Annotated in this window: 53 protein-coding genes (2 of these 53 running past the window's edge); 23 read left to right on the top strand and 30 right to left on the bottom strand. The window is 69.6% G+C overall.

Annotated elements, in window-relative coordinates:
- Together KUD94_RS10955 and KUD94_RS10960 are read right to left on the bottom strand one after the other, a co-directional pair.
- Nucleotides 1-625: the 5' portion of an aromatic/alkene monooxygenase hydroxylase subunit beta gene (locus KUD94_RS10955; protein WP_218237237.1), read on the bottom strand. Its footprint begins 368 nt before the window's first position; 625 of the gene's 993 nt are visible here — the first part of the coding sequence; its start codon is at nucleotides 623-625; its stop codon lies off the left edge, out of view.
- A 43-nt stretch (nucleotides 626-668) separates the two neighbouring features.
- A complete protein-coding gene (locus KUD94_RS10960; RefSeq protein ID WP_218237238.1) occupies nucleotides 669-962 on the bottom strand; it encodes a phenol hydroxylase subunit in 294 nt (97 codons plus the stop codon).
- 238 nt (nucleotides 963-1200) lie between these two features.
- Between KUD94_RS10960 and KUD94_RS10965 the strand changes: the two genes are divergently transcribed.
- Both KUD94_RS10965 and KUD94_RS10970 read left to right on the top strand, forming a co-directional pair.
- Nucleotides 1201-2901 (top strand): sigma-54-dependent Fis family transcriptional regulator, encoded by a 1701-nt coding sequence (locus KUD94_RS10965; RefSeq protein ID WP_218237239.1) that lies wholly within the window; start codon nucleotides 1201-1203, stop codon nucleotides 2899-2901.
- 5 nt (nucleotides 2902-2906) lie between these two features.
- Nucleotides 2907-3662, top strand: a complete 756-nt coding sequence (locus KUD94_RS10970; RefSeq protein ID WP_218237240.1) for a GntR family transcriptional regulator — start codon at nucleotides 2907-2909, stop codon at nucleotides 3660-3662.
- A 109-nt stretch (nucleotides 3663-3771) separates the two neighbouring features.
- Here KUD94_RS10970 and KUD94_RS10975 read toward each other — a convergent pair whose 3' ends face one another.
- From KUD94_RS10975 to KUD94_RS10985, 3 genes are all read right to left on the bottom strand, one after another.
- Nucleotides 3772-4581, bottom strand: a complete 810-nt coding sequence (locus KUD94_RS10975) for a M48 family metallopeptidase (RefSeq protein WP_255568731.1) — start codon at nucleotides 4579-4581, stop codon at nucleotides 3772-3774.
- 44 nt (nucleotides 4582-4625) lie between these two features.
- Nucleotides 4626-5513, bottom strand: coding sequence for an EamA family transporter (locus KUD94_RS10980; protein WP_218237242.1), 888 nt, complete (start codon nucleotides 5511-5513; stop codon nucleotides 4626-4628).
- A gap of 600 nt (nucleotides 5514-6113) precedes the next feature.
- Complete coding sequence (locus KUD94_RS10985) at nucleotides 6114-7148, bottom strand: homocysteine S-methyltransferase family protein (protein ID WP_218237243.1); 1035 nt, start codon at nucleotides 7146-7148, stop codon at nucleotides 6114-6116.
- A gap of 148 nt (nucleotides 7149-7296) precedes the next feature.
- Here KUD94_RS10985 and recQ point away from each other — a divergent pair, with 148 nt between their 5' ends.
- Together recQ and KUD94_RS10995 are read left to right on the top strand one after the other, a co-directional pair.
- A complete protein-coding gene (gene recQ, locus KUD94_RS10990) occupies nucleotides 7297-9162 on the top strand; it encodes a DNA helicase RecQ (protein WP_218237244.1) in 1866 nt (621 codons plus the stop codon).
- Between the two features lie 227 nt (nucleotides 9163-9389).
- On the top strand, nucleotides 9390-9797 hold the full coding sequence (locus tag KUD94_RS10995) for an RNA-binding protein (protein ID WP_146912579.1): 408 nt from the start codon (nucleotides 9390-9392) through the stop codon (nucleotides 9795-9797).
- Between the two features lie 154 nt (nucleotides 9798-9951).
- On the opposite strand, the gene KUD94_RS11000 is transcribed toward KUD94_RS10995, so the two are convergent.
- Genes KUD94_RS11000 through KUD94_RS11015 form a run of 4 tightly spaced genes read right to left on the bottom strand, consistent with a single transcriptional unit; the run spans nucleotide 9952 to nucleotide 12921 of the window.
- Nucleotides 9952-10734 carry an SDR family oxidoreductase gene (locus KUD94_RS11000; protein WP_218237245.1) on the bottom strand — a complete coding sequence of 261 codons (783 nt, stop codon included), beginning with the start codon at nucleotides 10732-10734 and terminating at the stop codon, nucleotides 9952-9954.
- Nucleotides 10731-11363 (bottom strand): LPS export ABC transporter periplasmic protein LptC, encoded by a 633-nt coding sequence (gene lptC / locus KUD94_RS11005; RefSeq protein WP_218237246.1) that lies wholly within the window; start codon nucleotides 11361-11363, stop codon nucleotides 10731-10733. Before lptC ends, KUD94_RS11000 begins: the two co-directional genes overlap by 4 nt.
- Entirely contained in the window at nucleotides 11360-11923 is a 564-nt protein-coding gene (locus tag KUD94_RS11010) for an HAD family hydrolase (protein ID WP_218237247.1), read from the bottom strand. The genes lptC and KUD94_RS11010 overlap by 4 nt, the downstream gene beginning before the upstream one ends.
- The gene (locus KUD94_RS11015) at nucleotides 11923-12921 is read right to left on the bottom strand and encodes an SIS domain-containing protein (protein WP_218237248.1); all 999 of its coding nucleotides are present in this window, start codon (nucleotides 12919-12921) and stop codon (nucleotides 11923-11925) included. Before KUD94_RS11015 ends, KUD94_RS11010 begins: the two co-directional genes overlap by 1 nt.
- An 87-nt stretch (nucleotides 12922-13008) precedes the next feature.
- On the opposite strand from KUD94_RS11015, the gene KUD94_RS11020 reads away from it, so the two are divergent.
- Entirely contained in the window at nucleotides 13009-13563 is a 555-nt protein-coding gene (locus KUD94_RS11020; protein ID WP_218237249.1) for an adenine phosphoribosyltransferase, read from the top strand.
- Between the two features lie 11 nt (nucleotides 13564-13574).
- Here KUD94_RS11020 and KUD94_RS11025 read toward each other — a convergent pair whose 3' ends face one another.
- The 4 genes from KUD94_RS11025 to KUD94_RS14790 form a co-directional block, all read right to left on the bottom strand.
- Nucleotides 13575-14303: a hypothetical protein gene (locus KUD94_RS11025; protein ID WP_218237250.1), complete on the bottom strand. Its 729-nt coding sequence runs from the start codon at nucleotides 14301-14303 to the stop codon at nucleotides 13575-13577.
- A gap of 65 nt (nucleotides 14304-14368) precedes the next feature.
- Nucleotides 14369-14863, bottom strand: coding sequence for a Crp/Fnr family transcriptional regulator (locus tag KUD94_RS11030; protein ID WP_218237251.1), 495 nt, complete (start codon nucleotides 14861-14863; stop codon nucleotides 14369-14371).
- 111 nt (nucleotides 14864-14974) lie between these two features.
- A complete protein-coding gene (gene mnmE, locus KUD94_RS11035) occupies nucleotides 14975-16372 on the bottom strand; it encodes a tRNA uridine-5-carboxymethylaminomethyl(34) synthesis GTPase MnmE (protein WP_218237252.1) in 1398 nt (465 codons plus the stop codon).
- Nucleotides 16369-16497, bottom strand: coding sequence for a hypothetical protein (locus tag KUD94_RS14790; protein WP_255568737.1), 129 nt, complete (start codon nucleotides 16495-16497; stop codon nucleotides 16369-16371). The genes mnmE and KUD94_RS14790 overlap by 4 nt, the downstream gene beginning before the upstream one ends.
- A 71-nt stretch (nucleotides 16498-16568) precedes the next feature.
- Here KUD94_RS14790 and KUD94_RS11040 point away from each other — a divergent pair, with 71 nt between their 5' ends.
- Nucleotides 16569-17648, top strand: coding sequence for a nitronate monooxygenase family protein (locus tag KUD94_RS11040; protein WP_218237253.1), 1080 nt, complete (start codon nucleotides 16569-16571; stop codon nucleotides 17646-17648).
- On the opposite strand, the gene KUD94_RS11045 is transcribed toward KUD94_RS11040, so the two are convergent.
- From KUD94_RS11045 to alr, 8 genes are all read right to left on the bottom strand, one after another.
- Nucleotides 17626-18897, bottom strand: a complete 1272-nt coding sequence (locus tag KUD94_RS11045) for an O-antigen ligase (protein ID WP_218237254.1) — start codon at nucleotides 18895-18897, stop codon at nucleotides 17626-17628. The two genes, KUD94_RS11040 and KUD94_RS11045, sit on opposite strands and share 23 nt — an antisense overlap.
- Nucleotides 18894-19667: a glycosyltransferase family 2 protein gene (locus KUD94_RS11050; RefSeq protein ID WP_218237255.1), complete on the bottom strand. Its 774-nt coding sequence runs from the start codon at nucleotides 19665-19667 to the stop codon at nucleotides 18894-18896. The genes KUD94_RS11045 and KUD94_RS11050 overlap by 4 nt, the downstream gene beginning before the upstream one ends.
- A 75-nt stretch (nucleotides 19668-19742) precedes the next feature.
- Entirely contained in the window at nucleotides 19743-19949 is a 207-nt protein-coding gene (locus KUD94_RS11055) for a zinc-finger domain-containing protein (RefSeq protein WP_218237256.1), read from the bottom strand.
- Between the two features lie 5 nt (nucleotides 19950-19954).
- The gene (locus KUD94_RS11060) at nucleotides 19955-20893 is read right to left on the bottom strand and encodes a branched-chain amino acid transaminase (RefSeq protein WP_218237257.1); all 939 of its coding nucleotides are present in this window, start codon (nucleotides 20891-20893) and stop codon (nucleotides 19955-19957) included.
- Nucleotides 20894-20932: 39 nt separating this feature from the next.
- On the bottom strand, nucleotides 20933-21346 hold the full coding sequence (locus KUD94_RS11065; protein WP_218237258.1) for a glycerate kinase: 414 nt from the start codon (nucleotides 21344-21346) through the stop codon (nucleotides 20933-20935).
- A 3-nt stretch (nucleotides 21347-21349) separates the two neighbouring features.
- Nucleotides 21350-22732 carry a DNA repair protein RadA gene (gene radA, locus KUD94_RS11070; protein ID WP_218237259.1) on the bottom strand — a complete coding sequence of 461 codons (1383 nt, stop codon included), beginning with the start codon at nucleotides 22730-22732 and terminating at the stop codon, nucleotides 21350-21352.
- Nucleotides 22733-22864: 132 nt separating this feature from the next.
- A complete protein-coding gene (locus KUD94_RS11075) occupies nucleotides 22865-23623 on the bottom strand; it encodes a hypothetical protein (protein ID WP_218237260.1) in 759 nt (252 codons plus the stop codon).
- 20 nt (nucleotides 23624-23643) lie between these two features.
- Nucleotides 23644-24741, bottom strand: a complete 1098-nt coding sequence (alr, locus tag KUD94_RS11080; RefSeq protein WP_218237261.1) for an alanine racemase — start codon at nucleotides 24739-24741, stop codon at nucleotides 23644-23646.
- Between the two features lie 145 nt (nucleotides 24742-24886).
- Between alr and lplT the strand changes: the two genes are divergently transcribed.
- The 3 genes from lplT (at nucleotide 24887) to KUD94_RS11095 (ending at nucleotide 28194) form a co-directional block, all read left to right on the top strand.
- Nucleotides 24887-26149, top strand: a complete 1263-nt coding sequence (lplT, locus tag KUD94_RS11085; RefSeq protein ID WP_218237262.1) for a lysophospholipid transporter LplT — start codon at nucleotides 24887-24889, stop codon at nucleotides 26147-26149.
- Between the two features lie 49 nt (nucleotides 26150-26198).
- Nucleotides 26199-27077 carry a DMT family transporter gene (locus tag KUD94_RS11090; RefSeq protein ID WP_218237263.1) on the top strand — a complete coding sequence of 293 codons (879 nt, stop codon included), beginning with the start codon at nucleotides 26199-26201 and terminating at the stop codon, nucleotides 27075-27077.
- Nucleotides 27078-27603: 526 nt separating this feature from the next.
- On the top strand, nucleotides 27604-28194 hold the full coding sequence (locus KUD94_RS11095; RefSeq protein ID WP_218237264.1) for a hypothetical protein: 591 nt from the start codon (nucleotides 27604-27606) through the stop codon (nucleotides 28192-28194).
- Nucleotides 28195-28315: 121 nt separating this feature from the next.
- On the opposite strand, the gene KUD94_RS11100 is transcribed toward KUD94_RS11095, so the two are convergent.
- The 4 genes from KUD94_RS11100 to KUD94_RS11115 all read right to left on the bottom strand — a co-directional run bounded on the left by KUD94_RS11100 (nucleotide 28316) and on the right by KUD94_RS11115 (nucleotide 32611).
- Nucleotides 28316-29014: a ProQ/FinO family protein gene (locus KUD94_RS11100; protein ID WP_218237265.1), complete on the bottom strand. Its 699-nt coding sequence runs from the start codon at nucleotides 29012-29014 to the stop codon at nucleotides 28316-28318.
- Nucleotides 29011-30249 carry a glycolate oxidase subunit GlcF gene (gene glcF / locus KUD94_RS11105; RefSeq protein WP_218237266.1) on the bottom strand — a complete coding sequence of 413 codons (1239 nt, stop codon included), beginning with the start codon at nucleotides 30247-30249 and terminating at the stop codon, nucleotides 29011-29013. Before glcF ends, KUD94_RS11100 begins: the two co-directional genes overlap by 4 nt.
- Before the next feature lie 3 nt (nucleotides 30250-30252).
- Nucleotides 30253-31350, bottom strand: coding sequence for a glycolate oxidase subunit GlcE (gene glcE / locus KUD94_RS11110; protein ID WP_218237267.1), 1098 nt, complete (start codon nucleotides 31348-31350; stop codon nucleotides 30253-30255).
- Nucleotides 31351-31411: 61 nt separating this feature from the next.
- Nucleotides 31412-32611, bottom strand: coding sequence for an ammonium transporter (locus KUD94_RS11115; RefSeq protein ID WP_218237268.1), 1200 nt, complete (start codon nucleotides 32609-32611; stop codon nucleotides 31412-31414).
- Between the two features lie 318 nt (nucleotides 32612-32929).
- Here KUD94_RS11115 and KUD94_RS11120 point away from each other — a divergent pair, with 318 nt between their 5' ends.
- Together KUD94_RS11120 and KUD94_RS11125 are read left to right on the top strand one after the other, a co-directional pair.
- Nucleotides 32930-34462, top strand: coding sequence for a YifB family Mg chelatase-like AAA ATPase (locus tag KUD94_RS11120; RefSeq protein WP_218237269.1), 1533 nt, complete (start codon nucleotides 32930-32932; stop codon nucleotides 34460-34462).
- Between the two features lie 160 nt (nucleotides 34463-34622).
- Nucleotides 34623-35276, top strand: coding sequence for a glutathione S-transferase family protein (locus KUD94_RS11125; RefSeq protein ID WP_218237270.1), 654 nt, complete (start codon nucleotides 34623-34625; stop codon nucleotides 35274-35276).
- A gap of 84 nt (nucleotides 35277-35360) precedes the next feature.
- Here the strand turns inward: KUD94_RS11125 and KUD94_RS11130 are convergent, their stop codons facing one another.
- The gene (locus KUD94_RS11130) at nucleotides 35361-36998 is read right to left on the bottom strand and encodes a hypothetical protein (RefSeq protein WP_218237271.1); all 1638 of its coding nucleotides are present in this window, start codon (nucleotides 36996-36998) and stop codon (nucleotides 35361-35363) included.
- A 575-nt stretch (nucleotides 36999-37573) separates the two neighbouring features.
- Here KUD94_RS11130 and KUD94_RS11135 point away from each other — a divergent pair.
- The 5 genes from KUD94_RS11135 (at nucleotide 37574) to KUD94_RS11155 (ending at nucleotide 40273) form a co-directional block, all read left to right on the top strand.
- Nucleotides 37574-37921, top strand: coding sequence for a hypothetical protein (locus tag KUD94_RS11135; RefSeq protein ID WP_218237272.1), 348 nt, complete (start codon nucleotides 37574-37576; stop codon nucleotides 37919-37921).
- A 199-nt stretch (nucleotides 37922-38120) separates the two neighbouring features.
- Nucleotides 38121-38636, top strand: coding sequence for a DUF305 domain-containing protein (locus KUD94_RS11140; protein ID WP_218237273.1), 516 nt, complete (start codon nucleotides 38121-38123; stop codon nucleotides 38634-38636).
- Nucleotides 38637-38769: 133 nt separating this feature from the next.
- On the top strand, nucleotides 38770-39165 hold the full coding sequence (locus tag KUD94_RS11145) for a tautomerase (RefSeq protein ID WP_218237274.1): 396 nt from the start codon (nucleotides 38770-38772) through the stop codon (nucleotides 39163-39165).
- 28 nt (nucleotides 39166-39193) lie between these two features.
- Nucleotides 39194-39553, top strand: coding sequence for a CidA/LrgA family protein (locus KUD94_RS11150; RefSeq protein ID WP_218237275.1), 360 nt, complete (start codon nucleotides 39194-39196; stop codon nucleotides 39551-39553).
- Between the two features lie 3 nt (nucleotides 39554-39556).
- Nucleotides 39557-40273 carry an LrgB family protein gene (locus tag KUD94_RS11155; protein WP_218237276.1) on the top strand — a complete coding sequence of 239 codons (717 nt, stop codon included), beginning with the start codon at nucleotides 39557-39559 and terminating at the stop codon, nucleotides 40271-40273.
- Between the two features lie 105 nt (nucleotides 40274-40378).
- On the opposite strand, the gene KUD94_RS11160 is transcribed toward KUD94_RS11155, so the two are convergent.
- From KUD94_RS11160 to KUD94_RS11170, 3 genes are read right to left on the bottom strand one after another with little or no spacing between them, the layout of a single operon-like run.
- Complete coding sequence (locus KUD94_RS11160) at nucleotides 40379-41896, bottom strand: ATP-binding cassette domain-containing protein (protein WP_218237277.1); 1518 nt, start codon at nucleotides 41894-41896, stop codon at nucleotides 40379-40381.
- A complete protein-coding gene (locus KUD94_RS11165; RefSeq protein WP_218237278.1) occupies nucleotides 41893-43797 on the bottom strand; it encodes an ABC transporter permease in 1905 nt (634 codons plus the stop codon). The genes KUD94_RS11160 and KUD94_RS11165 overlap by 4 nt, the downstream gene beginning before the upstream one ends.
- Nucleotides 43798-43825: 28 nt before the next feature.
- A complete protein-coding gene (locus tag KUD94_RS11170; protein WP_255569251.1) occupies nucleotides 43826-44986 on the bottom strand; it encodes an ABC transporter substrate-binding protein in 1161 nt (386 codons plus the stop codon).
- A gap of 229 nt (nucleotides 44987-45215) precedes the next feature.
- Here KUD94_RS11170 and KUD94_RS11175 point away from each other — a divergent pair, with 229 nt between their 5' ends.
- Nucleotides 45216-45983: a ferredoxin--NADP reductase gene (locus tag KUD94_RS11175; RefSeq protein WP_218237280.1), complete on the top strand. Its 768-nt coding sequence runs from the start codon at nucleotides 45216-45218 to the stop codon at nucleotides 45981-45983.
- A gap of 9 nt (nucleotides 45984-45992) precedes the next feature.
- Nucleotides 45993-46910: a 50S ribosomal protein L3 N(5)-glutamine methyltransferase gene (gene prmB, locus KUD94_RS11180; protein WP_218237281.1), complete on the top strand. Its 918-nt coding sequence runs from the start codon at nucleotides 45993-45995 to the stop codon at nucleotides 46908-46910.
- Nucleotides 46911-47079: 169 nt separating this feature from the next.
- Here the strand turns inward: prmB and KUD94_RS11185 are convergent, their stop codons facing one another.
- Entirely contained in the window at nucleotides 47080-48192 is a 1113-nt protein-coding gene (locus KUD94_RS11185; protein WP_370625867.1) for a helix-turn-helix domain-containing protein, read from the bottom strand.
- 162 nt (nucleotides 48193-48354) lie between these two features.
- Here KUD94_RS11185 and KUD94_RS11190 point away from each other — a divergent pair, with 162 nt between their 5' ends.
- From KUD94_RS11190 to KUD94_RS11210, 5 genes are all read left to right on the top strand, one after another.
- Nucleotides 48355-48822, top strand: coding sequence for a (2Fe-2S)-binding protein (locus KUD94_RS11190; RefSeq protein ID WP_218237283.1), 468 nt, complete (start codon nucleotides 48355-48357; stop codon nucleotides 48820-48822).
- 24 nt (nucleotides 48823-48846) lie between these two features.
- On the top strand, nucleotides 48847-51222 hold the full coding sequence (locus tag KUD94_RS11195) for a xanthine dehydrogenase family protein molybdopterin-binding subunit (RefSeq protein ID WP_218237284.1): 2376 nt from the start codon (nucleotides 48847-48849) through the stop codon (nucleotides 51220-51222).
- Nucleotides 51223-51235: 13 nt separating this feature from the next.
- Nucleotides 51236-52027, top strand: a complete 792-nt coding sequence (locus tag KUD94_RS11200; protein WP_218237285.1) for a xanthine dehydrogenase family protein subunit M — start codon at nucleotides 51236-51238, stop codon at nucleotides 52025-52027.
- 231 nt (nucleotides 52028-52258) lie between these two features.
- Nucleotides 52259-53236 carry a MoxR family ATPase gene (locus KUD94_RS11205; protein ID WP_218237286.1) on the top strand — a complete coding sequence of 326 codons (978 nt, stop codon included), beginning with the start codon at nucleotides 52259-52261 and terminating at the stop codon, nucleotides 53234-53236.
- A gap of 20 nt (nucleotides 53237-53256) precedes the next feature.
- On the top strand, nucleotides 53257-54367 hold the 5' portion of the coding sequence (locus tag KUD94_RS11210; RefSeq protein ID WP_218237287.1) for a VWA domain-containing protein. It continues 125 nt past the right edge of the window; the window shows 1111 of its 1236 coding nt (coding positions 1-1111); it begins with the start codon at nucleotides 53257-53259; the stop codon falls past the right edge of the window.

The raw sequence follows: 54367 nt of genomic DNA on the forward strand, positions 1-54367 counted from the left end.
CCTTGATGACGAAGCTGTCTTCCACGTATTTGCGCAGCGGCTGCCACGCCGGGGCGTTGAGCCAGGCGTGCTTGCCCGCTTCGAGCTCGGCCTCGTTGCCCATGAGCAGGCCAAGGCGCGTGAGGTATTGGGCGATGCCGAGCTGGTCCATGCTGGCGTAGAGGCTGGCCTGCGTGATCGCGGTGCCATAGCCGTAGGCGCTCTGGTAGCCGCCGTTCAGGTTGCCGCCCCAGGCGACGTGGCGCAGCGGAATGTAGAAATCCAGCGCCGCGCGGCGCGCGCCGTCGTCGTAGCTCTCGGCCAGGCCGCGGCTCTCGACGAAGTCGAAGTCGCTCTCGGCCGTCTCCTGCATGCGTGCGCGCGCCTGGGTGTAGCTGCCGTAGTAGTACTGGCGCGGGTCCTTGAGCACGTACCAGTCGCGCATCTTGATCGCGGTGCGACGCTCGTCGAACATCTCGCGCTCGGGATCCCACGTGGGGCGGTAGTGGAAGTTGGTCGTGCCCTGCACGCCCATGGTCGCCTCGACGTAGCGCGAGGCCGCCTTGTCGGCCCCGAGGTAGTCGGCAATGTGGTTGTAGGTCTGGCGCAGCGGCTGGATGCTGACGGTACGCAGATCGATTTGCATGAAACAGGTCTCCTCGTTTTGAAATGAAAGGGGGGCGGGCAGGTCAGGTCACATCTCGAAAGTGCCGCTCGCGCGCATCGCGCAGGTTCCAGTCCCAGTGCGCGTCCAGACTGTCCTGTTCGTGCTGGGGCAGGCGCCCATGCGTGGGCCGCACGCCCTGCATCTGGCAGAAATCCTCGAACTCCGCGCGTGGCAGGATCAATTCGACGTACAGGTCGGGTTCGCCCGCGGCAAACTCGAACTCGACCAGACCATTGCGGTGCTCCTCCACGATGCGGATGAAGCGCAGCGACACGTCAAAGTGCTCGGGGGTGGGGGTTTGGGCTGCTTCGGTCATGCCCATGAGCATGCAGCAAGCGTGCCAGTTATCGAGAAAATGCCAGAAAGCCCTGAAACTCCCGGGTAAACCCCTAAGCCGCCCGGGCCCAACTTGAGGAATATCAAATATTCGCAAGTCTGCAGGCCAGGGTCTTGCGTTTTGAGTTGATCATTTGCATCATTGCTGCACCCGGGATTTCATGATTTCGTGAATTTCCGACAACCCAGCGCTTCGACTTATCGAGATTTGGACGCCCATGCCCACCACCCTGCCCTCGGATGCCGACCTGCGCCGCCAGGTGCGCTTCTCCTCGGCCGACGGGCGCATCTGGCTGGCCGGCCAGCGCATGGTGTTGATGCATGCGGCCTCGCTCGGCACGCTGCGCCGCGAAATGGTGCAGGCGCTAGGGCTGGCGGCCACGCGCCGGCTGCTGCTGCGCGCGGGCTATGCCTCGGGCGAGCGCGACGCCGCACTGGCACGGCGCTTGCGTGCGGACGAGGACGTTTTCTCGATGTTTGCCGTGGGGCCGCAATTGCACATGCTCGAAGGTGCTGTCCAGGTCACGCCGGAACTGCTGCAGCTCGATGTCGGCGAAGGGCGCTTTCACGGCATCTTCCGCTGGGACCATTCCTGGGAGGTGGAGTCGCACCTGCGCGACTTCGGGCCGCAGAAAGACCCGGTGTGCTGGATGCTGCTGGGCTATGCCTCGGGCTATACCAGCGCCTTCATGGGGCGCCCCGTGCTCTACAAGGAGGTCGCCTGCGTGGGCAGCGGCCATGCGCACTGCCGCATCGAGGGCTGGCCGCTGGCCGATTGGCCCGATGGCGAGGGCGAACTGCTGGCGCGCGACTACGACAGCGACGCGCTGCCGCCGAGCGAGGGCACGCCCGCCGTCGCTGCCTGGTTCAGCCGCATGCCGGCCGACGACGCGCCCGAAACCCCGGTGGACGCGCTGGGCCCGCTGATCGGGCGCGCGCCGGGCTTCACCGCCGCCACCACGCTGCTGCGCAAGGCCGCCGACACCCAGGTGACCGTGCTGCTGACCGGAGAGACCGGCACCGGCAAGGAGCGCTTTGCGCGCGCCCTGCACGCGCTGGGCCCGCGCGCGGCCAAGCCCTTCGTGGCGGTGAACTGCGCGGCGCTGCCCGGTGAGCTGGTCGAATCCGAACTCTTTGGCACCGAAAGAGGCGCCTACACCGGCGCCGACGCCGCGCGCGCCGGGCGCTTTGAGCGCGCGCACGGCGGCACGCTGTTTCTGGACGAGCTCGGCGAGCTGCCGCTGCCGGCGCAGGCCAAGCTCTTGCGCGTGCTGCAGGACGGCCAGGTGGAGCGCCTGGGCTCCGCGCAGCCGCGCCAGGTGGACGTGCGCCTGGTCGCCGCCACCCATGTGGACTTGCTGGAGGCGGTGCGCGCCGGGCGTTTTCGCGAAGACTTGTACTACCGCATCAACGTCTATCCGATCCGCATCCCGCCGCTGCGCGAGCGCAAGCAGGACATCGAGGCCTTTGCCCAGCACCTGCTGCAGCGCTTTGCCAGCCAGCACGACAAGCATGTGAACGGCTTTACCGACGAGGCGCTGCTGGCGCTGCGCGAATACGCCTGGCCGGGCAATGTGCGCGAGATGGAAAACCTGATCGAGCGCGGCGTGATCCTGGCCGACGTGGGCCAGCCGCTGCAGGCGCAGCACCTGTTCGCCCAGCACGCCCGACTCACCGACAGCGCCGGCGCGCACACACTGGAAGCCTCCGGGCGCCTGCGCTCAGCCCAGGCCAAACCGGCGGGCGGCGCACTGCTGGAGCAGGTGCTGGGCCAGGGCCTGGGTCTGCAGCAGATGGAGCGCAGCCTGATCGAGGAAGCCGTGGCGCGCAGCAAGGGCAACCTGTCGGCGGCGGCGCGGCTCTTGGGCATCACGCGCGCGCAACTGAGTTACCGCCTGAGCAAAATTCGAGAAAGCTGAGCCCCATGGCCAAACGCAGCATCACCCCCAAGCATCCCGGCGCCAACGGCGAGAGTGGCGGCGCGCGCACGCTGATCGAGCGCGCCTACGAACAACTGCGCGCCGACATCATCGAAGGACGCCTGGCGCCCGGCGAGAAGCTGCGCGTGGAGCACCTCAAGGACCACTACGAGGTCAGCGCCGGCACGCTGCGCGAGGCCATCACCCGCTTGGTGAGCGACGCGCTCGTCGTCGCCGAGGGCCAGCGCGGTTTTCGCGTGGCTCCGATCGCGCTGGAAGAGCTCGAAGACATCACCCGACTGCGCGTGCAGATCGAGACCGAGGCGCTGCGCCAGTCCATCCAGGCGGGCGACGGCGCCTGGCGCGAGGCGGTGCACGCTGCCTACGCCGCGCTGTCGGACGCCGAGCCCATCGTGCCCGCACGCCGACGCGAATGGGAGCTCTTGAACCTGCGCTTTCACGAGGCGCTGCTCTCGGGCCACGCCTCACCGTGGACGCTGCGCGTGCTGCGCCTGCTCTCGCGCCACAGCGAGCGCTACCGCAGCGTGGGCATGCACCTGCCGGGCAGCCAGCGCGAAGTGCATGCCGAGCACACCGAGATCTACGAATACGCGATGGCCGGCCAAGAGGCGCGCGCCGCGCTGGCGCTGGAGGCGCACATTCGCGCCACGCCCGACGCGCTGATCCGCGCGCTGCGCGAGGGCCGCATCACCCTGCCCAGCGCCGACGCCCACCAGGTCGGCGAGGCGCTGCTGGCCTGATTCCAGGCTCCAGCGCAAGCAGTGACCGTGCGGGCTTCGCTTGCCGCGCGCCAGCACGGACTGCGCGTGGCCTTCGCGTGCTCGATGGCACGGGTAATGCAGTGGGTCGCTACTGCTGCACCCGCCGGGCTCGCGCCTGCTCGTACAGCGGCTGCACCTTGGACAGGTTCTTCTGCAAGCTGGCGATGCGCTCCGGCCCGCTCGGGTGGGTGGAGAGAAAGCCCACGCCGCCCGCGCCGCTGGCCTCGGCCATCTTGCGCCACAGGCTCACCGCGGCCTGCGGGTCGTAGCCGGCGCGCGCGGCAAGCTCCAGGCCGACCAGGTCGGCCTCGCTCTCGTCGGAGCGGCTGAACTTGAGCGTGAGCAGCTGCCCGCCCAGATGCGCCGCCATGCGCCCCAGGTCGCCCAGCCCGAGCAGCTGCGCGCCGAGGTTGATGCCGATGTTCGTCGCCTGCGTCTTGGCCAGGCGTTCGCGCGCATGCTCGCGCAGCGCATGCGCCATCTCGTGGCCCATCACCATCGCAATCTCGTCTTCGCTGAGCCGCAGGCGATCGAGGATGCCGGTGTAGAAGGCGATCTTGCCGCCCGGCATGCAAAAGGCGTTGATTTCGCGGCTGCGGATCAGGTTGACCTCCCAGCGCCAGGCGCGGGCGCGCTCGTTCCACTGCAGCGCAAAAGGGATCAGGCGGCGCGCCACCGCATGCAATTGCAGCAGCTGCGCGTCTTGCGTGCGCGCCAGCGCCCCTTGGCGGCGCGCCTGTGCCAGCAGCTCGGCGTATTGCTCGTCGGCGGCGCGCTCCAGCGTCTGCGCCGGCACCAGCCGCGCCATGGGCGAGGCAGAGCCCACGTCCACCTGCGCGAGCGCAGAGCCCGTCGCCAGGCTGCCCAGCCCGAGCACGAATGCGCGCCGTCCCACCATCTGCCGTCTTCCTGCTTTCGTCTCTTGTCTCTTGCCCTGAAACTTCATTGTGCCGCGCCGGCCCTGAGTTCGGCGCGCACCACCATCAACAACCCGGCGACCACGCCGGCCAGCCCCAGCCAGGCGGCGAGCGGCTGAAACTCGCCGACGACCAGCACCGCCAGCACGAAGGCCGTCACCGGCTCGGCCAGGGCCAGCGTCACGCCGGTAGCGCCGGATATGTGGCGCAGCCCGCTGGAAAACAGCAGATAGGCCAGGCCCGTGCTCACCAGCCCGAGGAACAGCACCACGCCCCAGCTGCCGCCGAGCGCGGGCAGCGGCCCGCTGAGCCACCACGCGGCGGGCACCGACAGCAGCCCGGCGAGGCCGAACACACCCAGGTTGGTCCAGGCCGCGCCCAGATGCAGCACCAGGCCCTTGTTCAGCAAGGTGTAGCTGGCATAGGACAGGCCCGCCGTCAGGCACAGCGCCACGCCCGCGGGCGTGAGCTGCAGTTGCTCGCCCTGGGCCAGCGTCATCAGCGCGCCGCTGGCCACGCTCACCAGGGTGCCCAGCCACCACAGCGGCGGCGGCAGACGCCCTTGAACCAGGGTCTGGATCAAGCCGGCCCAGATCGGCGCGCTGCCCACGGCAATCGCCGTGCCCAGCGCCACGCCGCTGGCGCGCACGCCGGCAAAGAAGCTCAGGTTGTAGGCCGCGATGCAGCCCGCAGCCAACAGCAGCCGGGGCCAGGGCCAAGGCCCGCGCCGCAGCGGCGCGCGCAGCGCCAGCAGCACGAAGAAGCCCGCCGCCAGCGCCACCCGCAGCGCCCCCACCCAATACGAGGACAGCCCCGAGGGCGCGAGCGCTTGCGCCGTGCCGGTGCTGCCCCAGAGCATGGCGGCAAGCAGCACCAGCACAAGGCCGCGCGAGGAAGCAGGAGATGTCGCCATGAAAGCAGTGGAAGGGGCACGGGCCGCAAGCAAGGGGCGAAATATCCCACAAACCGGGAGCGCTCCAGCGGTCGTGCGCGCGTGCTCATGCAGCGGGCGACACTCTTCGTTTCATAGCTGTCAGCGCTGTACCAGCAAGCTTTTGGGCCGCTTTTCATGCATGAGGCAAGCCAGGGCGCCAGGCATGGGCGTGCGTGCGACGCCGGTGCAGCGCCAGTGTGGCGCCGAGGGCGCAGGGGGAGGCGGGGCCGCCGCTTGAGCTGCCCCGGCGTAGAGAACGGGCGCCGCGCCCCGCGCGGGGCACCCGTTCGATCAGGCACTTCAGCTCTTGCGCAGCTCTTGCGGCTTGGTGAAAGTCATCGCGCGCTGCGGGTTGTTCTTGAGGATGTCGCCGATGACACCCGCGCTGACCCTGGCTTGCGCCTGCAAGGCACGCAGGCATGATCAAAAACCGAGAAAACGGGCAGGAAAGACTTGAACATTTCCCGAATTGCCTGAAAAACGGGCAGTCGTGCCGCTTTGTCAGCTTCACCCCCAGGGTGGACTGGAAGAGGCGGTTTTCAGCAGTTCCCGGATGCGTCCGCGCCTTTGCCGACGAGGTCAAGCCTCGGCCGGATAAAACAGCTTGCGCGTGGCCACGGGCGCCACTGCCTGGGCGATGGCCTGGATGTGCTCGGGCGTGGTGCCGCAGCAGCCGCCGACAATGTTCACCAGGCCCTCGGCGGCAAATTCGTGCAGCAGGCGGCTGGTGACGTCCGGGGTTTCGTCAAAGCCGGTGTCGCTCATGGGGTTGGGCAGGCCGGCGTTGGGGTAGCAGCTGATGAAGGTCTCGGGCGCCGCCTTGCTGAGTTCCTGGATGTAGGGGCGCATCAGCGCCGCGCCCAGCGCGCAGTTCAAGCCCACGGCCAGCGGCTTGGCGTGGCGCACGCTGTACCAGAAGGCGGTGACGGTCTGGCCCGAGAGAATGCGCCCGGAGGCATCGGTGACGGTGCCGCTGATGATGAGCGGCAGTACTTCGCCGGTCTCGTCAAACACCTCCTCGATCGCGAACAGCGCGGCCTTGGCGTTGAGCGTGTCGAAAATCGTCTCGACCATCAGCACGTCGGCCCCGCCCTCGATCAAGCCGCTGGCCTGCTCGTGGTAGGCCGCGCGCAGGTCTTCGAAGGTGATGTTGCGCGCGCCGGGGTCGTTCACGTCGGGGCTGATGCTGGCGGTCTTGGGCGTGGGGCCGAGCGCGCCGACGACGAAGCGCGGTTTTTCGGGCGTGGAGAACTTGTCGCAGGCGGCGCGCGCCAGCCGGGCGGCGGCCACGTTCATCTCGCGCGCCAGATGCTGCATGTCGTAGTCGGCCTGGGCGACGCTGGTGGCGCCGAAAGTGTCGGTCTCTATCAGGTCGGCGCCGGCGGCCAGATAGCCCTCGTGGATGTCGGCAATCACCTGCGGGCGCGTGAGCACCAGCAGCTCGTTGTTGCCCTTGACGTCCTTGTGAAAATCCTTGAAGCGTTCGCCGCGAAACTGCGCCTCGGTGAGTTTCAGGCGTTGCACCATGGTGCCCATGGCACCGTCCAGAATCAGGATGCGCTGGCGCAGCAGCTCGGGCAGTTGCTGCGCGCGGGTATAGGCGGGAAGAGTCATGCGGCGATTGTAGGAAGGCAAGGCGGCGCGCGTGCCGGACAATAGACGCCGCGCCGGGTCGCCACGACCCCATCGGAGTTTTTGAAAGAAATCGGGCTCAGACGCTTGTCCAGCAAGCGCCAGCAGCTATCTTTCGGGTAGTATCTTCTTGCCTTCTTCACTCTCCATCCTGCACGAGGTTTTCGGCTACGAGGCTTTCCGTGGCCCGCAGGCGGACATCGTCGATCACGTGATTGCGGGCGGTGACGCGCTGGTGCTCATGCCCACGGGCGGTGGCAAGAGCCTGTGCTATCAGATTCCGGCGATTGCGCGCCAGCGCGCGGGCCGCGGCATCAGCATCGTGGTCTCGCCGCTGATCGCGCTGATGCACGACCAGGTGGGGGCGCTGCGCGAGGCGGGCGTGGCCGCGGCCTTTCTGAACTCCACGCTGGACTGGCCGCAGACGCTGAAAGTCGAGCAGCAAATGGCCGCGGGCGAGCTCACGCTGCTGTACGCCGCGCCCGAGCGCGTGATGACCGAGCGCTTCCTCGGGCTGCTGGACGACTTGCATGCGCGCGACCAGCTGGCGCTGCTGGCCATTGACGAAGCGCACTGCGTGAGCCAGTGGGGCCACGACTTTCGCCCCGAGTACCGCCAGCTGGCGCTGCTGGCCCGGCGCTATGGCGGCGTGCCACGCATCGCGCTCACCGCCACCGCCGATGCCGTCACGCGCGCCGACATCGTCGACGGGCTGCAGCTGCAGACCGCACGCCGGTTCATCAGCAGTTTTGACCGGCCCAACATCCGCTACCGCGTCGAGGAAAAGAAGGAGCCGCTGGCCCAGTTGCTGCGCTTCATCGAGCACGAGCACGCGCACGAGGCCGGCATCGTCTACTGCCAGTCGCGCCGGCGGGTGGAAGAAATGGCCCAGGCGCTGGCCGAGGCGGGCATAGAGGCGCTGCCCTACCACGCCGGCATGCCGGCCGAGCTGCGCCAGAGCCACCAGGACCGCTTTCTGCGCGAAGACGGCATCGTGATGGTGGCGACCATCGCCTTCGGCATGGGCATAGACAAGCCGGACGTGCGCTTCGTCGCGCACGTAGACATGCCGCGCAACATCGAAGGCTATTACCAGGAAACCGGGCGCGCCGGGCGCGACGGCCTGGCAGCCGACGCCTGGATGATCTACGGCCTGCAGGACGTGGTGAACCAGCGGCGCATGATCGACGAGGGCGAGGCGGCCGAGGAGTTCAAGGCGGTGCTGCGCGGCAAGCTCGACGCGCTGCTGGCGCTGGCCGAAGCCACCGACTGCCGGCGCCAGCGACTGCTGCAGTATTTCGGCGAGGCCTCCGGGCCCTGTGGCAATTGCGACAACTGCCTGCACCCGCCCGCCGTCTGGGACGGCACCGACGCCGCCCGCAAGCTGCTGTCCACCATCTACCGCGTGCATCAGGCCAGCGGCCTGAGCTTTGGCATGGGGCATCTGATGGACATCGTGCGCGGCCACGCGAGCGACAAGGTGCGCCAGTTTGCTCACGAAAAGCTGTCCACCTTCGGCGTGGGCAGCGACTACAGCGAGCGCCAGCTGCGCGCCGTGCTGCGCCAGCTGCTCGCGCTGGGCGCGGTCGAAGTACACCGCGTGCTGCTCGACGGCGGGCGCGGCTTTGACACGCTGACCCTGGGCAGCCAGGCGCGGGCGCTGCTGCGCGGCGAACAACAGGTGCTGCTGCGCCAGTCCAGCGCCGCAGCCCGCAGCAAGGGGCGCTCGCGGCGCTCTGGCGTGGCGGCGGCTGCGGCCACGCTCGACCCCCAGGCCCAGGTGCGCTTCATCAACCTCAAGGCCTGGCGCGCCGAGATCGCGCGCGAGCACAGCCTGCCCGCCTACGTGGTGTTTCAGGACACGACGCTTGCCGCGATCGCCGAGCGCAATCCGCGCGCCTTGCCTGACCTGGCGGGCATTGCCGGCATGGGCGCCAAACGCCTGGACGCTTATGGCGCGCAAGTCATTGCGGTATGCCGCTCGGCGCAAGGCTGAATCGGCGCGGTTTTTTCACGATTGTGTTGCGTATTGCACGATTTCCCTGAAAAAACCGCTTGCGCCGCCCCGCGAATTGCAGAACAGTAACGTATTGGTGGGCGTGCGCCTGCCAAGAAGGTTACGGTGATCCGTCGGTTTTCGCGCATAGGGCTTCTTAGGTGATTCACTGGTGGCGGTTTCGGGACTCCGTGGTTCCATTTTTTGTTTATTAGGAGTCCCATTTCATGGGCAACAAACTGTACGTCGGCAATCTGCCTTATTCGGTGCGCGACGAAGATCTGCAACAGGCCTTTGGCCAATTCGGCGCAGTCACCAGCGCCAAGGTCATGATGGAGCGCGACACCGGTCGCTCCAAGGGCTTTGGCTTCGTCGAAATGGGCAGCGACGCCGAGGCGCAGCAGGCCATCAACGGCATGAACGGCCAGCCTCTGGGCGGACGCAGCCTGGTGGTCAATGAAGCCCGTCCGATGGAGCCGCGCCCGCCGCGCTCCGGCGGCTTTGGCGGCGGCCGCAGCGGCGGCGGTGGCTTCGGTGGCGGCCGCGGTGAAGGCGGCGGCGGTTTTCGCAGCCCCTACGGCGGCGGTGGACGCAACGGCGGTGGCCGCGGCGGCTACGACGGCGGCGGTTACTGATACCGGTCTGACATTCACCCGTAGAGCGCGGCACACCACGCCCGCGCTGCGTGGCAAGGCGAAGCGGCGCGGGCCGCTCGCCCTGCTTGCAAAGGCTCCTGCGGGAGCCTTTTTGCTGTCTGGACAAAGTGCGCGGACAAAAGGACGTTGAGGCCTACTCGCCCGCGCGCCGCTTGCGCGGCTGGGCCGCCATCAGGCGGTCGAACACCCGGTTGGGCAGCAGCGGCAAGAGCCGCGCGAGCAAGCCCATCTGCCAGGGGATGACGCAATAGCTCGCGCGCCCGGCGATCGCGCGGCGCGCGCGCAGGGCAAATTCCGGCGCATCGAGCAAGAACGGCATGGCATAGCGATTGCGCGCGGTCAGCGGCGTCGCCACGAAGCCCGGGCAGAGCGTGAGTACACGCACGCCGCTGCCGGCGAGCTGGCTGCGCAGGCTCTCGCAGTAACTGATGACCGCCGCCTTGCTCGCGCAGTACGCCGCATGCCCGGGCAGGCCGCGCACACCGGCGACGCTGGCCACCCCCACCAGGCGCCCATGCCCGCGTTGCACCATGGGCGTGACAAAGGGCTGCAGCGTGGCCGCCAGACCAGCGACATTGGTCGCCAGGAGCTGCTGCAGCACCCCCAGGTCCTCCGCCTCTGCCGGATCCATGCCTATGCTGATGCCGGCGTTGGCGATCACCACCTCGGGCAAGCCCTGATGCTGCAGACAGTCCTGCGCCGCCCGGGCCATGGCCGCGGCGTCGGTGACGTCGGCCACATGCAGGCTGCAGCGCTCGGGTCCGACGCCCGCTGCCTGGCGCCAGGCCTGCAGCGCTTCGCCGCGGCGTGCCACCAGCGCCAGGCGCCAGCCGTCGGCCAGATAGCGCTCTGCCAGCGCCTGGCCGATGCCGCTGGAGGCGCCGGTGATGAACACCAGGGGCGCCGCCGGCTTCATCGCCGCGCGCCTTTGGCAGGCCGCGGCTGCACCAGGCCGCGCACGTTGCCATCCATCTTGAGGATGCCGGCCTTGTTGTCGTAGTCCATGGTATCGGCCGTTACCCGGTCGCCGCCCTGGATCAGCGTGACCGGCTCGCGCGATTGCACCCGCTCCTGCTCGACCCAGGCATGCAACGCCTGGCCTTCCAGGCGCAGCGCCGGCCTGTCGCGCTGCCCCGGCGCGGCTGGCGCGCTGCGCTCGACCACCGCATCGCCGAGCAGGCTCACCTCGGAGCCGTCGGCATTGCTCAGGCCACGCTGCGCGGTAGCCGTCATGACCCGGCCGTCGGCGCTGGTAGAGCGGATGTTCACCTGCTCGATCTCCAGCGTGTCGGTGTCGGGAAAATGGCGCGCCAGCCCGCCTTTGATCACGCTTTGCAATTGCCCCTGGGCGTCGAAGGAGCGCACCGCAAAGTCGCGCATGTAGTAGTCCGCTTCATGGCGCGGCGCGCTCGGGGTCTGTGCCGGCAGCGCCTCGGGGGCGTTGCGCACCAGCCACCAGGTGCCCAGGGCCAGCAAACCCATGAGGCTCAGCGGCAGGTACAGCGTGATGCGCTCCCACGCGCGCGGCCAGCTCAGCGCCTTCATGGCAGCTCGGCGAGCAGGCGCGCGTAATGGCCGCCCGCGGTCAGCAGCAGGTCGCACAGCTCGCGCACCGCACCGTGTCCGCCCGTGGCAAGCGTGCGGTAATGCGCGAGCGCTTGCACCTGCAGATGTGCCTGGGCCGGCGCGCAGGCAAGCTGGGCGCGGCGCAACAGGGGCAGGTCTGGCCAGTCGTCGCCGATCACCGCCACCTCCGGCCAGTCCAGGCCGAGTTCGGCCAGCAGGGCCTGCGCCGCGGGCAGTTTGGCTTGCACCCCCAGGCGCTGGTGCGCGATGCCCAGCGCCGCCAGACGCACGCGCAGCGCCGGCGCGTCGCGGCCGCTCACCACCATCGGCGTGATGCCGGCTTGCTGCAGCAGCTTGAGGCCGTGGCCGTCCAGCGAATCGAAACGCTTGAGCACCTCGCCTTCGCCGGAAAAGTACAGGCCGCCGTCGGTGAGTACGCCATCGACGTCGAGAATGAGCGCGCGCACCGGCTGCGCGCGCAGCAGCAGTTGCGGCGCAAACCGGGTTGCGGGCAGCAGCGGCGGCAGCGGCTCGGCCATCAGATGACCTTGGCGCGCAGCAGATCGCCGATGTGCACGATGCCTGCCAGCGCGCCTTGGGCATCGACCACCAGCACGCTGGTGATGTGGTGCTGCTCCATGAGCTGGGCAGCGTCGGCCGCCAGCGCGGTGCTGGCGATGGTACGCGGCGCCGGGTGCATGAGCTGAGCGGCATGCAGATGCAGCAGGTCGGCGCCGGCTTCGATGCGCCGGCGCAGGTCGCCGTCGGTGAAGATGCCCAGGGGCGCGCCATCGGCATCGACTATGGCGGCTGCGCCGACGGCCTTGGCGCTCATCTCGCGCATCAGCGTGCTGAAGTCGGCGTGCGGCGGCACGCGCGGCACCTGCTCGCCCGTGCGCATGACGTCGCGCACCAGCGTGAGCAGCCGCCGGCCCAGCGCGCCGCCGGGGTGCGAACGCGCAAAGTCTTCCGAGCGAAAACCCCGCGCATCCAGCAGTGCCACGGCCAGCGCGTCGCCCATGGCGATCTGCGCCGTGGTGCTGGCCGTGGGCGCGAGGTTGAGCGGGCAGGCCTCGCGCTGCACGCTGCAGTCCAGCACGATGTCTGCATGGCGCGCGAGCGAGGACTGCAGACCGCCGGTGAGCGCCACCAGCGGCACGCCCTGGCGCTTGAGCACCGGCAGCAGCAGCGTGATCTCGTTGCTCTCGCCGCTGTAGGACAGCGCAAGCACCAGATCGTCTGCCGTGACCATGCCCAGGTCGCCATGGCTGGCCTCGGCCGGATGCACGAAGAAGGCCGGCGTGCCGGTGGAGGCGAGCGTGGCGGCGATCTTGCGCCCGACATGCCCGCTCTTGCCCATGCCCATGACCACGACCCGCCCGCGCGTGGCCAGGATCTGCTGTACCGCAGAGACGAAGGGCTCGCCCAGGCGCTGGCCCATCTGCTCGAGCGCGAGTGCCTCGATCGCGCAGGCCTCGCGCCCGAGCCGCAGAATGCGCGCGGCGTCGGCCGGCAAGGTGTCGCTGGCGGGTGTCATGGGCAAATTCTATCGGCGCGGCATCGCACAATAGCGCCTGCCCGAGCCACCACGCCGGCCGGCCCGCCGCCCAACACCCAAGCCATCATGCCCACGCCCAACATCACCGACTACCTGCGCTCCCACATCCGCACCGTGCCCGACTGGCCGGCGCCGGGCGTGCAGTTTCGCGACATCACGCCGCTGCTGCAGGATCCGCGCGTCTTTCGCGTGCTGATCGACACCTTCGTGCACCGCTACATGGAGCGCACCCAGCGCCCCGACGTGGTCGCGGGCCTGGACGCGCGCGGTTTCATCATCGGCTCGGTGCTGGCCTACGAGCTGGGGCTGGGCTTCGTGCCGATACGCAAGAAGGGCAAGCTGCCTTTCACCACGGTGCAGGAAACCTACGAGCTGGAGTACGGCAGCGCCACCGTCGAGCTGCATGCCGACGCGGTGCGGCCCGGCGACCGCGTGCTGCTGGTAGACGATCTGATTGCCACCGGCGGCACCATGATGGCCGGCAAGAAGCTGCTGGAAAAGCTCGGCGCCGAGGTCTTCGAGGGCGCCGCCATCGTGGATCTGCCCGAGCTCGGGGGCTCGCAGCGCCTGCGCGACGCCGGTCTGGCGCTGTTTACGCTGGTGGACTTCGGCGCGAACTGAGCGGGCCGCGCTCAGCGCAGCTCGCCGTACTGGGTTGCGCCCAGGCGCGATGCGCGCTCTTCCTCGTCGACAATCAAGGTATCGACGAAGCCGTCGGCCGCAGCGCTGCCTTCGCGGCGGCCCGCCTGGACCCTGGGCGGTGCCACGGGCGCGGGCGCTGGCGCCGCCTTGCGCAGCGCCTGCTTGAAAGCCTCGACCTCGTCCGGTGCGATCGGCTCGAAGTCGGCCTCGTCCTCGGAGGCGGGTTCGGCGGCGGGAGGCGCCAGCGGCGCGGGCGCGGGTGTCGCCACCGCAGCAGCCGCCGCCTGGGCCGCAGCCGGCGCGGGTTCCGGCGCCATGGCCACTGCAGGCGTGACCACCAGCGGCCGGTCTGGCCCCGTCAGCGCCGGGTTCAAACGCCAGTAGACCGCCGACACCTCGACGTGAAAGCGCGTCTTGGCGGTGCGCACCAGCAGTTCTTCCATCTGCCCCTGGCGCGCGGTGTCGGCTCCGTAGCCGGGGGCGATGTCGATCATCACGAGGAACTGGCGCCCTTCGGCGTCCAGCGAGAGCACCTTGAACTTGTAGCCCGAGGAGAGCACCGCCGAGCGCACCATGGCGTCGCGCACCGCCAGGTACAGATGCTCGCGCCGCTGGGTGCGTTCATGGGCCGCAGGCTCGGCCCCGGCCTGCGCGGCAGGCGACGCATTGCGCACCGCAGCCTTGGGTTTGGACGGAAAAAGCCAACTCAGCAGCGACATGCTTACCTCTGAAAACGTATGGGCCGGCAGCGGCGCAGTTTAACGTCCGACCCGCCTGTAACCAATCAAGTTGCAGCCACCCGCAGACGCCGGTTCGCCAGGCGCTTGGCCAGCACGCCGCCGACGGCCATGACCAGCGCCAGGGCTGCGGTCGGCTGGCGGTTGGACAATTCGCCGAAACGCAAGGGCGTCAGGCCCCACAGTCGGCTCACGCCATTGGATTGCACCGTGGCACTGCGTGCCCGGTGCGAAAAGAACGCCCCCTCGCCCACCACCGAGCCGCTGCCGACGATGGCCAGGCGCACGCGCTGCTTCGCATCCTGGTAGTGCACGCTCAGCGAGCCGCTTTCGATCAGGTAGAGCGAACGGTCGGTGCTGCCCTGGTCAAACAGCACCTGGCCCGATCCCAGCTCCAGCGGCTGCAGATAGGGCGCGACCAGCGCCCACTGGGCAGCGCTGACCGCGCCGCCCAGACTGTCGCCCTCGGGCGCCTGCTGGATCGCGCTCACCAGCCCCTGAAGCTGGTCTATGGTTGTCGGGGAATAGGGCTCGCTGGGCATGGCTCCACAAGGTAACGCGACTGCGCCGCTCTGGCAAGCGAAAGCGCTGCACACGGCCGCCCAGCGGTACGCGCGTCGCGCCGGCACGACAGCCCGCAGCGGCCGGCGCGCCTACTTGCCGATGCAAAAACGCGAAAAAATCGTGCCGAGCAAATCGTCGGCGGTGAACTCCCCGGTGATCGCGCCCAGCGCCTGCTGGGCCAGGCGCAGCTCTTCGGCCAGCAGGTCGAGCGCGGGCTCGGGCGCATCGAGCCATTGCAGCGCCTGGTGCAGGTGCTGCTGCAGTACGCGCAAGGCCTGCAAGTGGCGCTCGCGCGCGATGAACACGCCTTCGGGCGCGGCCTGCCAGCCCACGGTCTGCAGCAGCGCCCGGCGCAAATCGGCCAGCCCCTGGCCGGTGCGCGCCGAAAGCACCACGCCGGCGCCGGCGCACTGCAGCGCGGCCTCGGGGGCGGCATCGACCTTGTTCCAGACCTCGATCACGCCGGGACCGCGCGCCGGGCCCTGCAGCAGCTCGGCCGCGAGCTGCGCCTGGGCGCGCTCGTAGTCTGCGTCGCCGCTGCGCGTGAGGTCGTGCAGGAACAGCAGTGCATCGGCCTCGCGAATCTGCTGCCAGGCGCGCGCGATGCCGATGCGCTCGACCTCGTCGCTGCTCTCGCGCAGGCCGGCGGTGTCGATCACGTGCAGCGGCACGCCCTCGATCTGTATGGTCTGGCGCACGGTGTCGCGCGTGGTGCCGGCGATCGGCGTGACGATGGCCAGCTCCGCCCCGGCCAGGGCGTTGAGCAGCGAACTCTTGCCGACGTTGGGCTGCCCGGCGATGACCACGGTAATGCCCTCGCGCAGCAGCGCGCCCTGGCGTGCGTGGCCCAGCACCACAGCCACTTGATCCTGCAAATTTGATAGCTGTCCGCGCGCGTCCGCCTTGCGCAAGAAGTCGATTTCTTCCTCAGGAAAATCCAGCGTCGCCTCGACCAGCATGCGCAACTGCACGAGCGCCTCGCGCAGCGTCTCGACCTCGCGCGAGAACGCGCCCGAGAGCGATCGCGCCGCGCTGCGCGCCGCCGTCTCGGTGCTGGCGTCGATCAGGTCGGCCACCGCCTCGGCCTGCGCCAGGTCGAGCTTGTCGTTGAGGAAGGCGCGCTCGGTGAATTCACCCGGCTCGGCCAGGCGCAGGCGCGGCAGCACGTCTTGCGCCACTTCCAGGCAGCGCGCGAGCAGCAGCTGCAGCACCACCGGTCCGCCATGCGCCTGCAACTCCAGCACGTCCTCGCCGGTGTAGCTGTGCGGCGCAGGAAACCACAGCGCCAGGCCCCGGTCTATGGCCTCGCCGCGCGCATCGGGGAAGGGCAGGTAATGCGCCTGGCGTGGGCGCGGCGCGCGCCCGAGCAGCGTGCGCACAAATTCCGCCAGGCCCTGGCCGGACACGCGCACGATGCCTACCGCGCCGCGTCCGGGCGCCGTGGCGATCGCGGCGATCGGGTCGCCATGACGCGCCAGCCGCGTCATCGCGCACCCTTGCGCACCAGCGCCAGGACGGCGGCGGTGACGATGGGGCCCAGCCGCGCCCGTGCCAAGGCCGCATGGCGCTGGCGCCAGCGCGGGGCGGGGGATGCAAGAGGCAAGGCGGACATGAAGGAGCGGGCGGCGCCGTAAGATGGCAGCGGAAATCATCGCATACCAAGACCCGCCAGAGACCCGAACCATGACGGCTACACCGCACCTGCTGCAACGCATAGGCATCACGCATCCCATCATCCAGGCGCCCATGACGGGCTCGGACACGCCGCAGCTTGCGGCGGCCGTCTCGCGCGCCGGGGGCTTGGGGTCGCTGGGCTGCGGCGCGCGCTCACCCGCCGCGATGCGCGAGGCGGCGGCTGAAGTGCGTGCGGCGACCGACCGGCCCTTCGCGATGAACCTCTTCGTGCTTCAAACGCCCGCGCCCGACCCGGCCCAGGTGCAGGCGGCGCTGAAGCGCCTGGCGCCGCTGTACGCGCGCTTTGGTCTGCCGCTTGAGCCGCCCGCGCGCTGGTGCCAGGACTTTGGCGCGCAGTGGGACGCCTTGCTCGAACTCAAGCCAGCCGTCGCCAGCTTCACCTTCGGCCTGCTCTCGGGCACGCAGGTCGAGCAACTGCATCGCGCGGGCTGCCTTGTCGCCGGCACCGCCACGACGGTGGCGGAGGCGCTCGCCTGGCAGAACGTCGGCGCGGACGCCGTGGTCGCCAGCGGCGTCGAGGGCGGCGGGCACCGCGGCACCTTTCTCGCGCAGACCGCGGACGACTGGGCGGCGAGCCAGATCGGCACCATGGCGCTGGTGCCCGCATGCGTCGATGCCCTCTCCATCCCGGTGATCGCGGCCGGCGGCATCATGGACGGACGCGGCATCGCGGCGGCGCTGGCGCTGGGCGCGCAGGCGGCGCAGCTGGGCACGGCCTTCCTCGCCTGCCCGGAGTCGGCGCTGGTGCCCGCCTGGCGTGAGGCGCTGGCGCAGGCCGATGGCAGCGACACGCGGCTGACGCGGGTGTTTTCCGGGCGCTGGGCGCGCGGCATCGTCAACGCGGCGATGCGCGAACTCGGCCCTGAAGAAGACGCGCTGCCCGCCTACCCGATCCAGAATGCGCTGATGGGCCCGGTGCGCCGCGCGGCCGCCGCCGCGGGCGATGGTGGGCACATGGCGCTGTGGGCCGGGCAGGGGGTGGGGGCGGTGCGCGTGCAGCCGGCTACCGTTCTCGTGCGCCAGTTGGCTGCAGAGCTGGCGCGAATCAGCCAGCCGCCGGCGCGCTGACACCGGCGGCACGGCGCTGCTGCAAAGCCGTCATGAACAGGGTCACCATGAGCAGGTAGAACAGATTGCCGCTGTTGTGCGCAAAAAAGACCTGCGTCAGGCCAAAGCCGATATACAGCACCGGAATCGCCAGACCGGCCAGGCGCAGTGCAAAGTCGCCCTGGTCTCGCGCCGGCCATCGGGCCTCGGACCCAGGCCGTCTGGGCCAGAACACCAGCAGGGGCACCAGATAGAAAAACAGCAGCGCGGCCACACCGACCAAGCCCCGCTTGGCAAACATGTCCAGTATTTCGTTGTGCGCATGGTCGAACCGGAGCACGGTGGGATCCGCCTGCCCTGCCTGCACCCGCCTGGCCTTTTCGGCGCTGTACTGCCCGCGCCAGCCCAGCCAAGGCCGGTCCCGGCCCATCTCCAGCGCGAGCCGCCATTGCTCCAGACGCTGACCTGACGAGGTATTGATCGACGCAGGAATGCCTTCGCGATAGGCATCGCCTTCCTGGATCGCAATGCTCCAGCGCTGCGCCACTTCGGGCCCCTGGTACCAGCCGATCAACAGGCCCATGAGGCTCAACGCCGCCAACGCACGCCACATCCGTCGGTGGCTGTGCCCACGCGCCAACAGCCACAGCCACAGCGGCAAGGACAGCACCCCGGCCAGCCAGCCGCCGCGCGACAGCGACAGCACCGAGCCCAGCACCCCGAGGCAGGCTGCGACCGCCAGCAAGAGCCGGGTCTGCCAGCGCCAGCGACCGCCACCGATGGCCAGCCACAGAGCGCAGATGCAGCCCAGCAGCATGCTCAAATCGCCAAACTGGATGGCGTTCATGAAGCCGTCCACACGCGGACTGCGCTCGACCAGATTCTGGAACAAGGCCAGGGATCCGCCGCCGATGGCGCCTGCCGCTACGCCCAGCCGCAGCACGCCGGCCGGCGCAGGGTAGAGGCACAGTTGCACAAAACAAGGCAGGACGAGCAGGTACTTGGCAGGTCTGTCGGCGCTCGCCCAGCCTCGCAGAGCGTTGATATCCATGGTCCAGACCAGCCCCATGCAGACCACGCTGGCGATCCACCAGCGCATCGCCAGCGATGGCCGGCACCGGCCCCATGCACCGATGCTCAGCAAACTGGCCAGAAACAACAGCACCGCGCCGACCGAGTAACCCGACGGAAACAACAGGGCCGGGGCCGGTACCAGGAACACGCCCAGCGCCGTCAGCTGCGCAGCCCGGCGCTCGCCCTCCTGGCTCAACGCGCCACCTCGGACGTCAAGGCATCGCGGTCGTAGTACAGCGCGGCGTAGCGAAAGAACGCCTCCAGCGCCAGAAACCAGCAGTAGAGAAAGCCGGCACCGCCGCACAAAAAGCCGCCGCGCCACACATACATGCGTGCAAACATCCAGCCGCCTGCCGCCAGGCCACGCAGCACCCCGCCCTGGGCGCTGCCGTCGGCCCGCTTGGCGGCGCCCAGCAGCGCGTACTGCCTCAGTTTTTCCAGCGAAATGCGCACGCTCGGGCGTGCTTCATGCAGCAGGCGTTCGCGCATCAGACGGCGCGGTACGCCAGGCTCGCGCAGCACCGCCTGCTCGTGCACCACGCCGACATATTCCCGCAACTGGTCACGCCGGAACAGGCGCTCGACCCGTGTATCAGCGCGAAAACGCCGCAGCTCCCGGCCGAAGGCCACCAAGCGCCAGCGGATGCTGAAGACCGCTCGATCCCCGCTGGCCACGATGGCGCGCAGTTCCGCAGCAAACGCGGGCGACATGGTCTCGTCGGCATCCAGGAAAAAAATGTAGTCGCCGCTGGCGTGCGCAATCAGCCGGTTGCGCTGCACGGCGAAGCCTTGCCAATCCGGATAGCAGTACACCTGTGCACCCAGGCATCGCGCGATCTCCACGGTGTCGTCCGTACTGCCGCCATCGACCACCAGCAGCTGATCGGCAAACGCCGCGCTGCGCAGGCAGCGGGCGATGCAGCGGGCCTCATTGAGGGCCAGGACGGCAACCGTCAGCGTCGGCATGCAAGCTGTGGAACACAATCCGGCCTGCTCTTGCGCACGGCCTACCTGCGCCAGCGCCGTGCGGGCGCCAGCCGTTCAATGCCCACCCTTGAAAACCTCACCCTCCTTGAGCCGGTAGATCGTGCCGCAGTAGGGGCAGCGGGCTTGGTGCTGGCGCGCGATTTCCAGGAACACGCGCGGGTGGCCGTTCCACAGCTGCATGTCGGCCTTGGGGCTGGGGCAGTGGATGCCGCCATTGCCGTCCAGGTCCCTGGCGAGCAGTTCGACGATGGTTTCGGGCATGGCGTTCAGACCCGGGTGAGCCAGTGGGCGTACTTGGCGTTGCGCCCGCCCACGATGTCGAAGAAGGCCGACTGGATCTTCTCGGTGACGGGGCCGCGCGCGCCGGCGCCGATCTGCAGGCGGTCGTATTCGCGGATCGGGGTGATCTCGGCCGCCGTGCCGCTGAAGAACATTTCGTCGGCGATGTAGCACTCGTCGCGCGTGATGCGCTTTTGCACCACCTCGATGCCCAGATCCTTGCAGATGTGCAGCACGGTGTTGCGCGTGATGCCGTTGAGCGCGCCCGCCGACAGGTCGGGCGTATAGACCACGCCGTCCTTGACGATGTAGACGTTCTCGCCCGAGCCTTCGCTCACGAAGCCGGCGTTGTCCAGCAAGATGGCTTCGTCGTAGCCGTCGTCGGTCGCTTCCATGTTGGCCAGGATGGAGTTGGTGTAGTTGCTCACCGTCTTGGCCTGCGTCATGGTGATGTTGACGTGATGGCGCGTGTAGCTGCTGGTCTTGACGCGGATGCCCTTTTTCATGCCCTCTTCACCCAGGTAGGCGCCCCAGGCCCAGGCGGCGACCATGATGTGGATGTCGTTGCCCTTGGGCGATACGCCGAGCTTCTTGTCGCCTATCCAGATGAGCGGGCGCAGATAGCAGGACTTGAGCTGGTTGGCGCGCACCACTTCGCGCTGCGCCTCGTTCACCTGCTCGATGCTGAAGGGGATGTGCATGCGCAGGATCTTGGCGCTGTTGAACAGGCGCTGGGTGTGCTCCTGCAGGCGAAAGATGGCGGTGCCGCCCTCGGCGTCGTAGGCGCGCACGCCCTCGAAGGCGCCGCAGCCGTAGTGCAGCGTGTGGGTGAGCACATGGATCCTGGCGTCGCGCCAATCGACCATCTGACCATCCATCCAGATCTTTCCGTCACGATCAGCGAGCGAAGGAGCTGTGGAACTCATCTGTATCCCCTGTAAACTGAATCAGAATAACCGGGCATTCTACGATCCGCTCGGGCCCGCGCGGATTTCCCCGCGCTCGATCTGCCAGTGCGCAAGACGCCCGCCGCTGAACTCACAGACGACGCGCGCGCCGCTGGCGTCGCGCCAGGCCCAGCGCTCGGGCTGCTCGCCCTCGGCGCCCAGGCGCTCGCCCAGGGCCTGCGCAAGGGCTACCACATGCAGCAGATTGACCCCGCGGCGCAAGCGGGAATGCAGCATCACCGCGCTCGCTACCGTGCCCACGGGGCGCGCCGCCGCGCGGCGCAGCACCTGCATCAGCCGCGTGAAGTGCAGCAGCAGCCACAGCAGCGCGCCGCCCGCGCCGGCCAGCAGCCCGGGCCAGCCCCAGGCGCGCCAGCACAGCGCGATCAGCGCAACCAGCGCCAGCGGTGCGGCCAAGCGGCGCAGCGCCATGACTCAGCTGAGGGCGCGCACCGCGTCCAGCGCCTGCTCCACGCGGTCCACGGCGTGGATGGCCAGGCCGGCGATGGGTTTTTTGGGTGCGTTGGCCTTGGGCACGACGGCAACGGCAAAGCCGAGTTTGGCCGCTTCCCTCAGCCGCTCCTGCCCGCGCGGGGCCGGGCGCACCTCGCCGGCCAGGCCAACCTCGCCAAAGGCGATGAAGCCCTTGGGCAGGGGTTTGGCGCGCAGGCTGGAGCTGATGGCCAGCAGCACCGCCAGGTCGGCCGCGGGCTCGGCGATGCGCACGCCGCCTACCGCGTTGACGAACACGTCCTGGTCAAAGCAGGCCACGCCCGCATGGCGGTGCAGCACGGCCAGCAGCATGGCCAGGCGATCTCGATCGAGCCCCACGGACAGCCGCCGCGGACTGGGTCCGCCGCCATCGACCAAGGCCTGGATTTCCACCAGCAGCGGGCGCGTGCCCTCCAGCGTGACGAGCACGCAGGAGCCGGGCACCGGCTCGCTGTGCTGGCTCAGGAAGATCGCGCTCGGGTTGGATACGCCCTTGAGGCCGTGCTCGGTCATCGCGAAGACGCCGATTTCGTTCACGGCGCCAAAGCGGTTCTTGATCGCGCGCACCAGGCGAAAGCTGCTGTGCGTGTCGCCCTCGAAGTAGAGCACGGTGTCGACCATGTGCTCGAGCACGCGCGGGCCGGCGATGGCGCCCTCCTTGGTGACGTGGCCGACCAGCACCACCGCGATGCCGCTGGCCTTGGCCAGGCGCGTGAGGTGGGCCGCGCATTCGCGCACCTGGGCGACGCTGCCCGGAGCGCTGGCGAGCTGGTCGGAATACATCGTCTGGATGGAGTCGATCACGCAGACGGCGGGCTGCACCGCATCGACGGTGGCAAGGATTTTTTCCAGCTGGATTTCGGCCAGCACCTGCACGCCGCTGCCCGCCAGGCCCAGGCGGCGCGCGCGCAGCGCCACCTGCGCGCCGCTTTCTTCGCCGCTCACGTAGAGCACCGGCAGGCCCAGGCGCTGCAGCGCGTCCAGCGCCTGCAGCAGCAGCGTGGATTTGCCTATGCCCGGATCGCCCCCGATCAGCGCCACGCCGCCCTCGACGATGCCGCCGCCCAGCACTCGGTCCAGCTCGGCGATGCCGGTCGCCGTGCGCGCGACTTCGCTCGCTTCGATGCTGGACAGCGGCACGACTTGCTGCGCCGGCGCCAGGCCCGCGTACTGCGCGCCGCTCAGGCGGTTCTTGCCCGCGCCGGGGACTTCGCCCGCGGTTTCCACCAGCGTGTTCCAGGCGCCGCAGCCCGGGCATTTGCCCAGCCAGCGCGGGCTGCTGGCGCCGCATTCATTGCAGGTGTAGAGGGTTTTTTCCTTGGCCATGGCCGATGCTAGCCGTTTGGGCCGTGTTCCATCAAATTGATAGCTTGTCGCGCTTGTCCGGCAACCGTTCTCGGCACGGATGACTCTCGAAATATTGCACTGACTGCGCTCACAGCTATCGTTTTCAGTGCGCTAGCCGGGCGGCGCAAGACGCAGCGCGCGCAGCGCCTCGGGCAAGCTGTGCGCCTGGGGCAGCCAGTGGTCTACCGCCGCGCCCAGGGCTACGGCGCACAACAGCAGGAGCAGCATGGGCCGGCGCGTCAGGCGCAGCGCCGCGCCCAGCCAGCCGCTGCGCTCCAGCCCGATCGCGGTGCGCGCGGCGACACCGGCAAAGGCCAGCTCCAGCGCCACCGCCAGCAGCACGTCCCAGCCGAAGAACAGCAGCGCAAAACTGCCCGCACCCAGCAGCAGCGCGGCAAGCAGCGCAAACAGCGCGAGCACCGGCACGACGACCACGGCGCCGGCCAAGCCCAGCGCCTCGCCCAGCTGGGCCGCACCCTGGGCCGCGTCACCAACTGGCGCTTCGCCTCCCGCCGCTTCGGGCAGCAGCGGGCGCAGCGCTTGCGCCGCGTCGGCGCCGATCTCGGCGGCGTCCAGCGCGTCGCCCACGCGCATGCGATGGTGCTTGCCCGGGCGCAGCAGCCACAGCGCCCAGCAGCGCAGCACCAGCAGATAGGCGCCGTAGCCCGCGGCCAGCGCCAGCAGGTAGCGCAGCGCCAGGCTGTGCACGCCCGCCTGGCGCAGCAGCGCCGAGCTGCCCCAGGTGAGCGCCAGCGTGAGGGCGCCGATCAGCCAGCCATGCAGGCGCAGACTGTGGCGCCGGCGCAAGTCCTGCTCCAGCGCCCGGCGCTGCAGGCGCAAGCTGGTCCAGCGGCTGCGCGGGGCGGGCATGGCGCAGACCCTCGCGCCCCTTAGTCCTGCAGCAGCACCGGCACGCGCGGCGCCAGCGCGCACAGCAGCTCATAGCCTATGGTGCCCGCGGCCGCGGCCACTTCTTCGACGGCCAGCACGGCGCCGCTGGCGGCGCGCCCCCACAGCGTCACCTCGCTGCCCAGGCCCGCTGCCGGCAGGGCGGTGAGGTCCACCGCCAGCATGTCCATGCTCACGCGCCCCAGGGTGCGGCTGCGCGCGCCGTCGACCAGCACCGGCGTGCCGGTGGCCGCGTGGCGCGGATAGCCGTCGGCATAGCCGCAGGCCACGGTGCCTATCACCATAGGCCGGTCGGCGGTAAAGGTGGAGCCGTAGCCCACGGTATCGCCCGGCTGCAGGTGCTGCACGCCGATGACGCGCGCGGCCAGCGTCATTGCCGGCCGCAAGCCCCAGTGCTGCAGATCGTGCTCGGGAAAATCGGGCGCGCTGCCATAGACCATGATGCCCGGGCGCACCCAGTCGGCGCGCACGCTGGCCTCGTGCGCATGGCGCAAAAGCGCAGCGCTGTTGCTCAGGCTGCGCCCGCCCGGCAGATCGCGCGTGGTGGCCTCAAACACCGCGACCTGGTGCGCTATGCCGCGCGCGCCATCGGCATCGGAGAAGTGCGTGGCCAGCGTGATCTCGTCGACCTGCGTGAGCGCGTTCAGCCGCGCCCAGGCCGCGCGGTAGCGCCCGGGGGCAAAACCCAGGCGGTTCATACCCGAGTTCATCAGCAGGAAGACGTGGTGCGGCGTCTGCGTCTTGTGCTGGCCGAGCCAGTCGATCTGCGCCTCGGTGTGCACCGCATGCCACAGCGACAGGCGCGAGCACAGCTCCAGGTCGCGCGGCTCGAACACGCCCTCGAGCAGCAGGATGGGCCCGCGCCAGCCGAGATCGCGCAGCCGCTGGGCCTCTGCCAGGTCGAGCAGCGCAAAGCCGTCGGCGCCGCGCAGGGCGTCGAACACGCGTTCGATGCCGTGGCCGTAGGCATTGGCCTTGACCACGGCCCAGACGCGCGCGCCTTGCGCCCGCTGGCGTGCGATGCCGAGGTTGTGGCGCAGCGCGCCGGCGTGGATGGTCGCTAGGATGGGGCGTGGCATGTCTATCCCGGGACAAGAGGGCAAAAGCGCGGGCATTCTCGCACCGGCTGCTCCCGGGGCTGCGTGATATAAACCCGCGCGTCGCTCCACGGAGTTCCCCACCTTCTACTTCGCCCCCGCAGCCGGGGCGGTTTGCCAGCTCCTGATGAAGCGCGGTTTCTACACCATCATGTCGGCGCAGTTCTTCAGCTCGCTGGCAGACAACGCCTTGTTTGTCGTGGCCGTAGAGCTGCTGCGCACCGACGGTGCACCCGCCTGGCAGGCGGCGGCGCTGGTGCCTATGTTCGCGCTGTTTTACGTGCTGCTCGCGCCCTGGGTGGGCGCGTTTGCCGACTCCCTGCCCAAGGGGCGGGTGATGTTCTACAGCAATGCGGTCAAGGCCCTGGGCTGCGTGCTGATGCTGGTGGGCTCGCACCCGCTGCTGGCCTATGGCGTGGTGGGCCTGGGGGCGGCCGCGTATTCACCGGCCAAGTACGGCATCCTCACCGAGCTGCTGCCCGCTTCGCGGCTGGTCAAGGCCAACGGCTGGATCGAGGGACTGACGATTGCCTCCATCATCCTGGGCGTGGTGCTGGGCGGCCAGCTGGTCGCGCCCGAGATGGCCGAGCTGCTGCTGGCCGGGCAGTGGCCGGGCGTGGAGCTGCCGGCCGAAGGCGCGATCCTTGCGCTGATTCCGGTCTATCTGCTGGCCGGCTGGTTCAATCTGCACATACCGCTCACGCGCACGCGCCGCCGGCCCATGCCGCGCAACCCGCTGGCGCTGCTGCCCGACTTTCGCGAATGCAACCGGCGCCTGTGGCGCGACAAGCTCGGGCAGATCTCGCTCGCCTCCACCACGCTGTTCTGGGGCGTGTCGGGCAATCTGCGCTACGTGGTGCTGGCCTGGGCGGCGGCGGCGCTGGGCTATGGCACGACCAAGGCGGCGGCGCTGGTGGGCGTGGTGGCGCTGGGCACGGCCAGCGGGGCGGTGTTCGCGTCGTTGCGCATCCGGCTCGATCGCGCGCCGCGCGTGATTCCCTGGGGCATAGGCATGGGCGTGCTGGTGATGGCGATGAACCTGATCGACAGCATCTGGGTGGCCGTGCCCTTTCTGGTCTTCATGGGCGCGCTCGGCGGCTTTCTGGTGGTGCCGATGAATGCGCTGCTGCAGCACCGCGGCCACCACCTGATGGGCGCGGGGCGATCGATCGCGGTGCAGAATTTCAATGAGCAGCTGGCCATCCTGCTCATGGGCGCGGCCTACAGCGCGGCCAGCAGCTGGGGGCTGTCGGCCTTTGGCGCCGTCACCGCCTTTGGCGCGACGGTCACACTGGTGATGTGGCTGATCCAGCGCTGGTACGCCTGGAATTTGCGCACCTTCCGCGAAGAGATGTCGCGCCTGAAGGTGATCGCCCGGCGCGACAAATGATTTTTCATAGCTGCAGGCGCGCGCCAGACGTGCGTTTGCGGCAGTTTTCATGCATAAATCCCTGCCCGTTCTCGCCCTGTTGTGCAACGCCCTGATCTGGGGCGTTTCCTGGTGGCCGCTGCGCCGCATGTACGAGGCCGGGCTGCACCCGCTGTGGGCCATCGCGGCGATGTTCGCGCTCATCACGCTCACGCTGCTGTTGCTGCGCCCCGGCGCACTGCGTCGGCTGCTGCGCACGCCCGGGCTGTGGCTGCTGGTGCTGGTGGCGGGGCTGACCAACGTCGGCTTCAACTGGGCCGTGACCATTGGCGACGTGGTGCGAGTGGTCATCCTGTTTTACCTGATGCCCGCCTGGTCCATCCTGCTGGCCTGGCGCTTTCTGGGCGAGCCGCCCACGCGCAGCGCGCTGGCGCGCCTGGTGCTGGCCTTTGCCGGCGTGCTGCTGGTGCTCTGGCCGGCGGACGGCAAGCTGGCGCACTTCACGCGCGGCTTTTCTCTGGCCGATGCGCTCGCGCTGCTGGGCGGCTTCATGTTTGCGGCGACCAACGTGGCGCTGCGCCGCCTGCGCGACGAACCCACGCCGGCGCGCGTGCTGGCCATGTTTGCCGGCGGCGCGCTGCTCGGCGGCCTGGCGGCCGCGGCCGGCCAGAGCCTGGGCGCGGTACCCGCGCTGCCCGGCGCCGACGCCGCCTGGCTGGTGCCGCTGCTGCTGTGGGCCGGCGCGCTGATGCTGGCCAACTGGGCGCTGCAGTACGGCGCAACCCGTCTGCCCGCGGGCACCACGGCGCTGGTCATGCTCTGCGAGGTGTTGTTCGCCAGCGCCTCTTCGGTAGCGGCCGGCGCGGCCCAGCCGACGCTGCGCACCTGGGCCGGTGGCGCCCTGATCATCTCGGCCTCGCTGCTGGCGGCGCTGCAGGCGCGCCGCTGAAGACGGCGCCCACGGTGCCGGGCCACGCGGCCGTGTGGCGCCGCCGGGGCTTTCGTGCGGTCTGCGCATCGTTTGCGGGCCTCCTGCCGGGCGCTTGCCGTGGTTTCGCACGTTTCTTCGCGCTTCTTCCGCACCGCTTCGGCGCCGCTGCAACGCCTCTTTCGTGCCGGCCCCACACCGCCTCCATACCACTTTCGCGCCGCTTCCAAGCCTCCTCCGTGCCTGTGCCATGCGGACGGTGAGCGCTCTTTGACGCGCTCGCGTAGCCCCTGCTCTTGCTCCAGTCACTGCCACATCGGCAGAGGGCTGGCGCCGTGCGGGTCGAGCCAGACACGGCCGGTCCATTGTTTCCAATTCCGAAACAATGTGATTCGTTCTAAGCTCTTTTTTTAACTAGGGTTAACCCCGAAACTACGAGGCATCGGAGGACGAAACCAAGGTGCTCCGTAAGAAGGCGATCAGGCCGCAGCCGCTTTCGCGGCAGCCCGGGCGCCCTGTTTGAACCGTTTTGTCTCAGGAGAAAAACATGATCCGCATCAACCACACCCTCACCGCTCTGGCCGCTGGCCTGGTGCTTTCGAGCAGCGCTCTGGCCGCCGGCCCCGCTGCGGGCGAAGGCCCCTTCTTCCAGTTCGACAGCCTGCCCGCGGGCAGCCAGCTGCAACGCGCCGAGGTGCAGGCACTGGCCACGCACGAAGCGCCCCTGGCCGGTGAATTGCCCGCCGCCCCGCTGCAACTGGCGGACACCATGCTGACGCGCGCACAGGTGCGCAGCGAAGCCGTGGCACACCAGCCCGCGGCCGGTATTGCGCCCTTTGGCGCCGCGCTGCCCGCCAGCGCCAGCGTGAAGGCGCGCGCTTCGGCAGCGACGCCGCTGGCGCTGCACACCCAGCCGGCCGCTGGCAACCTGCCGCTGGCCGAGGCGCCGATGAACGCCAGCACCCTGGCGCGCGCCGAGGTGCGCAGCGAGGCGCTGGCAGCCGCGCCCGCCGTGGGTGAGTTCACCGCGCAGCAGGCGGCGCTGCCCGCCAGCGCGCTGAGCCGCGCCGAAGTGCGCGCCAGCACCCGCGACGCGCTGGCCCGTGGCTTTCATGTGGCAAGCGGCGAGCTCTCCTGAAGCCGCTCGGGGTCGGCCCTTGCCGCGCCCAGCCGGGCGCAGTTTGAGGGCATGAACCGGCAGACAAGGGGCATGCAGCAGGGGCTGCATGCCCTTTTTTCGTGGCGGCGACGGCGCTCGCTCAGGCCGGCTGGCTGAGTGCGCGCAACTGGCGCGCACGCGCCAACTGGCGCTGCACCAGTGGCAGCGCCAGGCCGTAGTCGGCGGCAAAACCGGGCAGGTCGCTGCCGGCGGCCTCGAAGGCGCGCAGCAGCGCCTCGGCGCGCGCATCGTGTTCGCCCGCCTGCGCCAGCGCCGCATCCAGCGCGTCGTCGGCGTCGGCGCGCGGGCCGCGCACGCGCTCGGCATAGGCCTCGCGCGTCAGGCCAGAGGCTTCGTAGGCGCGCACGATGCGCTGGCGCAACTGCGGCGCCAGGTCTTCCTGGCTGCGCCGCTGGCGACGGCGAAACACCTCGATGAGCGCCTGGTACAGGTGTTCGGGCGCGACCGGCTCCACGGCCTTGCCCTGCAGGTCGTGGCGCGGCTGGCCGCTGGCCATGGCCACGAGGTAGCGCGAGGAGCGCGTGTGCCAGGCCAGCGCCTGCTTGAGTTCGTCCTTGTCGGGCGCGTGCGCGGCCATCAGGTCCTGGAAGATGCCGCGCTTGAGCGGCAGCGGCCGCTCGCCGAACAGGCGCGGATGCCACTGCGCGAGCTGCGCCATCAGCGCGGGCGGCGTGCGCGCGGGGCGGCGCGCGCTCCTGGCCGCAGGCGGGGCAGCGGATGGATCGGCGCCGGCTGCGGGCGTGGCCGGGGCGGTGTCGGTGGCAGTTTCGTCGGTCATGGCGCGAGTGCTTCGTCCAGCACTTCTATCCAGTGGCGCACCGGGATGTCGGTGCCGTTTTGCAAATGGGTGATGCAGCCGATGTTGGCAGACAGAATGGCTTGCGGCGGCTGGTCCGCGAAAGATTGCGCAAGCTGCGCGAGTTTACGGTCACGCAGCTGGTGCGCGGTCTCGGGCTGCAGCACCGAATAAGTGCCGGCCGAGCCGCAGCACAGATGCGCCTCGCTGGCCGCCAGGCGCAGCTCGAAACCGAGCGCGCGCAAACCCGCCTCTACGCCGCCGCGCAGCTTCTGGCCGTGCTGCAGCGTGCACGGCGGGTGCCAGGCATAAGGCCGCTCGCCCGCGCGCAGCTTGCCCTTGAGCAGCGCGGCCAGCTCGGGCAGCAGCTCTGAAATGTCGCGCGTGGCGGCGCTGACCTTCGCGGCGCGGGCGGCGTATTCGGGGTCGTGGCGCAACAGATGCCCGTATTCCTTGACCGTGACGCCGCAGCCCGAGGCGTTCATCACGATGCATTCGACCTCGCCGCGCTCCAGATACGGCCACCAGGCGTCGATGTTGGCACGCATCTCGTCCTTGCCGCCCGCCTGGTCGTTGAGGTGGAATTTGACCGCGCCGCAGCAGCCGGCCCTGGGCGCGACCAGGGTCTGTATGCCTGCGGCATCGAGCACGCGCGCGGTGGCGCCGTTGATGCCCGGCGCCATGCTCGGCTGCACACAGCCGGCCAGCAGCAGCACCTTGCGCGCATGCACCGCCGTGGGCCAGGCGCCGGCGCTGCTACGCGGCGGCACTTTCTCGCGCAGGCGCTCGGGCAAGAGGCCGCGCACCGCCTGCCCGAGCTTCATCGCCGGGGCAAAGAGCGGCGAGGGCAGGCCCTGGGCCAGCGCCCAGCGCAGCGCCTTGTCCGCCGGTTTGCGCGCCACTTTCTCTTCGACCACGCGCCGGCCGATGTCGAGCAGCTTGCCGTACTCCACGCCGCTGGGACAAGTGGTTTCGCAGTTGCGGCAGGTCAGGCACCGGTCCAGGTGCAGCTGGGTCTTGTCCGTCGGCTCCTGGCCTTCGAGCACCTGCTTCATCAGATAGATGCGCCCGCGCGGGCTGTCGAGCTCGTCGCCCATGAGCTGGTAGGTCGGGCAGGTAGCAAGGCAGAAGCCGCAGTGCACGCACTTGCGCAGGATGGCTTCGGCTTCCTCGCCCTCGGGCGTGCCGGCAAATTCGGCGGACAAATGGGTTTGCATGGCTCAGGCCCTCCCGGTGTTGAATATGCCCGCCGGGTCGAAGGCCTGCTTGAGCCGGTGATGGATGGCTTGCAGGCTCGGACTTTCCAGATCAAATACGGCTCTAGCCCTTGTACCGTCTGCGTCAGCAGCTCTGAAAACACAAGCGCTTCCGCCGGCTGCACGTGCCGCAGCGCGCAAGGCTTCGCCGGCCGATTCCGCTGCCTGCACCCAGCGCAGGCCGCCATGCCATTCGACCAGCGGCGCGTCCACACCCGGCGGCAGTGCCAGCACCGGCGCGGTTTGCGGCAGCGACAGTCGCCACAGCGCGTGCTGCGGCGCGCGCGCGGCAAACCAGGGCAGGCTGTGGTCGCGGCAGGCGTCCCAGTCGCCCTGCACCTCATGCAGGCGCTCGCCGCCCATCTGCGCGCAGGCCGAGCGCACCGCCGCCTGCGCGCCGCGCAGGCGCACATACAGCACACCGCGCCCCTCGTCCTGCACCCAGCAACTCGCGTTCAGCGGCAGCGGCTGGCCGCCCCAGCGGTGCAGTTGCGCGAGCGCCTGCGCCTGGTCCAGCTCAAAGCGCAGCGTGGCCTCGGCAGGCGCTACGGGCAGTACCTTCAGGCTCACCTCGGTGATCACGGCGAGCTGCCCCCAACTGCCGGCCATGAGGCGCGAGACGTCGTAGCCCGCCACGTTTTTCATCACCTGCCCGCCAAAGCGCAGCAGCTCCCCCTGGCCATTGAGCAGCTCCACGCCCAGCACGAAGTCGCGCAGCGCGCCCACGCTGGCGCGCGCAGGCCCCGACAGGCCGGAGGCGACCATGCCGCCGACGGTGCCGCCGGGCGCGAACTGCGGCGGCTCGAAGGCCAGGCACTGGCCATGGCGCGCGAGCAGCGCCTGCACCTCGTCGACGCGCGTGCCGGCGCGCACGGTGATCACCAGCTCGGTCGGTTCGTGCTCGATCACGCCGGCCAGCGGGCGCAGCTCCAGCGTCTGCCCCGGCGCGGGCGCGCCCAGCGGATGAAACGCCTTGGTGCCGCCGCCCCGGATGGACAGCGGCGTCTGCTGCGCATGCGCCTGGCGCACGCGATGCTGAATTTGGGCGAGGACGTCGGACATGGGCGCATGGTAGCGCCGCAGGCCCTGCGCGGGCAGCTCTGCGGGCACTGCCCTGCGCGCTTCAAGGCCGCACCAGGTCGGCGCTGGCGCTGATGCGGTGTACTGCAAGATCGGCCCCGAGGAACTCCTCTTCGCGGCTCAGGCGCAGGCCGACCGCACGGCGCAGCGTGCCATACACCGCAAAACCGCCGAGCAAGGCCACGCCCACGCCTGCGAAGGTGCCCAGGCATTGGCTCCAGAAGCTCACCCCGCCGAGGCCGCCGAGCGCCGTCTGGCCGAAGATGCCGCAGGCAATGCCGCCCCAGGTGCCGCACAGCCCGTGCAGCGGCCACACGCCGAGCACGTCGTCCACCTTCCAGCGGTTTTGCGTCCAGGTGAACAGGCGCACGAAGAGCACGCCCGCTACCGCGCCTATCGCCAGCGCCGCCAGCGGATGCACGACGTCGGAGCTGGCGCAGATCGCCACCAGGCCGGCCAGCGGGCCGTTGTGTGCAAAGCCCGGGTCGTTGCGCCCGGCAAGCACCGCCGCCAGCGTCCCGCCCACCATGGCCATCAGCGAGTTGATCGCGACAAGACCTGTGATGCGCTCGAGCGTTTGCGCGCTCATCACGTTGAAGCCGAACCAGCCCACGATCAGGATCCATGCGCCCAGCGCCAGGAAGGGGATGCTGGACGGCGGGTGCGCCGTCACCCCGCCGTCGTGCCCGTAATGGCCGCGGCGCGCGCCCAGCTGCAGCACCGCCATCAGCGCAATCCAGCCGCCGACCGCATGCACCACGACCGAGCCGGCAAAGTCGTGAAACGGCGCCCCCAGATGGGCTGCAAGCCATGCCTGCAGGCCGAAGCTGCCATTCCAGGCGATGCCCTCGAAGAAGGGATAGACGAAGCCGACGATGACGAAAGTAGCCGCCAGTTGCGGCGCAAAGCGCGCGCGCTCCGCAATCCCGCCCGAGACGATGGCCGGCACCGCCGCCGCAAAGGTCAGCAGGAAGAAGAAACGCGTGAGGTCGTAGCCATGGTGCTCGGCCAGCACCCGCGCGCCGCTGAAGAAGTGCACCCGGTAGGCGATGCCGTAGCCGATGAAGAAGTAGGCCAGCGTGGACACCGCGAAATCCACCAGGATCTTGACCAGCGCATTCACCTGGTTCTTCGCGCGCACCGTCCCCAGCTCCAGAAAGGCAAAGCCGGCGTGCATCGCCAGAATCATGATGGCGCCCAGCAGGATGAACAAGACGTCGGCAGGAGAGTGCGGAGAGGACATGCAAGTGCCCGAAAGCCTCAGGAAGAAGGCACAGCGAATCGATTGAGCGCCCGGCCCGCGGGCGACCATGGCGTGGCCGCACTGGCGCACGCCGCGCAGGTGAACGCGCGGCTGCGGGGGACGGGCGGCTTCACGAGGAGTTGGCGGCTCATGGGTCTCTTGGAAGAAGCGGCGGCAAAAATGCTGCGATGCGTCATTATGCATGTTTTGCATCAACACATGCATTTATGTTTTGACCGTGTTGCTTTCCTGGCCCGGTGTGCAACGCGCCCCCCGGCCCGCTACAGTGCCGCCACCCCCTGAACAAACCCGTCCCCCATGAGCCTTGCCCTGGTTCAAAGCCGCGCCCTGCTGGGCCTGGCTGCGCCCGCCGTCACCGTCGAGGTGCACTTGGCCAACGGCCTGCCGGCGTTCACGCTGGTCGGCCTGGCCGACGTGGAAGTGAAGGAGGCGCGCGAGCGCGTGCGCGCCGCCATCCTGAACAGCGGACTGGAGTTCCCGTCGAACAAGCGCATCACGGTGAACCTGGCGCCGGCCGATCTGCCCAAGGATTCAGGCCGTTTTGATCTGCCGATCGCGCTGGGCCTGCTCGCGGCCAGCGGGCAGCTGGACGGCGCGCGCCTGGCCGGCTGGGAGTTTGCCGGCGAGCTCTCGCTGTCCGGACAGTTGCGCAGCGTGCGCGGCGCGCTGGCCACCGCGCTGGCGCTGCGCAGCCAGGGCGAGGCGGCGCGCCTGGTGCTGCCGCTGGACAGCGCCCGCGAGGCCGCGCTGGTGCCCGACGCGCCGATCTACGGCGCCGAGCACCTGCTGGACGTGGTAGCGCAATTCCTGCCGCCCGGCGCCGAAGGCCAGGCGGGCGAGCCCGGCGGCTGGCAGCGCGTGCTGCCCGCGCCCGTCGCAGATGCCGAGCCCGGCCCGGACCTGGCCGACGTCAAGGGCCAGGCCGCCGCCCGCCGCGCGCTGGAAATCGCCGCGGCCGGCGGCCATGGCCTGCTGCTGGCCGGCCCGCCCGGCTCGGGCAAGTCCATGCTGGCGCAGCGCTTTGCCTCCATCTTGCCGCCGATGACGGTGCAGGAGGCGCTCGAGAGTGCGGCAGTGGCCAGCCTGGCCGGGCGCTTCACGCCCGCGCGCTGGATGCGCCGGCCCACCGGCAGCCCGCACCACAGCGCCAGCGCGGTGGCGCTGGTGGGCGGCGGTTCGCCCCCGCGGCCGGGCGAGATATCGCTCGCGCACCACGGCGTGCTGTTTCTGGATGAATTCCCCGAGTTCGCGCGCAGCGCGCTCGAAGCCCTGCGCGAGCCGCTGGAGAGCGGCCACATCACCATCGCGCGCGCCGCGCAGCGCGCCGAATTCCCGGCGCGCTTTCAACTGGTCGCGGCCATGAACCCCTGCCCCTGCGGCTTTGCCGGCTCACGCCAGCGCGCCTGCCGCTGCACGCCCGAGCAGATCGCGCGCTACCAGGGCAAGCTCAGCGGCCCGCTGCTGGACCGCATAGACCTGCACGTGGAAGTGCCGCACCTGCCTGCCGAAGAGCTGCTGGGCGCGCCGCCGGGCGAGCCCAGCGCCGCAGTGCGCGCGCGCGTGGTGGCCGCGCGCGAGCGCGCCCTTGCACGCCAGGGCGGGCCCAACCAGACGCTGTCGGGCCAGGCGCTGCAGGATGCGGCCGGCCTGGACGAGGCCGCGAGCCGCTTCCTGCAAACCGCCGCCACCCGCCTGGCCTGGTCGGCGCGCGCGACCCACCGTGCGCTGAAAGTGGCGCGCACCATTGCCGACCTGGGCGGCTCGGAGCACGTGGGCCTGGCGCACGTGGGCGAAGCCATCCAGTACCGGCGTGTGCTGACGGCCAAGTAGGGGAGCGCGGCCCAAGCTCTCACGCAGCCCTCCCGGGGGCCGCAGCGGGACGCGGCGGCCCGGTCTTGCTCCCTTTCCCTCTGGGAGAGGGCCGGGGTGAGGGCGGCCCCCAACATCAGCGCCGCCACCAAGGTATCCGCCCCCGCCGCAAAATCCCCGCATGCTGCTCTTTGACGCCCTCAGCCCCGCCCCGCGCTGCCTGCGCATGTTCCTGCTGGAAAAAGGCCTCACGCTGCCCACGCAGCAGGTCGACGTCTTCGCCGGCGACAACCGCCAGCCGCCCTACCTCGCGCACAACCCGGCGGGCCAGACGCCCGCGCTGCTGCTGGACGACGGTAGCTGCATCGCCGAATCGGTCGCCATCATGGAATACCTTGAAGAACTGCAGCCCCTGCCCGCGCTGATCGGCCGCACGCCTGAAGAGCGCGCCCGCACCCGCCAGTGGCAGCGCCGCGTGGAGCTGAACATCACCGAGAACATCCACAACGCCTTCCACTGGGCCGAAGGCGCGGCGCGCTTTGCCGGCCGCATCCCCGTCGAGCCCGCGGCCGCGCCCGGCCTCAAGCGCGTGGCACAGGATCGCCTCTCCTGGCTGGACGCCATGCTGCCCGCGGGCCAGCCCTGGCTTGCGGGCGAGCGCTTGAGCATCGCCGATATCTGGCTTTACGTCTGGCTGGACTTTGCCCAATCCGTCAAGCAGCCGTTTGACCGAGCGCTCTCGCGCATAGGCCCGTGGTTTGAGCGCGTGGCCGCAAGGCCTTCGGCCAGCGCCAGCCTGCATGCCGATTGCAAACCTGGCGGGGTGCGCGGCTAGGTACAGACTGCAGACGAACCGGGCGTGGCCACGTTCCATCCGTCCCGGCGTGACCATGCTGCAAAAGCGCCATGGGCTTCGTGCTCATGCTGCGGTGTCGGGCTCGGCGCGGCGCGCCATCGCCAGGGCAAAACCCAGCAGCACCAGCAGCACGCCGGTGCCCCAGGCATAGCGCGCGTATTTGACAGACTTGACCGAGCCGCCGCTGTAGTCGGCCCAGACGGCGCGCAGATGGCCGCCGGGCAGGCCGGCAATCGGCGCCTCGGGGTCGCCTACGTGCAGCTCCAGGCGCGCGCCGGAACGCGACGAAGTCATGACATGCACGGGCACGTCGGTCACGATCAGGCTGCCTTGCGCGCTCAGCTCACCGAGCGCGTACACCGCCACGTCCGAACGGGTAGCGGGCAGCGCCGAAGTGCCTATGCCGCTGCGGCCATGGTGCCATTTGTCAAAGCCCACGCCCGCCCAGGTCGTGTGGCGCCCCTGCGGCTGCGCCACCATGGGGCGGCTCGCGGTCAGGGTGTAGGTGCGGCCGTCGGCGCCGGCCACGCTCGCCTGGATCTGCACCCCGTCGTGCGGCGGCAGCTCGGTGCGGTGCGTATTGCGGTTCTCGACCGTCATCGACAGCTCGGCGCTGCCTGCCGCCACGGGCTCGGCGTCCAGCGCCACGCCCCGCTCCACCGCAGCCGGGCCGACGGACTGGATCGTCGTGCGGTTTGCCTGCGGGCCGGTGTAGGCGTAGGCGACCGCGCCCAGCGCGAGAAGCGCCGCCAGCGCAAGTGCCATGCCGGGCCTGGACCAGGGCCGCAGCGGCACGCGGTCGCGCGTCCAGGGTTCGCGGTACCAGCGGGAGGCCAGCAGCATGGCGACGACAGCCAGAATCTGCGCGACAGGCAGCAGCAGCAGGAATTCCTCGCGGTAGGACAGCCACTCAACCACTGCCGGCGGCGGGTTCTCGGCGAACAGGCGCAGTGAGGGATTGGGCAGGCCGACAGGCGAGAGGTAGTGACCGTAGGCGCTGAGCGCAAAGCCCAGCATCACGCCGCCCGATACTGCCGCCACGCGGTCGGTGCCCGCCAAAGCCCACCACAGCAGGATCAGCGGCGTGAGCACCGCCGTGCGCACGATGAACCAGGTCAGCCCCGGGAACTGGCCGACCAGCCAGGTCTGCAGCAGTCCGAGCACGACGACGACCGCCACGGCAAGCACCAGCGCCAGCGTGGCGGCCGGGCCCAGCGGCGTCGCCGGGCCGCCGGCCTGGGCCTGGGCGCGGGCGCGTCGGGAGCGATCCCACAGCCACAGCGCCAGCGTATAGCCAAGGTAGTAGACACCGAAGTGCACCGGCAGCCCGGTGATCCAGGTGCGCTCGAGGTCCAGCCACTCGGGTTGCCCCGGCAGACCGATGGGCGAGAGCGTCCAGTAGTAGGTAGTCAGCAACAGGATGTGCACGAAGGTCAGCACCGCGCCCCGCTTCAAGCCGACGCCGAACCAGGCCGTGCCCACGCCGAAGACCGTCGTCATGAGCAGCGTATCCGTCACCCAGTAAGTCCAGTAGGGGTCGTTGCCCCACAGCATGGCGTGCGCCACGGCCGCGTCGGCAAACATCGCCAGCAATGCCGCCAGCGCGACGAACTTGACCAGCTCGGGCAGCGTGAGCGGCTGCCTGAGCGGCGCGCGCCCCGTCCCAAGGGGCACACGCCGCCCCTGATCCATCGTTGCCATGCTGATCCTCCTGAAAAACTACCCCGCGCCTTTTTTTGCAAACCGCCCCGCGCCAGCTTGGGGTCGGGCTCTGCCGTGCAGCCGGCAAGGGCCTGCGCGCAGGCCACGGACGCGCCGCAGCACAGAGCAAGGGAAGGCGGGGCAATCGGAGTGCCCGCCAAGGCGCCAGTGGACGCGGCGTCTGCCGCCGCGTGGTGGCCCCGCTACCAGAAGCTGTGGACACGCTGGAACCAGGTGAGAGCCGTGGGCAGCATCGCCGCGGCCGCATGCGCGATGCTGGCCTTGCTGCGCTGAAGAATCGGCGCCGCGACCGCGCACCGAGCGCGCCGCCGTCGACACGGGGGCAAGAATATTTCGCGGCCCTGCCCCTTGCACGCCGTGCGCCAGCCGCTATCATTTCAGAGGCATTGCTGGCGCGACGGAAGGCACGATCTGCTCCCTCGGCGCCAGCACCTGCGGCCCGCAACCCGCCTGGCGGGCGCGGCGTCGATCGCGGCAGGCGCGCTCGGCGCAGCCGGTTTCGGCATTTCTGGCGAACCCGCAGCGCCGAGGCTGCTGCGACAAGGAGTACTTGCATGAACGAGGTCGTCGCCCTGAGCGAGAAAGAAAAATCGGCCAAATCGCTCACCGCCGTCATTTACGCGCTGTACGCCGCGGCTTTCCTCGTGGGCATCACGAGCATCGTCGCCATCGTCATGAATTACCTCAAGAAGGACGAGGTGGCCGGCACCTGGCTGGAGAGCCACTTTCGCTGGCAGATGCGCACCTTCTGGTACGGCCTGCTGTGGGGCGTGATCGGCATGGCCGGCGTCGTGGTGCTGGTGGGCTGGGCCGTGCTGCTGGCCAATGGCGTGTGGATCATTTATCGCATCGTCAAGGGCTTCTTGAACCTCAACGACAACAAGCCGATGTACCCGGCCTGAGGCGTCTGCGCGCCGCGCTGTCGGCCGCCCTTGCGCATGGCGCCTGGCGGGTACGCGCGCTGCCTGCGCCGCACGCCGCTCGCCATGGCCGGCGACCACTGCCTGTTCGTGCAACCCCCTTGACGCGGGAATGCGGCTTGCTCCCACGCCCCTACGGCGCCCGCGAAGGCTTGCGGGCCCCGAAGGAAAGGAATCACGCATGCCCCAGCAGTCTCACCAGCATTCACAGGAATCCATGGATCACGGCGGGCATGCGCACCAGCGCCCCTATCTCATGCTGTGGGTCAATCTGGCCTTGAGCCTCATCGTCATGTATGTGGTGATGTTCACCATGATCAATGGCTGGGCAGACTTTCACAACAACATCAACATGCTGTACATGGCGGTGACGATGTGGGCGCCGATGGGCATCTTCATGCTGCTGACCATGGGCGGGATGTATTCCAATCGCAAGGCCAATCTGGTGCTGTACATACTGTTTGCGGTGCTGACGGCTGCCTCCTTCTGGGCCACGCGCTCGCAGGCGCTGGTGCACGACCGCCAGTTCATCCTGTCCATGGTTCCGCACCACTCTGGCGCGATACTCATGTGCCGCAAGGCGACGCTGCAAGACGCCGAGCTGATCGCGCTGTGCCGGCAGATCGAGGCCGGACAGCGCTCGGAGATCGAGCAGATGCAAAACATTCTTGCGCGGCTTGAGGCGCAAGGCCGCTGAGTCGGCGCGCACCTGCAGTGGCCGCTTGCCCCATCGGGGGCACATCCGGCGGACAATCGCTTGTCCCGACACCTGCCGCGCCCGCCGCCATGCCAACGCCGGGCGGCACTTGCCGCAATCGCCGGGAGGACCCATGCCCTACATCCAGCTTGACGTGACGGCCCACTATGCCGCGCCCCTGAAGCAGCGCCTGGCCAAGGCCTTGATGGCGAGTTACGCCGAAATCATGGCGACGGACCTGCGGCGCATTACCGTGGCGATCCGGGAGCTGGGCGAAGGCGGCATCTGGCGCACGATGCAAGCGGGCGCCGACCCCGAGCCGGCAGCGATGCTGGTGCTGGACATCCGGCGCGGGCGCACGCCCGAGCAGCGGTTGCGCGTGGCCCGCGCGCTGTGCGCCCATTGCGTCGAGATGCTGGACATCGCACCCGAGCGATTGAATGTGGAATTCACCCAGCACGCGGGCGACGAGATGGTGCATCCGGCGCTGGGCGGCTTCAGTCCCGAATGGCAACCGGGCGAGCTGTGACAAGCCCGCGCCGCAGGAAAGGGGAGACATGATCGGAGCGATTGCAGCGCTGCTCCTGATGCAGCTGGCGGGCACCTTGCTGGTGCAGTTTCTGCGCCTGCCGCTGCCGGGGCCGGTGCTCGGCATGTTCCTGCTGTTCGCCTTGCTGGCGTGGCGTCGCCAGGTGCCCGAGGCGCTGTCGCGCACCGCGCAGACGCTGCTGGAAAACCTCTCTCTGCTGTTCGTGCCCGCCGGCGTGGGCATCATCGCCCACTGGCACGAAGTCGCGGGCCAGGCCGGGCGCATTGCCGTGGTGCTGGTGCTGGGCGCGGCGATCACGCTGGCGGCGACCGCTTGGACGCTGCACTGGCTGCTCGCGCGCGCCCGCACGCGCGGCCTGCAGGACTGATCCATGCGGCTGAACGCTATCTGGGTCTACCTGGCGGACCAGCCGCTGCTGTGGCTGGCGCTCACGGTCACGCTGTTCTGGCTGGCGCGGCGCCTGTACCTGGCTGTGGGCGGTCTGGCGCTGTGCAACCCGGTGCTGGTGTCGATTGCGGCCATCGTCGGGCTCTTGCTCTTGAGCGGCACCGACTACCAGACTTATTTTGACGGCGCGCAGTTCATCCACTTCCTGCTCGGGCCGGCGACCGTGGCGCTGGCCGTGCCGCTGGTGCAGCAGCTGCCGGTGCTCAGGCGTAGCCTGGCGCCGCTGTCGCTGGCGCTGCTGGTGGGCGCGCTCACGGGCATCTTGTCCACGGTGGCGCTGTGCTGGCTGCTCGGCGTGGATGCACGCACGCTGCTGGCATTGCTGCCGCGCTCCATCACCACGCCGATCGCGATGGGGGTGTCCGAGCAGATCGGCGCCAGCGCCGAACTGACCGTGGTGTTCGTGGTGATCACCGGCGTGCTGGGCGCGGCCTTCGGCGTGCCGCTGCTGGGCCGCCTGATGCGCAAGGACCCGGTCGCAGGAGGCTTCGCGCTGGGCGTGACCTCGCACGGCATAGGCACGGCGCGGGCGTTTGAAGTGAATGCACAAGCCGGTGCCTTTGCCGGCCTGGGCATGGGGCTCAATGGCGCCCTGACGGCAATCCTGATACCGCTGCTGGTGTGGCTGCTGGGGCTGTAGCGCCCGGGCAAGCCCGCCCATCGACAGCCGTATTCTTGAGCAGATTCGCCCGACTCCAGCAGCGACCGCCGTCCGGCTTCCGGCGGCATCGAGCAGGCGCCGGCGCTACAGGCCCAGGTGCTGGCGGCGCAGCGCGGCGTTCGCCATGAAGCCGGCCATGTCGCCCGCGTGCACCACGCGGCCCTGCTCCAGCACTACCACGTGGTCGGCTACGCTCTGGGCGAAGGCCAGGTTTTGTTCGCACAGCAAAATGCCCATGCCCTGGGCCTTGAGCTCGCGCACAGCGCGCGCCATCTGCTCGACGATGAGGGGCGCCACGCCTTCCGAGGGCTCGTCGAGCAGCACCAGATAGGGCTGGCCCATCAGCGTGCGCGCCACGGTGAGCATCTGCTGCTCGCCGCCGCTCATGCGGGCGCCGGGGCGGTCGGGCATTTCGCCCAGATTGGGAAAGAGCGCAAACAGGCGCTGCCGCGTCCACGGCGCCAGCGGCGCGCCGCCGGGCCAGCGGCGCGGTCTCTGGCGGCCGGTTTCCAGGTTTTCCAGCACCGTGAGGTCGCCGAAGATGCGCCGCTCCTCGGGCACGTAGCCCAGGCCCGCGCGGGCGATGCGGTGGGCGCTCCAGCGGCCGATGTCCTCGCCCATGAAGTGGCGGCTGCCGCTGCTGCGCGCCATCAGGCCGGCAATCGCCTTGAGCGTGGTGGACTTGCCCGCGCCGTTGCGCCCCATCAGCGCCAGCACCTCGCCGGGGCGCACCGCAAGCGACACGCCGTGCAGCGCCTGCGCCGCGCCGTACCAGGCGTGCAGGTTGTGCACGCGCAGCAGCGGGGGGCGCTCCATGTGCCGTTCGGCCACGGGCAGGGCGGGCGGTGATCCGGGCGCTTGCAGGCCGCTGCCCAGGTAGGCCTGCTGCACCTGGCGGCTGGCGCGCATGACGGCGGGCGGGCCTTCGGCGAGCAGCTCGCCGCGCACCATCACCGCGATGCGGTCGGCATGGGCGAAGACCACGTCCATGCTGTGCTCGGTGAAGAGCACGCCGATGCGCCGCTCGCGCGCCAGACTGCGCACCAGCTGCATCAGCGCGCCGCGCTCGGCCGGGGCCATGCCGGCAGTGGGCTCGTCCATCAGCAGCAGGCGCGGCGCGCCCGCCAGCGCGAGGGCCAGCTCCAGGCGCTTGACGTCGCCATAGGCAAGTTCGCTGCAGGGGCGCTCGGCCTGAGCTTGCATGCCCACCTGGGCCAGCAGGGCCAGCGCGTCCTGGCGGCGGTAGTCGCCCGCGCCGCGCCACAGGCCACGCCAGCGGCCGTCGTGCGCCAGCAAGGCCATTTGCACGTTGGCCAGGGCGGTGAAGCTCGCGAGGGTTTCGGCAATCTGAAAGGTGCGGCCCACGCCCCGGCGCGCCAGCGCGCGCGCGGCCAGGCCGGTGATGTCGGCGCCGTCCAGCAGCACACGGCCCGCGTCGGGGCGCAACTGGCCGCCGATGAGCTGAAAGGTGGTGCTCTTGCCCGCGCCGTTGGGGCCGATCAAGGCCAGCAGCTCGCCCGCCTGCAGTTGCAGCGACACGCCTTGCACCGCATGCACGCCGCCGAAGGATTTGCGCAGCCCGCTGGCCTGGAGCAAGCTCATGTACGCGCCTCTTTTGCTCTATTTTTGGTAGCTATCAGCGCTTGCAGGTTCTGCGTTACACCCGAAATTCCTTGTGGAAACACCAGAATCAAGAGCAGCACCACGCCGCCCAGCACCGCCCGCCACCAGGGCAGGGCGCGGGCCACGCTGTCGTGCAGCCAGGTGAAGGCGGCCGCGCCCACCACCGGGCCGGCCAGGGCGTGCACGCCGCCCAGCAGCACCATGACCAGCGCATCGACCGAGGCGCTGACCGAGAGCACGTCCGGTGCGGCCCCGCCCTTGGAGAAGGCAAACAAGGCCCCGGCCAGCGCCGCCGCCGCCCCGGCCAGGGTGAAGGCCGCCCATTGCACGCGCCGCGTGGGCAGGCCGATGGCCTCGGCGCGCTGCACCGAGTCGCGCGCCGCGCGCAACGCCCAGCCAAAGGGCGCGTGCAGCATGCGGCGCAGGCCGTGGACGGCGCCCGCGCACAGCAGCAGCACCAGCCAGTAAAAGCCCGCGCCCGCGCCCAGCCAGGCGGGCGGCCACACGCCGGTGATGCCGTTGCTGCCTCCGGTGAAGTCGTCCCACTGGAAGGCCACGGCCCAGGTGATTTGCGCAAAGGCCAGGGTCAGCATGGCCAGGTAAATACCGCTCAGGCGCATGCAAAACCAGCCATAGACCAGCGCCCCGACGGCACCCACCAGCACCGCCAGGGCGAGCGCGGCGACGAAGGGCAGATGCGCCGCATGCACCAGCAGCGCGGCGGCGTAGGCCCCGAGGCCGAAATAGGCCGCATGGCCAAAGGAGTGCAAGCCGCCCGGCCCGACGATGGCCTGCAGGCTGGCAGCAAACAGCGCGGCGATGGCGATTTCGGTCAGCAGCACCACCGCGTAACTCTGGCTGCCCGCCCACAGCGGCAGCGCGGCCAGCAGCGCAAGCAGCAGCCACCAGGCCCATCGGCCCCAGGCGCCGGCTTGTACCAGGCCGGGCTGCTCGGCTGCAGAGCGCAGCACGGCGTCCGGGCGGCCCAACAGACCCCAGGGCCGCCAGACCAGCACCACGGCCATGACCAGAAATTCCGCCACCAGCGTGAGCTTGGGAAAGGCCACGGTGAAGGGCCCGAGCTGCACCACGCCCAGCCAGATGCATACCGCCTTGAGTTCGGCAATCAGGAGCGCGGCCACGAAGGCGCCGGGTAGCGACCCCATGCCGCCTACCACCACCACGACGAAGGCGCTCGCGACCATGGGCAGGTCCAGCTCCAGATTGGCCGGCTCGCGCGGCAGTTGCAAGGCCCCGGCCAGGCCCGCCAGCAGCGCGCCCAGCGCAAACACCGCGGTAAACAGCCAGGCCTGCTGCACCCCGAGCGCCGAGAGCATCTCGCGGTCTTGCGTGGCCGCGCGCACCAGCGTGCCCCAGCGCGTGCGCCGCAGCAGCAGGGTGAGCGCCAGCAACACCAGCGGCCCGGCGGCGATCAGAAACAAGTCGTAGCTGGGAAAGCGGCGCCCCAGGATGCTGACGGCGCCCGCGAGCCCCGGCGCACGCGGTCCGAGCAGATCTTGCGCGCCCCAGAGCCAGAGCGCGGCATCGCGAATGACCAGCACCAGCGCGAAGGTGGCCAGCAGTTGCAGCAGCTCGGGCGCGTGGTAGATGCGGCGCAGCAGCGCAATCTCGATCAGCGCGCCAAGCAGCCCGACGGCCAGCGGCGCGATCAAGAGCGCGGGCCAAAAGCCGATGGCGCCGCCGAGCTGCTCCACGCTGCTGTAGGCCACATACAGCCCCAGCACATAGAGCGAACCGTGCGCGAAGTTGACGATGCGCGTGACGCCAAAAACCAGCGACAGGCCGGCGGCGACCAGAAACAGCGTGGCGCCGCCCGCCAGGCCGTTGAGCAGCTGAACGAGCAGGCCCGACAGATCCATGCGGCGGCGCGCGCGTGCAGAGCGCGGCTTACTGCGCGGCGGGGCGCAGCTTCTTCACTTCTTCGTCCGACGGCTGGAACTTCGCGCCGTCTTCGTAGCGGAAGTCCACCATCACGCCCTTGCCGTCCCTGAGCGCCGTGGTGCCCACGTAGGCGCCCATCGTCGATTGATGGTCTTGCGGTCGGTAGGTGATGCGGCCGAAGGGCGTGTCCACCTGCAGGCCGGCGAAGGCGGCGATCAGCTTTTCGGTGTCGCTGCTGCCGGCCTTCTTCAGGCCTGCGGCAATCGACAAGATGGCGTTGTAGCCGACGACGGAGCCATTGCGCGGGTAATCCTTGAAGCGCTGCTGGTAGGCGTCGAGAAACGCCTTGTGCTCGGGCGTGTCTATCGAATACCAGGGATAGCCGGTGACGATCCAGCCCACGGGCGCCTCGGCCTTGAGCGGGTCGAGGTAGTCGGGCTCGCCGCTGAGCAGCCCCACCACCTTGCGCCCTTCGAACAGGCCGCGGGTCTCGCCCTCGCGCACGAACTTGGCCAGATCCGTGGCAAAGAGCACGTTGAAGATGGCGTCCGGCTTGGCGTCGGCGAGCGCCTGCACCACGCTGCCCGCGTCCACCTTGCCCAGGGGCGTGGCCTGCTCGGCGACGAATTGCACGTCCGGCTGCGCCGCCTTCAAGAGCTGCTTGAAGGTCGCCACGGCCGACTGGCCGTATTCGTAGTTGGGGTAGACCAGCGCCCAGCGCTTCTTGTTCAACTTGGCCGCCTCGGGCACCAGCATCGCCACCTGCATCCAGGTCGAGGGGCGCAGGCGGAAGGTGTAGCGGTTGCCCTGCTCCCAGACGATCTTGTCGGTCAGCGGCTCGCTGGCCAGGTAAAAGCGCTTCTTTTGCAGCGCAAAGTCGGTCAGCGCCAGGCCCAGGTGCGACAGAAAGCCGCCGGTGAGCACGTCCACCTTCTCGCGCGTGATGAGCTCCTCGGCCGCGCGCACCGTGTCGCCGGGGTTGGCGTTGTCGTCGCGCGTGATCAGCACCAGCTTCTTGCCGTCTATGCCGCCGGCGGCGTTCACCTGTTCGACGGCCAGCTCCATGCCCTTTTTGTAGGGCTCGAGAAACGCCGGCTGCGCCTTGTAGCTGTTGATCTCGCCGATCAGGTAGCGCCCGCTGTCGGCATGCGCCGCGCCCGCCACCATCGCCCATGACGCCAGTACCAGCGCCGTCCACTTGCCCATGTCGCTGCCCCCCTTGGACTGCCAAAGTTGCCGGAGGGGTAATGTACTGCGCCGGCGGGCGGGCCCACGGTTTGAACGACAATTGGGGTTTTCCCGGTTCACGTCAGACAGGCGACAGGCGCGCGGCGCGCACCTGAGCCCATGCTGCGGCAATACCCTGCCGCGCCTGGCCGTTCACACCCACGACACGATGTTCTTCGAAGAGCGCGTCCTCTCGGTACACCACTGGACCGAGCGGCTGTTTTCATTCACCACGACCCGCGACCAGGCGTTTCGCTTCTCCAACGGCCACTTCACGCTGATCGGCCTGAAGGTGGACGCCAAGCCGCTCCTGCGCGCCTACAGCGTGGTCAGCCCCAACTGGGAAGAGCATCTGGAGTTCCTCTCGATCAAGGTGGCGCACGGGCCGCTGACCTCGCGACTGCAGCACATCCAGGTGGGCGACAGCATCCTCGTGGCCAAAAAGCCCACGGGCACGCTGGTGACCGACTACCTGCTGCCCGGCAAGCGCCTGTACCTGCTGGCCACGGGCACCGGCATCGCGCCCTTCATGGCCATCGTGCGCGACCCCGACACCTACGAGCGCTTCGAGCAAGTCGTCCTGGTGCACGGCGTGCGCGAGGCGGCCGAGCTTGCCTACCGCGACTACCTGAGCCAGGAGCTGCCACGCCACGAGCTGCTGGGCGAGCTGGTGCAGGACAAGCTGCGCTACTACCCCACGGTCACGCGCGAGAGCTTCATCCACCAGGGCCGCATCAATGCGCTGATCGAAAGCGGCCAGCTTGCCGCGGACCTCGGCCTGCCCCAGCTCGACCCGGCCAACGACCGGGTGATGCTCTGCGGCAGCCCGGAGATGCTGGCCACGCTCAAGGCGCTGCTCACGCGCATGGACTTCGAGGAAGGCAGCACCACGCGCCCGGGCGACTTCGTCATCGAGCGCGCCTTCGTCGAGAAGTAGGCCTGCCCGATGGCTGCGCCCCCCGCCCCGCACGGCCTGAGCGGCGCCACCGTGGGCGCGCTGGTCGCCAGCGGCGAGGCCTGGCTGCGCGCCGCTGGCGTGGGCTTTGGCCACGGCACCACCAACGCCCGCGACGAAGCCGCCTGGCTGGTGCTCTGGAGCCTGGGCCTGCCGCTGGACAGCCCCCTGGCGGGCGATGCGGATTCCATACAAAATCGGCCTGTAACGCCCGTCCAGCAAGCGCGAGCAGCTTCTCTTTTTGAAGAACGCATACGTCGGCGCGTGCCTGCCGCCTACCTCACGCGCGAGGCCTGGCTCGCGGGCGTGCCCTTCTACGTGGACGAGCGCGCCATCGTGCCGCGCAGCCTGATCGCCGAGCTGATTGCCAACGCCGGCATCGACCCCTGGCTGAGCGCGCAGACCTGCCAGGTGCTCGATCTGTGCACCGGCAACGGGAGCCTGGGGGTGCTGGCCGCCCTGGCCTGGCCCGAGGTGATGGTCACCGGCGCCGACCTCTCGCCCGAGGCCCTGGCCGTGGCGCGCATCAATGTGGACAAGCACGGCCTGCAGGAGCGCGTGCGGCTCGTCGAGTCCGACGGCCTGGCGCTCTGCCCCGGCCCCTGGGACCTGATCCTGTGCAACCCGCCCTACGTGAACGCGCAGAGCATGGCGCGGCTGCCGCCCGAATACCGCGCCGAGCCGGCGCTCGCGCTCGCGGGCGGCGAAGACGGCATGGACTTCATCCGCCGCCTGCTGCGCGACGCCCCTGCCTGCATGAGCGAAGACGCAGTGCTGGTGCTGGAGATCGGCCACGAGCGCGCGCACTTCGAAGCGGCCTTTCCCGCGCTGCCGGTGTTCTGGCTTGAGACCAGCGCGGGCAGCGAGCAGGTGTTGCTGATCACGCGCCAGGCGCTGGCCGGCGTGTGATCAGGCCTGGGGCAAGGCTGAAAAACCCCTCGCGCGTCGCGCATCACCGCCCGCTGCGGCCTGCGACCTTGCACATCTTCGCAATAGCGCCTGCCATTGCTGCGGATTGCGCCTTGCCGCCCATTTCATGCCGGGCGAGCGCCATCGCGGGGACGCGTTCAACGCCGCCCTAACCCGGCGCGCCCTTGCGCATCGCCGCCAGGCGCCGGTAGACCGTGGCGCGGCTCACGCCCAGCTTGCGCGCCGCTTCGGCCACGCGCCCGCCGGCGTCGCGCACCGCCTGGTCTATGAGTGCCGACTCCAGCGCCTTGAGCGAACGCGGCGCGGCCAGAGGTGCGCGCTGGCGCCGCTCGGCGCGCAGCTGCAGCCGCAGCCCTGACCACAGCGGCACGGTGCGCGGGCCGTCCTGCACCGCCGCATCAAACAGCCCGGCCCAGGGCAGCGCGAACAAATCGGCCGCATGCAGCGGCGCGCCCGCCAGGGTGTGCAGCGCCGGCAGCATCTGGCGCGCGCTGCTGTTGGCGCCGACCACCTGGCCGTCGGCGTCCAGGCACAGCAGGCCTTCGGCGCCCCCGCCGCCGCTGACCTGCCAGCCCTCGGGCCAGGACAGGCGCAGACGCAGGCTGTGCGGCCGCGCCAGGATCAGCGCCTCCTCGATCTGGCGAGCGGTGTGCGCCACCAGGTGCTGCAGCTCGGGACGTTCGGGCACGTCCACGCCGGTCACGTCGATCATGCCCAGGCAGTTGCCGTCGGGGCCGAACAGCGGCGCGCCGGCGCAGCTGTAGACGCCGGTGTCGGTGAAGAAATGCTCACCCCGGTGCAGCCAGACCGGCGCGCGCTCGGCCAGCGCCGCGCCGATCGCGCTGGTGCCTATGCTTTGCTCGGACAGGTCGATGCCGATGCGCGCGATCGCGTGCGTGGCGCGGTCGCGGTGATCGATGGCGCCGGCGGTGTCTATCACCGTGCCGCGCGCGTCGGTCAGCAGGGCGAAGTAGCGCACCGGCGCAATCTGGCGCGCCAGACGCTGCAGCGCCGGGCGCGCCAGCGCCAGCAGCTCGCCGTGCTGCTCGGCGGCGTCTGCCCCGGCGCGCCGGGGTGCGGGCTCGAAGACCACCGGGCGATCGGGCCGCGCGCCGCGCGCCAGGCAGCGCTGCCAGCTGCGCACGATCCAGGCGCGATCGAGCCAGGCGCCCACCAGCGCATCGGTCAGCTCGGCGCCGCCTTGCACCAGCGCCCGGCGCGCCAGCGCGATCTGGTTCAGGCGGGAGTCCGGGGTGTTCATGGCCATGGCTTGCGGGCCCGAGCGCTGCCGCCGGGGCGTCTCATTCTGAGAATATTGCATGCATGCCGGCATGGTCTCAGGGTTTGTACTAGGGCTTGGCAAGGCACTTGATCCAAGAATGGGCAGTCCACACCGCTTCATGCATCAGAAGGAGACAAGCGCATGCAGATCGAGCTCAAGGTCAACGGACAGCCCGTCAGCGCCGACGTGGCGCCCAACACGCTGCTGGTGCAGTTCATCCGCGAACACCTGCGCCTGACCGGCACCCACGTGGGTTGCGACACCGCCCAGTGCGGCGCCTGCACGGTGATGGCCGACGGGCGCTCCATCAAGTCGTGCAACGTGCTGGCGGTGCAGATGAACGGCTGCGACATCACCACCATCGAGGGCGTGGCCGCGCCCGACGGCACGCTGCACCCCATCCAGGCGGCGTTCAAGGAATGCCACGGCCTGCAATGCGGCTACTGCACGCCGGGCATGGTGATGAGCGCCATCGACCTGCTGGCGCACCATCCGCACGCAAGCGAGCAGGAAATCCGCGAGCTGCTGGAGGGCAACATCTGCCGCTGCACCGGCTACCAGAACATCGTCAAGGCCATCCAGACCGCGCAGGCGGCGGTGGCCGCCTGAGCCGCAGACCAAGGAGACACGACCATGGGTGCCAATGAATTTGCCAAGCTGCCGCATATCGGCGAATCGCTCAAGCGCAAGGAGGACGTGCGCTTTCTCACCGGCCAGGGCAATTACACCGACGACGTGCTGCTGGACCGCCAGCGCCACGGCTACTTCGTGCGCTCGCCGCATGCGCACGCCCGCATCAAGAGCGTGAACACCGCGGCCGCCAGCAAGATGCCCGGCGTGGTGCGCATCTTCACCGGCGCGGACATCGAGGGCAAGCTCGGCTCCATCCCCTGCGCCTGGCAAATCCACTATCCCGACGGCAGCCCGATGCGCGAGCCGCCGCACCCGGCGCTGGCGAGCAAAAAGGTGCGCTACGTGGGCGACCAGGTGGCGCTCGTCGTGGCCGACACGCACGAGCACGCCAAGAACGCCGCCGAGGCGGTGGAGGTCGAATACGAAGAGCTGCCCGCCGTGGTCGACATGCTGCGCGCCAAGGACGGCCCGGCGCTGCACGACGAGGCGCCGGACAACCAGTGCTTCAAATGGACGCTGGGCGACAAGGCGGCGGTGGACGCGGCCTTTGCCGGCGCCGCGCACGTGACGAAGATCGACGTGGTGAACAACCGCCTGATCCCCAACGCGATGGAGCCGCGCGCGGTCAACGTGCGCTACAACCGCTCGACCGACGAGACCGAGCTCTACGTCTCCAACCAGAACCCGCACGTCGAGCGCCTGCTGCTCACCGCCTTCGTGATGCAACTGCCCGAGCACAAGGTGCGCGTGATTGCGCCCGACGTGGGCGGGGGCTTCGGCTCCAAGATATATCTGTATGCCGAGGACGTGGCCCTGACATACGCTGCACGCGAACTCAACTGCGCGGTCAAGTGGACCGCCGAGCGCAGTGAATCCTTCGTGAGCGACGCCCACGGGCGCGACCACGTGAGCCACGCCGAGATGGCGATGGACAAGGACGGCAAGTTCCTTGCCGCGCGCTTTCACACCCACGCCAATCTGGGCGCCTACCTCTCGACGTTTGCCAGCGCCATCCCGACCTATCTCTACGGCACGCTCTTGGCGGGCCAGTACGCGACGCCGCAGGTCTATGTGGAGGTCGACGCCTGGTTTACCAACACCGCGCCGGTCGATGCCTACCGCGGCGCCGGGCGGCCCGAGGCCTGCTACCTGGTGGAGCGCCTGGTCACGCGCTGCGGCTGGGAGCTGGGTCTGTCCCAGGACGAGATCCGCAAGCGCAACTTTGTCACCGCCTTCCCCTACCAGACGCCGGTGGCGCTGCAGTACGACACGGGCGACTTTCACGCCTGCATGCGCGACGCGCAAAAGCTCGCCGACGTGGCCGGCTTTGACGAGCGGCGCAAGGCCAGCGAAGCCCGGGGCCTGCTGCGCGGCATGGGTTACAGCAGCTACATCGAAGCCTGCGGCCTGGCGCCAAGCAACCTCGCGGGCGCGCTGGGCGCGCGCGCCGGCCTGTTTGAAGCCGGCGAGGTGCGCGTACACCCCACGGGCAGCGTGATGGTGTTCACCGGCTCGCACAGCCACGGCCAGGGGCATGAGACGACGTTTGCGCAGCTCGTGGCGGCGCGCCTGGGGCTCGATCCCGGCCAGGTCGAGATCGTGCACGGCGACACCGGGCGCATCCCGTTTGGCCTGGGCACCTACGGCAGCCGCTCGCTGTCGGTCGGCGGCGCGGCCATCATGAAGGCGCTGGACAAGATCGAGGCCAAGGCCAAGAAGATCGCCGCGCACCTGATGGAGGCAAGCGACACCGACATCGAATTTGCCAACGGCGAATTCACCGTCAAGGGCACGGACAAGAAGATCCCGTTTGCCCAGGTAGCGCTCACCGCCTACGTGCCGCACAACTACCCGCTGGACAAGCTCGAACCCGGCCTGAACGAAACCGCCTTCTACGACCCGACCAACTTCACCTATCCCGCGGGCACCTACATCTGCGAGGTCGAGATCGACCCGCAGACCGGCGTGGTGCGCGTGGACCGCTTCTCCTGCGTGGACGACTTCGGCGTCATCATCAACCCGATGATCGTCGAGGGCCAGGTGCAGGGCGGCGTGGTGCAAGGCATGGGCCAGGCGCTGTACGAGCACGGCATCTACGACAAGGACACGGGCCAGCTGCTCACCGGCAGCTACATGGACTACACCATGCCGCGCGCGGCCAATTTCCCGAACATCCAGATCGGCCACGTCTGCACGCCGTGCACGCACAACCCCATAGGCAGCAAGGGCTGCGGCGAGGCCGGCGCCATCGGCGCGCCGCCGGCGGTGATCAACGCGGTGCTCGATGCCTTGAAGCCCCTGGGCATCGACGACATCGACATGCCGGCCACGCCCGACCGCGTGTGGGCCACGATCCAGCAAGCCAAGCAAGCCTGAAAGGAGCACCCCGATGTATGCATTTACCTATGAGCGCCCGAGCAGCCAGGCCGATGCCCTCAGGCTTGCCAAAGCGGGCGGCAAGCTGCTGGCCGGCGGGCAGACGCTGCTCGCCTCGATGAAGCTGCGCCTGGCGGCGCCCGAGCAGGTGGTGGACCTGGGCGGCATCGAGGAGCTGGCCGGCATCCGCAAGGAGGCGGGCGCCATCGTCATCGGCGCGATGACGCGCCACTGCGAGGTGGCCGAGAGCAGCGTGGTGCAGCAGAACATTCCCGCGCTGGCGGGCCTGGCCAGCGGCATAGGCGACAAGCAGGTGCGCGCGCGCGGCACGATCGGCGGCTCGGTGGCCAACAACGACCCGGCCGCCGACTACCCGGCCGCGCTCTTGGGCCTGGGCGCAACGGTGCACACCCATGCGCGCACGATCGCGGCCGACGACTTCTTCCAGGGCTTGTTCAGCACCGCGCTGGACGAGGGCGAAATCATCACCGCGGTGAGCTTTCCCATCCCGCAAAGAGCGGCCTACATGAAGTTCCCGCAGCCCGCGTCGCTGTTCGCGCTGATCGGCGTCTTCGTCGCGCAGACTGCGGGCGGCGTGCGCGTGGCGGTGACCGGCGGGGGCAACGGGGTGTTTCGCCATGCGGGCATGGAGCAGGCGCTGTCGGCCAGCTTCACGCCCGAGGCCGCGGCCAAGGTAGCGACCGACGCGGGCGAGCTCTCGGGCGACCTGCACGGCTCCAGCCAGTACCGCGCGCACCTCGTCGGGGTGATGACCCAGCGCGCCGTTGCGCAGGCCTTGGCCTGATCGGGCGGCCCTCACCCCGGCCCTCTCCCAAAGGGAGAGGGAGCAAAGCCGGCGCGGCGAATCACCCTTGATCTTCTGGAGACAAGGAGCAAAACCGGGCCGGTATTTCACCCTCGCCCCTTTGGGGAGAGGGAGGGGTGAGGGGCCTGCACTGCCCGAGAATATCTAAGCCTTTTATGCCTCAAGCGCTTGCCAGGCAAGCGCTGGCAGCTCATTTTTCAGAGGTATTTCATGCTCGATACCCCGCCCTGCGAATGCAACACCATCGACGAGCTCACCGCAGGGCTGCGCCAGCACGGCTACTTTGCCGACCGGCGCCTGGCCACTGCCGTGTTCCTCGCGCTCAAGCTGCAGCGCCCGCTGCTGCTGGAAGGCGAGCCCGGCGTGGGCAAGACGGAACTGGCCAAGGCCCTGGCCAAAGTGCTGGGACGCCCCTTGATCCGCCTGCAGTGCTTTGACGGCCTGGAGCAGCGCGAGGCGCTCTACGAATGGAACTACGCCGCGCAGCTCTTGCACCTGCGCGCGGCCGAAATGACGGCGCCCACGCCGCCTGCGGCGCAAGCTGCGCAGCCCGGCGGCGGCCCCGGCCTGCACCTCGAAACGCTGGAGCAAGAGGTCTACCAGCCGCGCTACCTGGTGCGCCGCCCGCTCTTGCAGGCGCTGGAAACCCCGGCACCCGGCGCGCTGCTCTTGATCGACGAGGTCGACCGCGCCGACGAGCCGTTTGAAGCCTTCCTGCTCGAATACCTGGGCGAATACCAGGTCAGCATCCCCGAGCTGGGCACGGTGCGCGCCAGCGTGCCGCCAGTGACCCTGCTCACCAGCAACCGCACGCGCGAGCTCAACGGCGCGGTCAAGCGCCGCTGCCTCTACCACTGGCTGGACTACCCCGAGCGTGAACGCGAGCTGGCCATCGTCCATGCGCTGGTGCCCGAGGCGCCGCGCCAGCTCACCGAGCAGGTCGCGGCCTTCGTGCAGCAGTTGCGCAGCGCGCCGTTTGACGGGCAGTTCCAGCGCGCGCCCGGCATTGCCGAAACCGTGGAATGGGCGCGGGCACTGGTCGCGCTCGACACCCTGGCGCTGGACCCCGAAGTGGTGCAAGACACCGCCGGCATCTTGTTCAAGCAGCGCGACGACGTGGCCGCGCTCAACCAGGCGCTGGCCGCCGAGGTGCTGCAGGTCGCCCTGCCCGATGGCGGGGCGAACTGAGAGCTTGAGAGGAAATCCTCATGCCCGCCAGCGCTGCCCCGGCCCCCGATCGCGTCGTCCAGCTCGGTGACGCGCGCAGCGGCAAGCTCGCGGCCAACCTCGGCGCGTTTTGCCGCATGCTGCGCCGCGCCGGCGTGCCGGTGGATGCCGCACGCATGGCCCTGGCCCAGCAGGCGCTGCAGTGGGTGGGCCTGGCGCAGCGCGAGGACGCCAGCGCCGCGCTCGAGGCCGTGCTCATCGCGCGCGAGCAGGACCGCGCGGTGTTTCGCGAACTCTTCGACGCCTTTTTCCGCGACCCCAAGCTCGCGAACAAGCTGCTCGCGCAAATGCTGCCGCGCGCCGACGGCCACGCCAAAGGCCCCAAGCGCCGCCCGCGCGTCGCCGAGGCGCTGTCACCCCCCAAGACCCCTGCGCCCGCGCAAAAGGAAGACGCGATCGACCTCGATGCGGCCATGACCGCGAGCCAGACCGCGCGCCTGAAAACCGCCGACTTCAACCAGCTCAGCGCCAGCGAATACCGACTCGTCGAACGCCTGGTGCGCGACATCCCCCTGCCTCTGCCTACCGTGTCCGCGCGGCGCACGCGCGGCGGCATGCGCGGCGCGCGCATCCACTGGCGGCGCACCTTCGGCGCAGCGGCCCAGTGCGGCGGCGACATCATGGCGCTGCACCGCCTGCAGCGTCGGCGCCAGCCGCTGCCGCTCCTGGTGCTGGTCGACGTCTCCGGCTCCATGGAGCGCTACGCGCGCCTGTTGCTGGCCTTCTTGCACTGCGCCACTGCGCGCACCCAGGTGGGCAGCCGGGGTTTGGCGGTGCGCCGTGACGTCTTTGCCTTCGGCTCGCACCTGACCGATCTCAATGCCGCCTTTCGCCTGAGCGACACCGACGCGATGCTGCTCGCTGCCGGGCAGGCCATCGACGACTTTGCCGGCGGCACGCGCCTGGGCGCGTCGCTCGCCGAGCTGCGCCGGCACCACTGGCGCCGCCTCGTCGGCCGGCGCACGCTGGTGCTGCTGGTGAGCGACGGGCTCGATACCGGCGAGCCCGCCGAGCTGGCCGGCGAGCTGGCCTGGCTCAAGCGCCACACGCGCAGCTTGCTGTGGCTCAACCCGCTGCTGCGCTTTGGCGGCT

This window comes from Comamonas sp. NLF-1-9, assembly GCF_019195435.1.
Classification (GTDB): Bacteria; Pseudomonadota; Gammaproteobacteria; order Burkholderiales; family Burkholderiaceae_C; genus Comamonas_C.

Bases quoted from the DNA above. Each gene is read 5' to 3' on its own strand.
- KUD94_RS11170 (WP_255569251.1), bottom strand. From the start codon at position 44,986: ATGGTGGCGGGCGCGGCGCATGCCGACAGCGGGCGCTACCTGATCGGC.
- KUD94_RS11065 (WP_218237258.1), bottom strand. From the start codon at position 21,346: ATGGCGCTGCGCCGCTTGGCCGCACCGCTGGCGCTGGTTGCGCTGATC.
- KUD94_RS11090 (WP_218237263.1), top strand. From the start codon at position 26,199: ATGCATAAATCCCTGCCCGTTCTCGCCCTGTTGTGCAACGCCCTGATC.
- KUD94_RS11165 (WP_218237278.1), bottom strand. From the start codon at position 43,797: ATGGATCTGTCGGGCCTGCTCGTTCAGCTGCTCAACGGCCTGGCGGGC.
- KUD94_RS11010 (WP_218237247.1), bottom strand. From the start codon at position 11,923: ATGGCCGAGCCGCTGCCGCCGCTGCTGCCCGCAACCCGGTTTGCGCCG.
- KUD94_RS10960 (WP_218237238.1), bottom strand. From the start codon at position 962: ATGACCGAAGCAGCCCAAACCCCCACCCCCGAGCACTTTGACGTGTCG.
- KUD94_RS14790 (WP_255568737.1), bottom strand. From the start codon at position 16,497: ATGTCCGCCTTGCCTCTTGCATCCCCCGCCCCGCGCTGGCGCCAGCGC.
- KUD94_RS10980 (WP_218237242.1), bottom strand. From the start codon at position 5,513: ATGGCGACATCTCCTGCTTCCTCGCGCGGCCTTGTGCTGGTGCTGCTT.
- KUD94_RS11195 (WP_218237284.1), top strand. From the start codon at position 48,847: ATGGGTGCCAATGAATTTGCCAAGCTGCCGCATATCGGCGAATCGCTC.
- KUD94_RS11155 (WP_218237276.1), top strand. From the start codon at position 39,557: ATGCGGCTGAACGCTATCTGGGTCTACCTGGCGGACCAGCCGCTGCTG.
- KUD94_RS11200 (WP_218237285.1), top strand. From the start codon at position 51,236: ATGTATGCATTTACCTATGAGCGCCCGAGCAGCCAGGCCGATGCCCTC.
- radA (WP_218237259.1), bottom strand. From the start codon at position 22,732: ATGGCCAAGGAAAAAACCCTCTACACCTGCAATGAATGCGGCGCCAGC.
- KUD94_RS10975 (WP_255568731.1), bottom strand. From the start codon at position 4,581: ATGGTGGGACGGCGCGCATTCGTGCTCGGGCTGGGCAGCCTGGCGACG.
- KUD94_RS11125 (WP_218237270.1), top strand. From the start codon at position 34,623: ATGCTGCTCTTTGACGCCCTCAGCCCCGCCCCGCGCTGCCTGCGCATG.
- KUD94_RS11185 (WP_370625867.1), bottom strand. From the start codon at position 48,192: ATGAACACCCCGGACTCCCGCCTGAACCAGATCGCGCTGGCGCGCCGG.
- KUD94_RS11075 (WP_218237260.1), bottom strand. From the start codon at position 23,623: ATGCCCGCCCCGCGCAGCCGCTGGACCAGCTTGCGCCTGCAGCGCCGG.
- KUD94_RS10970 (WP_218237240.1), top strand. From the start codon at position 2,907: ATGGCCAAACGCAGCATCACCCCCAAGCATCCCGGCGCCAACGGCGAG.
- KUD94_RS11160 (WP_218237277.1), bottom strand. From the start codon at position 41,896: ATGAGCTTGCTCCAGGCCAGCGGGCTGCGCAAATCCTTCGGCGGCGTG.
- KUD94_RS11100 (WP_218237265.1), bottom strand. From the start codon at position 29,014: ATGACCGACGAAACTGCCACCGACACCGCCCCGGCCACGCCCGCAGCC.
- KUD94_RS11030 (WP_218237251.1), bottom strand. From the start codon at position 14,863: ATGCCCAGCGAGCCCTATTCCCCGACAACCATAGACCAGCTTCAGGGG.
- KUD94_RS11055 (WP_218237256.1), bottom strand. From the start codon at position 19,949: ATGCCCGAAACCATCGTCGAACTGCTCGCCAGGGACCTGGACGGCAAT.
- KUD94_RS11095 (WP_218237264.1), top strand. From the start codon at position 27,604: ATGATCCGCATCAACCACACCCTCACCGCTCTGGCCGCTGGCCTGGTG.
- KUD94_RS11040 (WP_218237253.1), top strand. From the start codon at position 16,569: ATGACGGCTACACCGCACCTGCTGCAACGCATAGGCATCACGCATCCC.
- KUD94_RS11025 (WP_218237250.1), bottom strand. From the start codon at position 14,303: ATGTCGCTGCTGAGTTGGCTTTTTCCGTCCAAACCCAAGGCTGCGGTG.
- KUD94_RS11205 (WP_218237286.1), top strand. From the start codon at position 52,259: ATGCTCGATACCCCGCCCTGCGAATGCAACACCATCGACGAGCTCACC.
- KUD94_RS11120 (WP_218237269.1), top strand. From the start codon at position 32,930: ATGAGCCTTGCCCTGGTTCAAAGCCGCGCCCTGCTGGGCCTGGCTGCG.
- lplT (WP_218237262.1), top strand. From the start codon at position 24,887: ATGAAGCGCGGTTTCTACACCATCATGTCGGCGCAGTTCTTCAGCTCG.
- KUD94_RS11000 (WP_218237245.1), bottom strand. From the start codon at position 10,734: ATGAAGCCGGCGGCGCCCCTGGTGTTCATCACCGGCGCCTCCAGCGGC.
- KUD94_RS11190 (WP_218237283.1), top strand. From the start codon at position 48,355: ATGCAGATCGAGCTCAAGGTCAACGGACAGCCCGTCAGCGCCGACGTG.
- lptC (WP_218237246.1), bottom strand. From the start codon at position 11,363: ATGAAGGCGCTGAGCTGGCCGCGCGCGTGGGAGCGCATCACGCTGTAC.
- KUD94_RS11060 (WP_218237257.1), bottom strand. From the start codon at position 20,893: ATGAGTTCCACAGCTCCTTCGCTCGCTGATCGTGACGGAAAGATCTGG.
- KUD94_RS11130 (WP_218237271.1), bottom strand. From the start codon at position 36,998: ATGGCAACGATGGATCAGGGGCGGCGTGTGCCCCTTGGGACGGGGCGC.
- KUD94_RS11150 (WP_218237275.1), top strand. From the start codon at position 39,194: ATGATCGGAGCGATTGCAGCGCTGCTCCTGATGCAGCTGGCGGGCACC.
- KUD94_RS11135 (WP_218237272.1), top strand. From the start codon at position 37,574: ATGAACGAGGTCGTCGCCCTGAGCGAGAAAGAAAAATCGGCCAAATCG.
- KUD94_RS11015 (WP_218237248.1), bottom strand. From the start codon at position 12,921: ATGACACCCGCCAGCGACACCTTGCCGGCCGACGCCGCGCGCATTCTG.
- KUD94_RS10985 (WP_218237243.1), bottom strand. From the start codon at position 7,148: ATGACTCTTCCCGCCTATACCCGCGCGCAGCAACTGCCCGAGCTGCTG.
- alr (WP_218237261.1), bottom strand. From the start codon at position 24,741: ATGCCACGCCCCATCCTAGCGACCATCCACGCCGGCGCGCTGCGCCAC.
- KUD94_RS11050 (WP_218237255.1), bottom strand. From the start codon at position 19,667: ATGCCGACGCTGACGGTTGCCGTCCTGGCCCTCAATGAGGCCCGCTGC.
- KUD94_RS11140 (WP_218237273.1), top strand. From the start codon at position 38,121: ATGCCCCAGCAGTCTCACCAGCATTCACAGGAATCCATGGATCACGGC.
- prmB (WP_218237281.1), top strand. From the start codon at position 45,993: ATGGCTGCGCCCCCCGCCCCGCACGGCCTGAGCGGCGCCACCGTGGGC.
- KUD94_RS11115 (WP_218237268.1), bottom strand. From the start codon at position 32,611: ATGTCCTCTCCGCACTCTCCTGCCGACGTCTTGTTCATCCTGCTGGGC.
- mnmE (WP_218237252.1), bottom strand. From the start codon at position 16,372: ATGACGCGGCTGGCGCGTCATGGCGACCCGATCGCCGCGATCGCCACG.
- KUD94_RS11145 (WP_218237274.1), top strand. From the start codon at position 38,770: ATGCCCTACATCCAGCTTGACGTGACGGCCCACTATGCCGCGCCCCTG.
- glcE (WP_218237267.1), bottom strand. From the start codon at position 31,350: ATGTCCGACGTCCTCGCCCAAATTCAGCATCGCGTGCGCCAGGCGCAT.
- KUD94_RS10995 (WP_146912579.1), top strand. From the start codon at position 9,390: ATGGGCAACAAACTGTACGTCGGCAATCTGCCTTATTCGGTGCGCGAC.
- KUD94_RS10965 (WP_218237239.1), top strand. From the start codon at position 1,201: ATGCCCACCACCCTGCCCTCGGATGCCGACCTGCGCCGCCAGGTGCGC.
- KUD94_RS11020 (WP_218237249.1), top strand. From the start codon at position 13,009: ATGCCCACGCCCAACATCACCGACTACCTGCGCTCCCACATCCGCACC.
- KUD94_RS11175 (WP_218237280.1), top strand. From the start codon at position 45,216: ATGTTCTTCGAAGAGCGCGTCCTCTCGGTACACCACTGGACCGAGCGG.
- glcF (WP_218237266.1), bottom strand. From the start codon at position 30,249: ATGCAAACCCATTTGTCCGCCGAATTTGCCGGCACGCCCGAGGGCGAG.